General features: G+C 65.7%; 41 protein-coding genes and 1 pseudogene. 26 read left to right on the top strand and 16 right to left on the bottom strand.

From position 1 onward, the window contains the following. The 3 genes from FV228_RS00685 to FV228_RS00675 all read right to left on the bottom strand — a co-directional run. Positions 1–325, bottom strand: a 325-nt coding sequence (locus tag FV228_RS00685; RefSeq protein WP_187277577.1) for an acyl-CoA dehydrogenase family protein, incomplete at its 3' end; no start/stop codon positions are given. After that, entirely contained in the window at positions 322–1473 is a 1152-nt protein-coding gene (locus FV228_RS00680; RefSeq protein ID WP_092044892.1) for an acyl-CoA dehydrogenase family protein, read from the bottom strand. The genes FV228_RS00685 and FV228_RS00680, both read right to left, overlap by 4 nt. A gap of 47 nt (positions 1474–1520) precedes the next feature. Next, positions 1521–2531, bottom strand: coding sequence for an ABC transporter substrate-binding protein (locus FV228_RS00675; RefSeq protein ID WP_246689957.1), 1011 nt, complete (start codon positions 2529–2531; stop codon positions 1521–1523). 414 nt (positions 2532–2945) lie between these two features. Between FV228_RS00675 and FV228_RS00670 the strand changes: the two genes are divergently transcribed. Continuing rightward, complete coding sequence (locus FV228_RS00670) at positions 2946–3791, top strand: helix-turn-helix domain-containing protein (protein ID WP_187277576.1); 846 nt, start codon at positions 2946–2948, stop codon at positions 3789–3791. A 245-nt stretch (positions 3792–4036) separates the two neighbouring features. Then, positions 4037–5053, top strand: coding sequence for a TAXI family TRAP transporter solute-binding subunit (locus FV228_RS00665; protein ID WP_348644992.1), 1017 nt, complete (start codon positions 4037–4039; stop codon positions 5051–5053). A 125-nt stretch (positions 5054–5178) separates the two neighbouring features. Here the strand turns inward: FV228_RS00665 and FV228_RS00660 are convergent, their stop codons facing one another. From FV228_RS00660 to FV228_RS00630, 7 genes are all read right to left on the bottom strand, one after another. Beyond that, complete coding sequence (locus FV228_RS00660; protein WP_147852819.1) at positions 5179–6126, bottom strand: NAD(P)-dependent oxidoreductase; 948 nt, start codon at positions 6124–6126, stop codon at positions 5179–5181. A 29-nt stretch (positions 6127–6155) separates the two neighbouring features. Further along, the gene (locus tag FV228_RS00655; protein ID WP_147852818.1) at positions 6156–7412 is read right to left on the bottom strand and encodes an alpha/beta hydrolase; all 1257 of its coding nucleotides are present in this window, start codon (positions 7410–7412) and stop codon (positions 6156–6158) included. A gap of 109 nt (positions 7413–7521) precedes the next feature. Further along, positions 7522–8247: an ABC transporter ATP-binding protein gene (locus FV228_RS00650; protein ID WP_147852817.1), complete on the bottom strand. Its 726-nt coding sequence runs from the start codon at positions 8245–8247 to the stop codon at positions 7522–7524. Next, positions 8237–8980 (bottom strand): ABC transporter ATP-binding protein, encoded by a 744-nt coding sequence (locus FV228_RS00645; protein ID WP_246689956.1) that lies wholly within the window; start codon positions 8978–8980, stop codon positions 8237–8239. Before FV228_RS00645 ends, FV228_RS00650 begins: the two co-directional genes overlap by 11 nt. Further along, the gene (locus FV228_RS00640; RefSeq protein WP_147852816.1) at positions 8977–9999 is read right to left on the bottom strand and encodes a branched-chain amino acid ABC transporter permease; all 1023 of its coding nucleotides are present in this window, start codon (positions 9997–9999) and stop codon (positions 8977–8979) included. Before FV228_RS00640 ends, FV228_RS00645 begins: the two co-directional genes overlap by 4 nt. Continuing rightward, positions 9996–10856 carry a branched-chain amino acid ABC transporter permease gene (locus FV228_RS00635; protein WP_147852815.1) on the bottom strand — a complete coding sequence of 287 codons (861 nt, stop codon included), beginning with the start codon at positions 10854–10856 and terminating at the stop codon, positions 9996–9998. Before FV228_RS00635 ends, FV228_RS00640 begins: the two co-directional genes overlap by 4 nt. A gap of 1 nt (position 10857) precedes the next feature. Beyond that, the gene (locus tag FV228_RS00630) at positions 10858–12084 is read right to left on the bottom strand and encodes an ABC transporter substrate-binding protein (protein ID WP_147852814.1); all 1227 of its coding nucleotides are present in this window, start codon (positions 12082–12084) and stop codon (positions 10858–10860) included. A 292-nt stretch (positions 12085–12376) separates the two neighbouring features. On the opposite strand from FV228_RS00630, the gene FV228_RS00625 reads away from it, so the two are divergent. Both FV228_RS00625 and FV228_RS00620 read left to right on the top strand, forming a co-directional pair. Next, positions 12377–13177 (top strand): N-acyl homoserine lactonase family protein, encoded by an 801-nt coding sequence (locus tag FV228_RS00625; RefSeq protein ID WP_147852813.1) that lies wholly within the window; start codon positions 12377–12379, stop codon positions 13175–13177. Positions 13178–13416: 239 nt separating this feature from the next. Beyond that, complete coding sequence (locus tag FV228_RS00620; protein ID WP_243962296.1) at positions 13417–13827, top strand: carboxymuconolactone decarboxylase family protein; 411 nt, start codon at positions 13417–13419, stop codon at positions 13825–13827. A gap of 108 nt (positions 13828–13935) precedes the next feature. Here the strand turns inward: FV228_RS00620 and FV228_RS00615 are convergent, their stop codons facing one another. Continuing rightward, positions 13936–14634: a GntR family transcriptional regulator gene (locus tag FV228_RS00615; RefSeq protein WP_210247776.1), complete on the bottom strand. Its 699-nt coding sequence runs from the start codon at positions 14632–14634 to the stop codon at positions 13936–13938. A 140-nt stretch (positions 14635–14774) separates the two neighbouring features. Further along, complete coding sequence (locus FV228_RS00610) at positions 14775–15899, bottom strand: zinc-dependent alcohol dehydrogenase family protein (protein ID WP_147852810.1); 1125 nt, start codon at positions 15897–15899, stop codon at positions 14775–14777. 159 nt (positions 15900–16058) lie between these two features. Between FV228_RS00610 and FV228_RS00605 the strand changes: the two genes are divergently transcribed. The 16 genes and pseudogenes from FV228_RS00605 (at position 16059) to FV228_RS33915 (ending at position 31585) form a co-directional block, all read left to right on the top strand. Then, entirely contained in the window at positions 16059–17222 is a 1164-nt protein-coding gene (locus FV228_RS00605) for an ABC transporter substrate-binding protein (protein WP_147852809.1), read from the top strand. A 10-nt stretch (positions 17223–17232) separates the two neighbouring features. Next, positions 17233–17985, top strand: coding sequence for an SDR family oxidoreductase (locus FV228_RS00600; protein WP_147852808.1), 753 nt, complete (start codon positions 17233–17235; stop codon positions 17983–17985). Positions 17986–18480: 495 nt separating this feature from the next. Continuing rightward, complete coding sequence (locus tag FV228_RS00595) at positions 18481–19482, top strand: TRAP transporter substrate-binding protein (RefSeq protein ID WP_147852807.1); 1002 nt, start codon at positions 18481–18483, stop codon at positions 19480–19482. 30 nt (positions 19483–19512) lie between these two features. After that, entirely contained in the window at positions 19513–20100 is a 588-nt protein-coding gene (locus FV228_RS00590) for a TRAP transporter small permease (protein WP_147852822.1), read from the top strand. Continuing rightward, the gene (locus FV228_RS00585; protein ID WP_147852806.1) at positions 20097–21380 is read left to right on the top strand and encodes a TRAP transporter large permease subunit; all 1284 of its coding nucleotides are present in this window, start codon (positions 20097–20099) and stop codon (positions 21378–21380) included. Before FV228_RS00590 ends, FV228_RS00585 begins: the two co-directional genes overlap by 4 nt. Before the next feature lie 10 nt (positions 21381–21390). Beyond that, entirely contained in the window at positions 21391–22269 is an 879-nt protein-coding gene (locus tag FV228_RS00580) for a CoA ester lyase (protein WP_147852805.1), read from the top strand. Continuing rightward, positions 22269–23813: a citrate lyase subunit alpha gene (gene citF / locus FV228_RS00575; protein WP_147852804.1), complete on the top strand. Its 1545-nt coding sequence runs from the start codon at positions 22269–22271 to the stop codon at positions 23811–23813. Before FV228_RS00580 ends, citF begins: the two co-directional genes overlap by 1 nt. A gap of 202 nt (positions 23814–24015) precedes the next feature. Next, entirely contained in the window at positions 24016–25179 is a 1164-nt protein-coding gene (locus tag FV228_RS00570) for an acyl-CoA dehydrogenase family protein (protein ID WP_147852803.1), read from the top strand. Continuing rightward, complete coding sequence (locus tag FV228_RS00565) at positions 25179–26294, top strand: CaiB/BaiF CoA-transferase family protein (RefSeq protein ID WP_147852802.1); 1116 nt, start codon at positions 25179–25181, stop codon at positions 26292–26294. The genes FV228_RS00570 and FV228_RS00565 overlap by 1 nt, the downstream gene beginning before the upstream one ends. Before the next feature lie 34 nt (positions 26295–26328). Beyond that, positions 26329–26592 carry a hypothetical protein gene (locus FV228_RS33930; RefSeq protein WP_246693776.1) on the top strand — a complete coding sequence of 88 codons (264 nt, stop codon included), beginning with the start codon at positions 26329–26331 and terminating at the stop codon, positions 26590–26592. Between the two features lie 3 nt (positions 26593–26595). Then, a complete protein-coding gene (locus tag FV228_RS00560; RefSeq protein ID WP_281406436.1) occupies positions 26596–27201 on the top strand; it encodes a MaoC family dehydratase N-terminal domain-containing protein in 606 nt (201 codons plus the stop codon). A 1123-nt stretch (positions 27202–28324) separates the two neighbouring features. Continuing rightward, positions 28325–29404 (top strand): amidohydrolase family protein, encoded by a 1080-nt coding sequence (locus tag FV228_RS00555; RefSeq protein WP_246693777.1) that lies wholly within the window; start codon positions 28325–28327, stop codon positions 29402–29404. Positions 29405–29580: 176 nt separating this feature from the next. Beyond that, positions 29581–30426, top strand: a pseudogene (locus FV228_RS00550) (aspartate dehydrogenase). Positions 30427–30507: 81 nt separating this feature from the next. Next, complete coding sequence (locus FV228_RS33925; RefSeq protein ID WP_246693774.1) at positions 30508–31059, top strand: MFS transporter; 552 nt, start codon at positions 30508–30510, stop codon at positions 31057–31059. A 26-nt stretch (positions 31060–31085) separates the two neighbouring features. Then, a complete protein-coding gene (locus FV228_RS33920; RefSeq protein ID WP_246693778.1) occupies positions 31086–31421 on the top strand; it encodes a hypothetical protein in 336 nt (111 codons plus the stop codon). Further along, on the top strand, positions 31406–31585 hold the full coding sequence (locus FV228_RS33915; RefSeq protein ID WP_147852821.1) for a hypothetical protein: 180 nt from the start codon (positions 31406–31408) through the stop codon (positions 31583–31585). The genes FV228_RS33920 and FV228_RS33915 overlap by 16 nt, the downstream gene beginning before the upstream one ends. A 57-nt stretch (positions 31586–31642) precedes the next feature. Here the strand turns inward: FV228_RS33915 and msrA are convergent, their stop codons facing one another. Continuing rightward, positions 31643–32161, bottom strand: a complete 519-nt coding sequence (msrA, locus tag FV228_RS00535) for a peptide-methionine (S)-S-oxide reductase MsrA (RefSeq protein WP_147852800.1) — start codon at positions 32159–32161, stop codon at positions 31643–31645. A gap of 476 nt (positions 32162–32637) precedes the next feature. On the opposite strand from msrA, the gene FV228_RS00530 reads away from it, so the two are divergent. After that, the gene (locus FV228_RS00530) at positions 32638–35022 is read left to right on the top strand and encodes a DNA topoisomerase (protein ID WP_187277575.1); all 2385 of its coding nucleotides are present in this window, start codon (positions 32638–32640) and stop codon (positions 35020–35022) included. A gap of 287 nt (positions 35023–35309) precedes the next feature. Here the strand turns inward: FV228_RS00530 and FV228_RS00525 are convergent, their stop codons facing one another. Next, the gene (locus FV228_RS00525) at positions 35310–35828 is read right to left on the bottom strand and encodes a DNA polymerase ligase N-terminal domain-containing protein (RefSeq protein WP_147852799.1); all 519 of its coding nucleotides are present in this window, start codon (positions 35826–35828) and stop codon (positions 35310–35312) included. Positions 35829–35835: 7 nt separating this feature from the next. Continuing rightward, positions 35836–38052: an ATP-dependent RecD-like DNA helicase gene (locus FV228_RS00520; RefSeq protein ID WP_187277574.1), complete on the bottom strand. Its 2217-nt coding sequence runs from the start codon at positions 38050–38052 to the stop codon at positions 35836–35838. 156 nt (positions 38053–38208) lie between these two features. Here FV228_RS00520 and FV228_RS00515 point away from each other — a divergent pair, with 156 nt between their 5' ends. Then, on the top strand, positions 38209–39042 hold the full coding sequence (locus FV228_RS00515; protein ID WP_147852797.1) for a metal-dependent phosphohydrolase: 834 nt from the start codon (positions 38209–38211) through the stop codon (positions 39040–39042). A 375-nt stretch (positions 39043–39417) separates the two neighbouring features. Then, positions 39418–39570, top strand: a complete 153-nt coding sequence (locus FV228_RS00510; RefSeq protein ID WP_187277573.1) for a hypothetical protein — start codon at positions 39418–39420, stop codon at positions 39568–39570. Between the two features lie 136 nt (positions 39571–39706). On the opposite strand, the gene FV228_RS00505 is transcribed toward FV228_RS00510, so the two are convergent. Next, positions 39707–40447, bottom strand: coding sequence for a GntR family transcriptional regulator (locus FV228_RS00505; protein ID WP_147852796.1), 741 nt, complete (start codon positions 40445–40447; stop codon positions 39707–39709). A 178-nt stretch (positions 40448–40625) separates the two neighbouring features. Between FV228_RS00505 and FV228_RS00500 the strand changes: the two genes are divergently transcribed. From FV228_RS00500 to FV228_RS00490, 3 genes are all read left to right on the top strand, one after another. Then, positions 40626–41246 (top strand): RraA family protein, encoded by a 621-nt coding sequence (locus FV228_RS00500; RefSeq protein WP_147852795.1) that lies wholly within the window; start codon positions 40626–40628, stop codon positions 41244–41246. Positions 41247–41522: 276 nt separating this feature from the next. Beyond that, on the top strand, positions 41523–42893 hold the full coding sequence (locus FV228_RS00495; RefSeq protein ID WP_147852794.1) for an MFS transporter: 1371 nt from the start codon (positions 41523–41525) through the stop codon (positions 42891–42893). Between the two features lie 34 nt (positions 42894–42927). After that, the coding region (locus tag FV228_RS00490; RefSeq protein WP_147852793.1) for an FAD-binding oxidoreductase at positions 42928–44169 on the top strand (1242 nt) is incomplete at its 3' end.

Here is a 44169-nt window from a genome sequence, read left to right as displayed (position 1 = left end):
CCGCCGCCCAGAGCGCCGCACCCGCGATGGTCTCGGGTAGCGGCAGCGGCAAGGCCGCCTGCCCACAGCGCCGGATCAGCAAGGCCGCCGTCCTGGCCTCCAAGCCGATCCCGTCGGCCGCTTCGGGCACCAGGGCCAGCGGCAGACCGCTGTCGTTAAGCGCCCTCCAGAGATCCGCGGGCCAGGCCGCGTCGTCCACGGCACCGTCGCAGGCCGCCAGCACTTGCGGCGAGAGATGCTGGGCCAGCAGCCGCTCGAATTGATCGAGGACGATGTCGGCGACCTCGTCGGCCGCCCCATCCTGTGCGTGGTTGGTCGTGTTCATCGCAAGCCCAGTCCCCGCGCGATGACCCCGCGCAGAACCTCGCGGGTGCCGCCGCGCAGGGTGAAGGAGGGCGCCCGCAGGGTCACGCCGCCGAGCGCCTCACGGAACGGCTCGCCCTGCGCGGTGAGGCTCGGCTCAACCGGCACGAGCCGCCGGGCGATCTCCGGCACCGCGCGCTCGAAGCTGTTGCCGACATCCTTCACGAGCGCCGCCTCAACGCCAGGGACGACGCCCTTGTCGAGGAGCCGGGCCACCGAGGCCGACATGCCGAGGAGCGCGGTGAGCTGCGCCACCATCCGGCCGGTCTCGACCGCCTGGAACCGGTCGGGTTCCGGCCCGATCCGGTCGACGAGTTCGACGAGCAGCCGGTAGTCCGACAGGAAGCGGTCGGGCCCCGAGCGCTCGAAAGCGAGTTCCTCCGTGACGAGCCCCCAGCCCTCGCCCTCCGCGCCGACCATCATGGCGTCCGGGACGCGGTAGTCGGTGAAGAACACCTCGTTGAACTCGTGGTGGCCTGACAGGTCGAGGATCGGTCGCACCGTGACCCCGGGAGCCGCCATGTCGATGATGAACTGGGTCAAGCCGCCGTGCCGGTCTGGTCCGGGCTCACCGGTCCGGACCAGGGCGAGCAGGTAATCGACCTGATGGGCGTTCGTCGTCCAGATCTTGGAGCCGTTGATCAACCAATCGTCGCCGTCGCGCGCCGCGCGGGTGCGCACGGCGGCGAGGTCCGAGCCCGAGTTCGGCTCGCTCATGCCGATGCCGAAGGCGCATTCGCCGCGGCAGATCCGCGGCAGGATCGCCCGCTTGGCCGCCTCGGAACCGTGCCGCAGGATCTGTGGGCCAGACTGGCGGTCGGAGATCCAGTGCGCCCCGCAGGGCGCGCCGGCCGCCAGCATCTCCTCGGTGACGACGAAGCGGACGAGGCCGGACCGCTCATGGCCACCATACGCTTCCGGCATGGTCAGGCCGATGAACCCGGCCGCCCCGGCACGTCGGCTGAAGCCGGCGTCGAAGGTCGTCCACGAGGTCCGATGTGGCACGAAGTGCCCCGCCGCCAGTTCAGCGTCGAGAAAAACCCGGACGGCCGCACGGGCCGCCTCGGCCTCGGCCGGGAGCGGTTCGGCGCTGAAGCGGAAGCTCTGCATCTCTGCTCCGTGGTCTGTCAGATCAGGGGCTCGCCCGTATGGCTCGCTCAGCTTCCGTCGCGTTCCTTGAGGCCCGGAAAGAAGAGCTCTTGCCAGTCGGTCGGCACTTTGCGCAGGAGCCCCTGCGCCGCCATCGCCTTGGCAAGGTTGACCATGTCTTTCGGGGCCACGCCGTAGACGAGGGACCCGTCGGTGAGGGTCGACTCGACCTGGGCCTGATCGATCTGCACCTGCTCTGAAGCCAGGTAGATCGCCGCCGCCCGCCTCGGGTCGCTGCGGATGAGCGAAACCGCGTCCTCCATGCCGGCGAGGATGGCCTGCGTCACCTTGGGATTGGCGTCGACGAAGCCCTGCTTGGCGTTCAGGGTCGCGGCGGTAGGGTCACTGTCGCCGATCAGACCGGTGGAGGTCATGATCGCCCGGAGCTTGGGATCCGCCCGTAGGATCTGGGTGAAGGGTGGCGTCGAGAAGTAGCCGGCGATGCCTTGCCCGGCGCGCATGGCCGCGGTGGCGTCGGGGTGGGGCAGGCTCACCATCAGAGTATCCGCCTTGGCCGGATCGCCGAGCTGCCGGGCTGCGGCCACCCGCAGCAGGATAGCCTGCGGCGAGTTGAAGGCTGGGACCGCGATTTTGTCGCCAAAGGTAAAATCCTTCAGCGCGGTAACGCCCTGCTTGCCCGTAAACAGCGTGTAGACGACTGAAGTGAGGGCGCAGAGACTCTTGATCTGCTGACGACCGCGGGTCTTGTCCCAGGCGATCAAGGCGCCGGTCGCGCCGAGTGTGCCCAGCTCGATGCTGTCGGAAAGCAGTGCGTCGTTCATCGCGGCCGAGCCACTGAAGCGGCTCAGCGTGACCGACAGCCCGTCGAGGCCTGCCGCCTTGGCGCGCTTATCGAACAAACCTTCGTTCTGAGCGATCATTACCGGCAGGTAGACGAGGCCGTATTGCAGGCCGATGCGGACCGTGTTCGTCTCGGCGAGGGTCGGTCCGCTCAAAGCGGACAATAGCAGCGCCACGGAGACGAGACGCGCGGCGACGGCCGCGAGGCGGATCGACATCGGCATTCCTCCCGAGCAGAGCCGCCCTTGGCGCGCGGTCTCAGCACGTCCGGACAGCATCACTGTCCGGCGCTCGCCCTCGAGTAGGACAGAGCCGGGATTGGTCTTCAACCGTCATCGTGGATCTGCTGAGCGATATCACATCTGTGATGGAGCGGCGGATGATTCGCACTATACGTCGTCGAGCGCGGATGCGGTGATGCATTCATGACGGCAGCTGGACCCAAGCGGCCCGTACTCCATTCACGATGATTGGACATGCCATGAGATCGCGCCGCAAACGCCATGTTCGTTCGAGTTGCGGGCGACTCAGATGATTGCCGGGCGGGCAGCCTATTGGTGGGCTTCACGGCGCGCGGATATCACGTTCGAGGCCGTTCACAGCCTCCTCGCACTACCGGCCTGGAGCCGGGTATGATTGCCCCCGACCGCTTCACGCCTCGGGTAAAGACCGGAGCGGGTTCGAGCACGGACCTCTTGGTCAGGGCCGATGCAGTCGGTCCCTCCTTGGCTTTCGTGAAGTCCGCGGGCCGCGTGCTTCAGATCCTGGAGCTGTTCGACGAGCTTCAGCGCGAAGCTCGGGTCTCGGAGATTGCCGAACGCCTAGGCTTTCCGCAATCCTCAACCTCGATGCTTTTGAAGAGCCTGGCCCAACTCGGCTATCTCGATTACGACGCCGACAGCCGCAGCTTCCTGCCGTCGCCGCGGGTCGCGCTGCTGGGCGCGTGGCTCGACAAGGGGCCGGTGCGCGACGGTAGTCTCGTGCGCATGCTCGAGCATCTGTCCGAGTGCACGGGCGGCACGGTGATCCTAGCGGCACGCAACACCATCTACTCGCAGTACGTCCACGTGTTGCAGGCGCAAACCGCGATGCGCTTTCACGTCCCACCCGGCACGCGCCGACTTGTGGTGTGGTCGGCGACCGGCACCGCGCTTCTCGCCGGGATCCCGGATGCCGAGATCGGCCCACTCGTACGGCGCACGAACGCGGAGGCCCCGCCCGAGCAACCCCCGATTCAAGTCGCAGCCGTCTTGGCCAACGTGGCCCGTTTGCGGCAGGACGGCCATTTCTTCTCGCATGGCCTCGTCACGTCCGGCGCCGGGTCGATCGCGGTGCCACTACCCAACCGCATCGACCGCAAGGGCCGTCCCCTCGCCGTCGCGGTCTCAGGACTGCTCGAGGAATTCGAGCGACGGGAGGCACAGATCGTCGCGCTGATTCACGATGCGATCGCACGTTTCCTCGTACACATGGACTAGGACGATGAATCGGCATATCCGCGGCCAGTCAGGGCAGGGGGCGATTGCGCCGTGGCAGCTCGTTCTGAGTGAGGCGGCGTGACGACCACTCCGTTAGCTTCAAGATCATCTGCTCCCTCCTGTGCGGCCGATAGGCTGGGGCCATCACCGACCGGACCTATCGCTCAACCTTAGGCACGTATCTCGGCCTCCTGAGCAGGGCCGGGGCACCGCCATCAAGATGGTGGTGCGAGGCACAAGACGCGGTGCGGTCCAGGGACGGTCGCGTAGTTCGGTCTGGCTCATCCACGGAAAGGCCGATTATCGTGATCTCACGCCGTCTTCTCCTAGCATGTCTAGCCCTCGCCCCGACATCGAGCCGGGGTCAGGAGGGCGCAGCGAACAGCCCTATCGTGCTTGGCACGGCAACGCCGGGAGGCTCGTTCCCCGCCTTCGGTCGCGCGCTCGTCGCAGCGGTCAACGAGGTTGATCCCGCTCTGACGATCGAGCCTCGCATCACGAAGGGCTCGACCGAGAACCTCGCACTGCTGCGGGAAGGCAAGCTCGATCTGGCCCTCGTGCAGGGCGAGTACGCTTTCGACGCGTTGAATGCTCAGCCACCTTCCGGACCCGGCCTGACCGTCGTCGCCCCGATCGACGCATCGCCCGGGTTGTTCGTGGTCCCGACGGCCAGCTCAATCCACAGCGTGGCGGACTTGCGCGGGTGCGCCGTCGCGCTCGGCACGCGCGCCTCCGGCTTTACGCTGATGGGGCGTACCGTGCTCCTGGGTTCAGACATCGATCCCGAGCACGACATCCGCCCGATCCTTCTCGACGATGCCGGCGACGGCGCCGTTCAAGTCCGCGATGGCCGAGCGGCTGCCCTGTGGGGCGCGAGCCTCGGCTGGCCGGGCTTCAAGACCCTCGCGGACGCGCCCGGCGGCGCTCGGTTCTTCGGCCCGGCGCCGGAAGCAGTCCCGAAGATCCTCGCGCTCCGCTCGTCGCTGCGACGCCTGACCGTCCCGGCGGGCTCGTTCAAGGGACAGGACGCGGCGATCGAGACCGTCGGCTCTTGGAGCTTCATTCTAGGCCGGCCAGGGCTCGATGACGCCTACGTCTCGCGCCTCGTGCGGGCGATCGATCAGGGGCGGAACACGCTGGCGCGCCACTATGCACAGGGACACGAGAGCGATCCGCGCAACCTGGTCTCGAACGTGCCGGCCGCGTGGCTGCATCCGGCGACCGCAATCTATCTGCGGGAGATCGGCGCCGTTCCGCAGTGAGCCCCGCGGAGCCTTCCCGGCCGCAGTCTCTCGCGTAGCACTGCGAGGACCCGGCCCTAGCCAGCACCTCTGACCCTTTTAAGGGGCAACAGTGAGGGGGTACCGTTGCGGCGTTCCTGGTGTCACTATGACTTAAGGGTTTGTGCTGACGCACCAGGCTCACCAACAGCTTTGGCGGCCAAGTTCTTGAGATAACGATCGACTTCGGTATGATCGGCGGCGGGGCCCAGCTGTTCCAGAGCGCGGCGGGCGAATGCGACGACGTCTTGGGAAAAGGGTGCGGGCCGCGCCAGCTCTTTGGCGAGATCAACCGCGATACCGATATCCTTGGTCATGAGCGCGAGCCCGAAGCCCGAATTGTAGGCTTCCGTGATGATAAAGGGCTTGAGCTTGTTCTCAGTAGAGTTGTTGCGGCCGGTGGAGACGTTGAAAATATCCGTCATCAATTCTGGGTCGAGGCCAAACGCAGCGCCGATCTGCACCGCCTCGCAGGCGGCGATCAACCCGGCGGCAGAGACGTAGTTGTTGAGCGCCTTCATGGCATGCGCTGAACCCAAGGCGCCGGTTCGGAACATGGAGCCGCCCATCGCGTCCAGGACGCCCGTGATGCGCTCGATCACTGCCGGCTCACCGCCTGTCATGATGGACAGAGTACCGGCGACAGCTTTCTTCACACCGCCCGAGACCGGCGCATCGACGACATCGATCCCAGCCCCCGCCAGTCTCTCCCCGAGCGCTCGGGTCGAGAGTGGTGCCGAGGAGCTCATCTCGATCAAGACCGTGCCCCGGGTCATCGCCGTGCCGACCGGATCGGTATCGTCGAGAACCACGCGGCGCACGGTATCGCCATCGGGCAACATGGTGATCACCGCCGCCGCGCCCGCCGCCGCTGCCGCGGCGGACGTACATGCCGTGCCGCCAGCGCCGACCAAGTTGTCGAGGGCCTGCTCTGCTGGATCGTAGCCGCGCACGGCGTAGCCGGCCTCGATCAGTCGTACGGCCATCGGAAGTCCCATCTTACCCAGGCCGATAAACCCGAGCGTCGCGGGTGGCATGATCTTGTGGTCCGCCATCGTTCTCTCCTCCATGGATGTGATGTTCGTCAGCCGGCAGCCCGGATCGCCTCGAGTGCCCGCGTGAAGTAAGGGCGGAACAGGTCCGGGTCTTCGGACATCGGGAAATGCCCGAGGTTTGGCATCTCGTGGAAGCTACTGCCCGGCATGAGGGCCGCGAGCGCCGCACCATCGTCGGTGGTGGCCGAGTAATCGTAGGTCCCGGTGAGGAGGTGGACCGGAAGCCGGCCCGCATCGATTCGCGGCGCGATCCGGGCCCCGTCGAACTCGTCGCTGTAGAAGGCCAGATCACCGGTATAAACGCCCGGCCCACCCTGCGCGTAGATCCATGCGGCGCGCCGCCGCCACGCTTCCGGGCTGGTTGGGCTCATCAAACCGCGCACGTAGGCGCTGTTGTGCATTCCCCCCGAGACGGCCGCATGGGCGAGATAGGGGTTGCGGCGCCCCGATGAGCGCAGCGGCGCTTCCAGAGCGATGACTCCCCGCAGCAGGTCGGGGCGGTCGGCAGCGACCGTGAGGGCGATCGCCGCACCCATCGAGCAGCCGACCAGAATCGCTGGCGCCGCCACAACGGTCTCCAGAAACGTCGTGACCCACGAAGCGTAGCGTACGCTGTCGAGACGGTACGCGCCCCCGTCCCAATCCAGGGGTGGCAGCGATCGCCCGTGAAAGGGGCAATCGAATGCCAGGAGCTTCCAGTCCCTCGCCAATGCCACGTCCGACAGCAACGCGCCGTACTGCCGCGAATCCGCCCCGGCGGTGTGCAGGAATACCACCGGTGACCCAGAGCCCGCCGTCTCGAAAAAGACCTCGCACGGCCCCTCCTGAGTGATCAGGGACACGTAGCCTCCGATCACCTGGCCCATGTCCCGGGCGACCGGCTGAGGCGGCGAACCACCGGTGGTGACTGGCCCGACCACCAGCCGCAGGACCTCAAGCAACCGTTCCAGGGCCGGGCGCGCCTGGGCCACCCGCAATGGGTCGCCCGACACGGTCGCGTCGGGATTTGCCAGTTGCAGGGCGGTAAAGGACTGGTGCCGCGGCGGCGGCACCCGCGCCAGGGCGGCCTCCCAAACGGCCGGCGGCGCGGTCAGAGCGACGTCGACAACGCCGCCGGCGGAATCACACCATCGCGTCGGCGTATCCGGCGCGAACACGAGGTCGACCGCCGCGTCGCCGCACGCGAGCTGGACGCGCGCGTCCAGGCCACGCGCCGACGCCCGCAACTCGGGATCGTCTAAAGCGTGGGGGAGGCGCGCTGTCAGCGTCGCGATAAAATCCAGCATCTCGGTCCCTCAGCCCGTTGCCCAGGAGGCAGCCAAACGCACCGCCCCCTCGGCCGGATGGTCATTTGTTCTGACGGCAGCCTGGAAAGGGAGATGGGACATCCGGCGCTCAGATCCCGAGATAGGCGGTTCGCACCTGCGAGTTGGTCCGCAACATCTCCGCGGTCCCCTCGATCACAATGCGACCAGCCTCCAAGACGTAGCCCCGGCTTGCGACATCAAGGGCGAGCGCCGTGTTCTGCTCCACCAAGAGGATGGCGGTTCCCTGGGCGTGTATGTCGGATAGGGCTCGGTGCAGTTCCTCGACGATGATCGGCGCGAGTCCGTGGCTTGGCTCGTCGAGAATCAGCAGACCCGGGGCGAGCATGAGCGCGCGCCCGAGGGCCACCATCTGCTGCTCGCCCCCCGACATCGAGCCGGCGCGCTGCCTGCGCCGCTCGGCGAGCCGGGGGAAGAGGGCGTAGACCGTCTCGATCCGCTCGCTGAGGCTCGGTTCCCGCCGCCGGCTGAACGCGCCGAGCCACAGATTCTCCTCGACCGTCATGTCACCGAAGACGTGACGCCCTTCGGGCACGTGGGCGATGCCGAGCGCCGGCACGGCGTGGGCCGGCATAGACATCAGGTCGGTGCCGCAAAAGCTGATGGCCCCACGTGCCCGGGGCACGAGGCGGGAGATCGCCCGCAGAAGCGTGCTTTTGCCCGCGGTATTGGCTCCGATGACGCAGACGAACTCGCCCGCGCCGACGCGCAGGGAGACGCCGTGCAAAATGTCCGCCTTGCCGTAGCCGGCATGGAGGTCGCGCACGCTCAGGAGGTCGACGGCCTCACTCGGCATAGGCGCGCCCAAGATATGCGGTGACGACATCGGGGTGTCGAACGATCTCGTCTGGCGAACCCACCGCCAGCAGCCGGCCGAAGCTCAGCGCGACGATGCGGTCGCACAGCGCCATGATCGCCTTCATGTGATGCTCGACCACGATGACGGTGAGCCCGTCCGCACGCAGTGCCCGGATCAGGTCCATCATCTCCGCCATCTCCACGGCGTTCAACGCCGCCATGACCTCGTCGAGCAGGAGCAACTTCGGCTCGGTCGACAGGGCACGGGCGACCTCGACGCGGGCGCGTTCGGGAAACGAGAGATCGCCCGCCCGTTTGTGCGCGATACTGGCGAGCCCGACGCGCTCCAGGCAGGCGAGCGCGCGGACGCGTGCCTCGGGCAACGGGTGGTGCAGCAAAGCGCCGATGACGACGTTGTCGAGAACGTCCGTGTCCATGAACAGCGCGACGTTCTGGAAGGTTTTGGTCAGACCGAGCCGTGCGATCCGGTGGGGTTTGAGCCCGACGAGATTCCGGCCCTCCAGCTGGATCGTCCCGGCATCCGCCCGGTGCAGGCCGACCAGTGTCGAGAACAGGGTGGTTTTCCCGGCGCCATTCGGGCCGATCAGACCCAAGATCTCCCCACGCCGGACCTCAAAGCTCACATCCTGAAGCGCCTGCAGCCCGCCGAAGCGCTTGCCGACGCCGCGCAACTCCAGGATCGGGCTCATCGGCGTGCCCGGCGCGGTCACTTCGGTGCATCCACGGCTGGGACGCGCCGGGGCCACCGGAAGACTGGACCGAAGGCGACGAGTCCGTGCGGCTGAATCATGATCACCGAGATCAGGATCACGCCGTAGACGAGGTTCGACAGTCCGGCGACCTGACCCGAGAGCAGTACGTTGGCGATCTCTTCCAACGACACGATCAGGATCGCACCGAGGATCGGGCCCGCTGCCGTACCGATGCCGCCTACAATCGCGATGAGGGCGATGCGCACCGAGATCGGCGCCGCACCGAACACCGCGTCGGGATCAAAGAAGAAGTTCATCTGGGCGTAGAGCGTCCCGAGCATCGCGGTCAACGCCCCGGAAATCACGGCCGCCTGGATCTTGATACGCGCGGTGTCGACGCCAACGACCTCGGCGGCGCTCGCGTCCTCTCGCACGGCGCGGAGTCGGTAGCCGAAGGCCGAGCGGCGGATGCCGACAAACACCGCCGTCACCCCCACGAGTGCGGCGAGGTTCAAATAGTAGAACGGGAGCGTGCCCTTGAAGCTCAGCATCCACAGCCCCGGCGCAGAATAGGGAACGGAAATGCCTACGGGGCCGCCGGTCAGGCCGGTCCAGGCGTTGGCGACGACGCGCATGACCTCCCCGAAGGCGAGGGTGGCGAGGGCGAAATAGTGGCCGCGCAGCCGCATCGTCGGGAGGCTGATCAAGGCGGCGGCGGCTCCCCCGAAGACGCCTCCGGCGAGCATCCCGAACCAGGGCGACAGACCGAAGTCGATCAGGAGTCGCGTCGAGGTGTAAGCACCGATCCCGAAGAAGGCCGCGTGCCCGAGCGAGATCTGGTTTGCGAGCCCCCCGACGATGTTCCAGCTCTGGCCCAGTGCCGCAAACAGGAACACCAGGGCGATGACGCGGATCGCGTAGCCGTCGCCGTCGAGCCCGAGCGGCACGATCAGCGCAACCGCGAGCGCCGCGGCGGGCACAAATCGCCGTGAGAGCGGAGATCGCGCTGAGAGCAGGGACGTGGCGAAGACGCTCATCGCGCCTTCCCCAGAAGACCCTCGGGGCGAACCGCTAGGACCGCGATGAACACCACGAACAGCACGAGGTTCTGAAGCTGGATCGGGAAGACGAGTCCCGAGAGCGATTGGATCACCCCGACCGCGAGGCCACCGACCACGGCGCCCGCCACGCTGCCCAGGCCACCGAGCACCACCACCGTGAACATCAAGACCGTGAACTGGCTGCCGACCGTGGGATAGACCGTCAGGTACGGCAGGATCACCGCGCCTCCGAACGCGGAGAGCCCGACACCGAGGCCGAAAGCGAGGCGACGCATCCGGTCGACGTCGATGCCCGACAACCGCGCCGCCATCGGGTCTTGGGCTGTCGCCCGCATCGCCCGGCCGAACCAGCTCACCCGCAGAAACCACCACAGCCCCAGGCCACTGAGTGCGGACATCGCGAAGGCGGCGAGATAGGGCACGCTGATGAACAGCGGCCCGAGCCGGAGAGCGGCGGTTTGGTAGGGTGTCGATACCGAGCGGAAATCTGAGCCGAAGGCGAGCAGCGCGGCGTTCTCCAGAACGATCAGCAAGCCGACTGTCAGGAAGATCTGCGCGACTTCGGGCGCACGCATCACCCGACGGACCAGCCAGTGCTGCACGGCGAGGCCGAGGAGAAAGACGAGTCCGAAGGCCAAGAAGGCGCCGATCAGCGGGTCGAGCCCGAGCTTGGCCCAGGCAAACCACGCGATGAACATGCCGAGCATGAGAAATTCGGCCTGGGCAAAGTTGATGATGCCCATCACGCCGAACACCAGCGTCAGACCGATCGAGATCACGGCGTAGACGCCGCCGATCATTATCCCGTCGAGAATGGCCTGGATGAGCGCCACGTCAGGCTTTCCAGACCGGCTGAGCCTTGGCGAACTGCTCCGGCCAAACGGTGACGGGCTCCTTGCCCCGCCATTGCACCATCAACGGCTCAGCCAACGTGTTCAGACCGGCCGCATCGAATTGGACGGCCCCTCCGGTCATCACCTTGGTCCAGCCGCCATCGAAACGCGTGCCGTGTAGGGCATCGCGCAGGGAGGCCGGGTCCGACTTGCCGGCCTTCTCCAAGGCCTGCGCTAATACGTCGAGGCAGACCGCGTGCTCCAGCGCCTCGTGCACCATGAAGTAGCCGTAGCGCTTGCTGAACGCGTCGGTCAGTGCAGGATCCTGGTCCCAGCTTGCGGGGCTGATCGAGAGAATGCCCTCCGCGTACTCGCCGAGACCGCTCTTGAAGTCCGGAATGACGTAGCCCGCCGCGCCGCCGATCGCCGGGATGGTCAGCCCTTGCTGGCGCATCACCCGAATGATCTGCAGGCTGTCGTTGAGGTAGGAGACCGGAAACACCGCCTGGGCACCGGATGTGCGCAGCTTATTGATCAGCGGGGTCACGTCGGTGATGCCGAGCGGGTAGCCCTCGTCCATCACGACCTGCACGCCGGCCTTCGCCGCAGCCTTGCGCAGCCCGCCGGCCTGAGATGTCCCGTAGGCGGTATCCTCGAACAGGATCGCGACCTGCTTCAGGTCGGTCCCGGCCTTTTTCGCGATCGCAAGCGTTCCATCGAACTGAGCTGCGCCGATCATGGAAGCCTTGGCGACGACCTGAAACACGCTCTTGAAGCCGCGTTCGGTGATCTGGTCCGAGAACGACATCGTCAGGAACGGGATATCGCGTCGCTCCGTCACTTCGGAAATTGCGAGTGTCAGCGACGACGCAAATGCGCCGAGGATCGCCGAAACTCGGTTCTGGGTGATCATGCGCTGCGCGACTGTCGCGGCCTGCGTCGGCGTCGAGGTGGCATCCGCCACGACGAGTTCAATCCGAGCGCCGCCGAGGCTCTTGATACCGCCGGCCGCGTTGATCTGATCTGCAACGAGCTGGATGCCATTCCGGGAATTGACCCCGAACTGAGCATTCGCTCCGGACAGGGGCAGAATAACCCCAATGCTAACCGCTGAAGCAGCCTGCGCGCTCTGGATCAGGAAGGGCGCCGCGACCGCTCCGCCCAACGCGCCAACCAACTGCCTCCGGTCGAGCCGCAAACGCCGATCTCCGGCGGCATTGTCCGACATTGTGGTCCTCCCAGTGGTCCGTGTTCGGCCCATCGTTGACCGGCACACTGTCAAACCGGTCGCAGCGCGTCAATCGACACTCCGTCAATCTGATTGTAAGACAGTATGGATTGTCGACTGCAGAGGCTCGCGTCCGCGGGGTAGCACGGTGGTCACATTTGGGTTGGGGCTTGCCTCTGGCGTTTCGCCAACACGCTGACCCACGGGGCAGACCCAGAGGCCCACGATCACACGAATTTAAGGCCCAGCCTGGCGGCTCTGTTTCAGGCGAGGAAGGGGGGTTGAGAGAACGATGACCTACGAAGTCCTTGCGATCCGTTACGCCACCCATGCCAGATTTGCGCACGAAAACTTCATTTTCCCGCCCGATGCCAGCCGAGACGCGCACGATACGCCAATGCCGATGGACTATTTTGTTTGGTTGCTGCGCTCCGACGAGCGAACGATCCTCGTCGATACGGGCTTTGGCGAGGCGGAAGCCCGTGCCCGGGGCCGGGTCCTGCTGCAGCACCCGAGCGATGCGCTGCGTGCGGTCGGCGTCGAGCCAGGAAGCGTCACCGACGTCATCATCACGCATCTGCACTACGACCACGCGGGCAATCTGGCGGCGTTTCCCGCAGCAAGATTTCACCTCCAGGACGCGGAGATGGCCTACGCCACCGGCCGCTGCATGTGTCACGGCCGGCTACGCAACGCCTTTGCGGTCGAAGACGTGGTTGAGATGGTCCGGCGGGTCTACGCCGGCCGGGTGCGCTTCACCGACGGCGACGCAACGCTCTTTCCCGGCGTGTCGGTGCACCTCGTCCCAGGCCACTCCCGCGGCTTGCAATGCGTGCGCGTCGAGACCGTCCGGGGCGCCGTCGTGCTGGCCTCCGACGCCGCGCACTATTACGCCAATATGGAGACCGGAAATCCTTACCCGATCGTCGTTGACGTGGCGGCGATGGCCGAGAGCTGGGCGCGCCTCCATGAACTTGCCGAGAGCAAAGCGCATATCATTCCGGGACACGATCCACTGGTGATGGCGCGCTATCCACGCCTCGACCGGCCTGACGTCGAGGCCGTTCAACTTCACGTGCCGCCATCTGCCTAGTGTTCACGGACATGCAGTCCATACCGAGCCCGTATCGGCGCGGAGGCGCCGATGGGAATGCTGCAATCCAGCGCGATTCCCCGCTGAGCGACCGGTGCTGTGAAACGATGTCACGCGAGACTAGAAATCGCTGTCGCGCCGCGAGCGCGACCTCCGACTGAAGCACCGATCGCATTTGTCTTATTGACATACAGTATGCGATTGCGGACTGTTCGAACGGTCTGTGGTGTGGAGCGGGTGTGATGGCTGAGAGCGAACAGTTCGAGAAGGGTTTGGCGGTGCGGCGCGCCGTACTCGGCGCAGAATACGTCGATGGCGGGCTCGCCAAGGCCGACGATTTCATGATGGCGTTTCAGCGCATCACGACCGAGTGGTGCTGGGGCTACGCCTGGACGCGCGACGGCCTCGATCGGCGCACGCGCAGCATGCTCAACCTCGCGATGCTCACCGCGCTCAGCAAGCCAGCTGAGTTGAAACTTCACGTGAAGGGCGCGCTCGCCAACGGCGTCTCCGTGGAGGAAATCAAGGAAATCCTGCTTCACGCGACCGTCTATTGCGGCATCCCTGCGGGCCTCGATGCCTTCAAAGCCGCACACGAGGTGCTGAAGGCTGAGGGCGCGGTTTCGGGTGAGCCCGTCGGGCCCGCCTGATCGTGGCGGCCGTGGATGTCGCGCTTTGCGGCCATTCACGGCACATACGTCGCCTGAGCATCGAGCTCCCCTCCCGGCAGGCGATCAGACCGGGGCACGCGCTCGCTCTCAGTCGCTGCCAGATGGCCCACTCAAGGGGATGTCTCGCTGCGCTCGCAGGATCCGAAGCGCTACGTCTGCTGCCCGTTGCACGTGCTCACGGCACGCAATGAATGCCTCGTTGGGATCGCGTCGCTCGATCGCCTCGACGACCCGCCGGATCTCCTTGATCGTCCAAGGCAGGCGCCCTGGATCCGACAACGACATCGCGCGCAGTTGCATATTGCGGTTCATCAGCTGCTCAAGCATGCGGGCGACGTAGGCATTGCGCGCGCCCTTCAGCAGCCCTCCGTAGAACCGTTGCTTGATCGCAAGCAGGGTCTCCCGCTCAGTGTCTGGCCCGCAGCGCGCGAGCTCCTCGAAGACCTCTCGCAACGCACGGCGCTCCTCGTCGGTCGCACGCAACGCGAACCCTTCACCGGCCAACGCCTCCAGTACGCTGCGTAGCTCGTAAATCTGCGAGGCTTCCTCGACGGAGAGATGCGCGACGAACGGGCCGCGGTTGGGCTGCACCGTGACCAGCCCCTCCGCCTCGAGCAGCCGGACGGCCTCTCGCACCACGCTACGACTGGCCCCCGTCAACTCGCAGAGTACGCGATCGGACAGGTGCTCCCCGGGCAGGAAGCGCCCGCTCACGATCGCCGAGCGAAGCCCCTCCTCGACCTGCCGCCGCATGGGCGTGGGGACTACCCGCAGAGTATCACTCATCGACATTCAATCCGTCACAGTGCGCTACGATGCCTGGGTGGGGAGTACGGGTCCAGGCGTGCCATCCTCTTCGACGGGCCACGGGGTCAAATATCCTTCGTTTCCAATGGCTGACACGTAGCGATTGTCTACAGGCCGCCTCACATCACAACGAGGTGTCGGATCACCTCGCCTCGGTCGAGCCGGTCGAATGCCGCGTTGATATCAATCAACGGTCCCCTGCTCGATAAAAGCCGCGTCACCGGCAAGCGACCTTGACGCCATAGGTCGATGAAGCGGGGGATATCGCGGGAGGGCACACAGCTGCCCATGTACGAGCCCTTGATGACCCTCTCCTCGCCGACGAGAGCCAGCGGCGGGATCTGGAACCGTTGGGCGGCATTCGCCAGTCCCGCCGTCGCTGTGGTGCCGCCGCGGCGTGTGACATTCAGCGCAAGATCGAAGGCCTGAACCGAGCCCGCCATCTCCACCGCATAGTGGACCCCGCCCCCCGTTAGGTCCCGGACGGCCTCGACGACGTTGGGCGCATCAGCCAAGAACACATCCGTCGCGCCGATCTCGCGCGCTACGTCAAGTTTGGCCGGCGAAAGGTCGATCGCCACGATGCGATTGGCGCCGCACGCCACCGCTCCAAGCACGGCCGAGAGTCCGACACCACCGAGTCCGACGACGGCTACGCTCTCGCCGAGGCGCACTGCGCAAGTGTTCACGACGGCGCCCACGCCCGTCATGACCGCACAACCGAACAAGGCAGCCTCGACGAGGGGGATATCTTGGCCTATCCGCACGACCGAGCGCCGTGAGACGACAGTATGCTCGCCGAAGGCCGAGACACCGCTGTGATGATTGAGCTCGATGCCGTCGCAGTGAAATCTCCGCGCCCCGGACAGCAGCGTACCGCGCCCGTTTGCTGCATGCCCCGGTTCGCACAGTGCCCCACGCCCCTCCGCACAGGGACCGCAGACACCGCAAGTCGGCAGGAACGACATCACCACATGATCGCCAACCGCAAGATCGTCGACGCCCGCACCGAGGCCGGCCACGACGCCTGAGGCCTCATGCCCGAGAGCCACCGGGACGGGCCGGGGGCGATCGCCGTTCATGGCCGAAAGGTCCGAATGGCACAGTCCGGCCGCTGCAACGCGCACCAGCACCTCTCCCGGCCCCGGATCGTCGAGTTCGATCTCCTCAATCGTCAAGGGCAAGGTCTGCGCATAGGGCTTCGCGCATGGCGTGGCGCGCAGAACGGCGGACCGAGATCTCACTGAGCCTCTCCTCGAGCGTATTGTCATACAGTCATACAGATGGTAGGTCAGTGTGAATAGCCGGAATCGGCGCTTCTCACGGGAGGGTCACCGATGGTGGCGGAACGCCGATACTTGACGCGTCGCACTGTGCTGGCCGGGGCGTCGAGCAGTTTGTGCATGCCGGCGCTGCTCACCGGGCAGGCCTCGGCGGCGGACCCGATCAAGGTAGGCGTCCTGAGCGACCTGTCCGGCTCACTGTCGGATTACAGTGGGCCGACTTGCATCATTGCGGCCCAGATGGCGGCCGAAGATTTTGGCGGCACAGTACTCGGCCGGCCGATTCAGATCATCTCAGCGGATCATCAAAACAAGGCGGATGTCGGCGCCGGCATCGCGCGACAATGGTTCGATGTGGAGGGCGTTGGCGCAATCGCCGATCTGCCGAACTCATCCGTCGCTTTGGCCGTCCAGCACCTTGCTGCGGATCGTGGGAAGATCACGCTCTTATGCGGACCGGCGAGCGGGCAACTGATGAACGAAGGCTGCTCGAAGACAGGTTTCCTCTGGGTTCTCGATACCTACTCCAACACTGTTGGCCCCGCCCGCATCCTCATGGATCAGGGAAAGACGACGTGGTTCCTGATCGTTGCCGACTATGCCTACGGCCATCAGATGCGCGCAGATCTGACCCGGAGCGTCGAGCGTGCAGGGGGACGAGTCTTGGGGAGCGCGCAGCATCCGACCGCCTCCCCTGATTTCTCGTCCTTCCTTCTGCAGGCGCAGGGATCAGGAGCGCAGGTTATCGGGCTTCTGAATGCTGGAAGCGATACGATAAATTGCGTCAAACAGGCGAACGAATTTGGAATTACATCTCACCAGAAACTATTTCTCCCGGGGGCGGTGATCAGCGACATACACGCCCTGGGCCTCGAGCAAGCCAAAGGTCTGCTGCTCATGACCGGCTTCTATTGGGATCGCAACGACGAAAGCAGGCTTTGGGGCCAGCGCTTTTTTCAGCGGGCCAAACGCATGCCCGGCCAGATCCAGGCCGGCGTGTATTCTTCCGTGCTCCACTACCTGCGCGGCATCGCGAAAGCTGGCTCCGACGACGGCCGGGTCGTTGCAGAAACAATGCGCGCCACGCGTGTCAACGACGTGTTCGTCAGCGATGGCGAGATCAGGCCGGACGGTCGGCTGATCCACGATTTCTACACCGTCGAAGTAAAATCCCCGAAGGAGTCGGCACGCCCCTGGGATTACTACAAATTAACCGGACACATCGCCGGCGGCGACGCGATGCAGCCCCTATCCGAGACCCGCTGCCCGTATCTGAAGAGCTAGGATCTGCCTCATGCGCCTCGTCGACAAGGTCGCTCTGATTACCGGCGGCGCGAGCGGCATCGGCCGTGCGACCGCCTCGCTCTTCGCCGCGGAGGGAGCAGCTGTCGTCATCGCAGACCGCGATGGCGCGGCAGCCGAACGGGCAGCACGGGATATCGGAGATCGCGCCACCGCCGTTGAGATGGACGTTTCGCGTGCAGCCGAGGTAACGGCGGGGGTCGCAGCGGCCGTCGCACGCCACGGTCGGATCGATATTCTCGTCAACAACGCAGGATACGGGGCACGTGGTTCGGTCGTCGAAACCGAGGAGGAAGCCTGGGACGCATTGATGGCCACCAATCTGAAGGGCGTCTATCTGTGCGCCAGGACGGTCATCCCGCTGATGGAAAAACAGGGCGGCGGCGTCATCGTCAACACCGGCTCGTATACCGCGAGCGCGGCCATTCGCGACCGCGCCGCCTACGTCGCTTCGAAGGGTGGCGTGGTCGCCCTTTCCAGAGCCATGGCGCTCGACCACATCGATCAGAACATCCGGGTGAATTGCATCGCCCCGGGGACGATCTTCTCGCCGTACTTCGACAAGATGCTAGCCGCTGCCCCAGATCCGGCGGCGATGCAGCGTGAGTTGGACGGGCGAGCACCGATCGGACGCATGGGACGGCCGGACGAGATCGCCAGGGCCATTCTCTTCCTCGCCTCCGACGATTCCGCGTTCGTCGTCGGCAGCGTGCTCACAGCCGATGGCGGAACGACCGCCTGGTAGGCTGTTTTGCAGATGGTCGCCGGAATTCGGCGCCAAATCAGCGGAGGTCGTTTGACAGTGACTCAAACTCACCGCTCGACTTGGTGCCGAATGAAGGCTCAATCGCAAAAATATCGCACCGGCGCCTGACGAAAACTTGGGCGAGCAAGGCCCGTCAGACAAATACAGCTGTCCCCCGCGCGTCCGCCGGAGACCGGCTTTGGCCAGACCTCGGGTTCCAGAGTCGAAGGTTCCAAGAGCGAGAGGGCGACGGTGATGCCGGCATCGGTGGGCATCAGCCTAGCTCTCGCCGCCCCCCCCCACGACGGATCGAGGGCACTTATGATTTACGCCAAATATATACCGTCATCGCCAATACCATGATCTGCACCCTAGAGAATGCGCGCGATCCGTCAGCGCGCGGCAGGCATTAGGACTTGCCCCATGCTTTGTCAGCTGTAAGGCTATCCAAAATACAAACCGCGCGACGACGCGGAATCACATCGGGAGGCGTCGATGAAAGCCCACATTTTAAGCACGCTTGCCTGTGCGCTCGCCCTGGTCGCGCCGGCGGCAGCGCAGAGCCCGGTCGTCATCAAATTCAGCCACGTCGTGACGACAGACACGCCCAAGGGTCAGGGTGCGGAGCGTTTCAAGCAACTCGCCGAAGAGCGGACCAAGGGTGCGGTCAAGGTCGAGATCTACCCGAACAGCACACTTTATAAAGACAAGGAAGAGGTCGAGATGCTTCAACTCGGCGCCGTGCAGATGCTGGCGCCGTCCACGAGCAAATTCGGACCGCTCGGCGTCAAGGAATTTGAGGCCTTCGATCTCCCCTACATCTTTCCAAACGAGCAGGTGCTGCGGAAGGTACAGGATGGTCCCATCGGCCAGGGCCTGTTCAAGAAGCTGGAGTCCAAGGGCATCAAGGGCCTCGGCTACTGGGACAACGGTTTCAAGATCCTGACGTCCAACAGGCCGATGCACGGACCGGAAGATGTGAAAGGCCTGAAGTTTCGCATCCAGTCCTCGAAGGTGCTCGAGGCGCAGTTCAAGGCGGTCGGCGCGCTGCCGCAGGTGCTGGCGTTCTCAGAACTCTACCAGGCGCTCCAGACCGGCGTGGTCGACGGCCAGGAAAATCCGCCGTCCAACATCACCACGCAGAAGGTCAACGAGGTGCAGAAACACGCGACCCTGACCTATCACGGCTACGTCGGCTACGCGGTGATCGTGAACAAGGGCTTCTGGGACGGCTTGCCCGCCGACATCCGCACGACGCTCGAGGGCGCGATCAAGGATGCGACGGACTACGAGCACCAGATCGCCGACAAGCAGAACGAGAAGGCGCTCGCTGACATCCGCTCCACCGGTAAGACTGAGGTCTACACCCCGACCGAGGCCGAGAACGCCGCGTGGCGCAAGGCTTTGAACCCCGTCCAGAAGGAGATGGCCTCGCGCGTCGGCAAGGACCTGGTCGCGGCCCTGAACAAGGAAGCCGAGGGCGCGCCGAACAACTGATCCGATAATCCGCTATTGGGTCTCGACACCATGATCCTCAAGATTCTCGATCGGCTCGAAGAATTACTGATCGGCACGCTGATGGCGGCAGCCACGGTCATCACCTTCGCCACGGTGGTGCATCGCTTCCTCTCGGGCATCCCAGCGTTGCAAGACTATACCGACCGGCTCGACTTCGGTTGGTCGCAGGAATTGTGCATCTACATGTTCATCTGGGTCGCCAAGTTCGGGGCGGCCTACGGCGTGCGCACCGGCATTCACGTCGGCGTGGACGTGCTGGTCAACCGCCTGCCACCGCGCGCGCGTCGCACCATGGTTCTCGTCAGCCTTGGAGCAGGCGCGCTGTTTACCGGCATTGTCGGAACGCTCGGGACCAACTTCGTCTGGCGCATTGGCCACACCGAGCAAACCACGCCGGACATGGAGATCCCGGTCTGGATCGTCTACCTCGCGATCCCGCTCGGCTCCTACCTGATGTGCTTTCGCTTCCTGCAAGTAGCCTGGACCTTCTACAGGACGGGACACCTGCCAGCGCGCGATCACGCCCATGTCGACGGTGTCGAGACCGTCGAGGGCGTCGACCCGATCCAGTTGGCGCGCGAGGGAGGCCCGGCATGAGTGGACTGATCATCTTCGGGCTGCTCATCGCCCTGATGCTCACCGGCATGCCGATCTCGATCGCGCTCGGCCTGACGGTGCTGACATTCCTGTTCACCCTGACCCAGGTGCCAATCGAGAGCGTTGCGCTCAAGCTGTTCACCGGGATCGAAAACTTCTCGATCATGGCGATCCCGTTCTTCATCCTGGCCGGCAATTTCCTGGCTCATGGCGGCGTCGCCAAGCGGATGATCAACTTCACCACGTCGCTCGTCGGCCACTGGCCGGGGGGACTGGGCCTCGCGGGCGTCGTGGCCTGCGCCCTCTTTGCCGCCGTCTCAGGGTCGAGTGTCGCCACGGTGGTCGCGATCGGATCGATCATCCTGCCGGCGATGGTGGCCGAGGGCTATCCGAAGCGCTTCGGCGCCGGCGTGATCACCACCTCGGGCGCGCTCGGCATCCTCGTGCCGCCCTCGATCATCCTTGTGCTCTACGGGGTGTCGACGAACTCTTCGATCGGCAACCTGTTCCTGGCCGGGGTGATGCCGGGCATCGTGCTCTCGGCGATGCTGGCTGCCGTCACCTTCATTATTGCCAAGAAGCGCGGCTATCCCCGGATGCCGAAAGCGTCCTGGATGGAGCGCCTGCGCGCCTTCCGGGAGAGTGCCTGGGGCCTGTTCCTCGTGGTGATGGTGATCGGTGGCATCTACGCCGGCATCTTCACGCCGACTGAGGCGGCGGCCACAGCCGCCGTATACGCCTTCGTCATCTCAGTGTTCGTCTACCGGGACCTGAAACTTTCCGACGTGCCGCGCGTGTTGCTGGCCTCCGCCAACATGAGCGCGATGCTGCTGTACATCATCACCAACGCGGTGCTGTTCTCGTTTCTGATGACCTCGGAGAACATCCCACAGACGATGGCGGCGTGGCTCATCGCGATGAACTTCAGCCCGCTGGTCTTCCTGCTTGTCGTCAACATCATCCTGCTCATCGCCGGCAATGTGATGGAGCCGTCCTCGATCCTGCTGATCATGGCGCCGATCCTGTTCCCGATCGCGATCAAGCTCGGCATCGACCCGATTCACTTCGGGATCATCATGGCGGTGAACATGGAGGTCGGCCTGTGCCACCCACCGGTCGGGCTCAACCTCTACGTCGCGAGCGGTATCGCCCATATGGGCATCTCCGAACTCACCGTCGCCGTGATGCCGTGGCTGCTGACCATGTTGGCCTTCCTCGTCCTCGTGACCTACTGGCCGGGCCTGTCGCTGTGGCTGCCCAGGGCGCTGGGGGCGATATGAGGAGACGCCCATGAGCACCCCGACGCCGGAACCAGCCCCGCGCTGGCGCTCCTTGCTGTTCGTGCCCGCGCACGTGCCGCGCTTCATTGACGGCGCGCACAAGCGCGGTGCGGACGGGCTGGTCCTCGACTTGGAGGACGCCGTGCCGGCCGGCGAAAAAGCCGGTGCCCGCGACCGGCTGGCGGACGCGATCCGCGCGGTCTCCCGCGATGGCGCAGTGGCGATGGTCCGGGTCAATCACGGCCTGCGCGACCTCGTGCGCGACCTTGAGGCCGCGGTGGTGCCGGGGCTAACCGCGCTGGTCGTACCGAAGGTCGAGCATGCTGGCTACGTTGCGGAAGTGGCTGACGCAGTCGCCGGGATCGAGGCCGAGCGAGGTATGCTGCACGGTAGCGTACGCCTCGTCCTGCAGGTCGAGACGCCGGCGGCGTTCCCGCATCTCGACGCGATCGCCTCGCACCCCCGCATCGCGGCCATGACTCTCGGCCCCGAGGACTACGCCGCCGCGATGGGCGGCGTGCCTGACCCCGACACGTTGCTGGTGCCGAGTTTTGCCGTCCTGCGGGCGGCGCGGGCTGCAGGAGTCTTACCTCTCGGCTTTATCGACAGCATCGGTGCCTACCGCGATTTGGACGCCTTTCGTGCGACGGTGGAGCGGGCCCGACGCTTTGGTTTCCGTGGTTCGCTCGCCGTGCACCCGGCGCAAGTGGCTATCCTCAACGAAGGATTCGGACCGACGGCGGCGGAGATCGATTGGGCGCGCCGCGTCGTGGCCGGCAACATCGCTGCACAGGTGGAGGGACGCGGTGCGTTCGAACTCGACGGGCGCATGATCGACGCGCCGGTGGTGCGCCGTGCCGCCGACATCCTGGCGTCCGCGAGCACCTGATGGCCGATACGGTCCGTGAGCTTCCCTCCGAGATTGCCGGCTATGGGGCGGTCCGGCCCTATACGGGCGCTTTCGACAATCTCGGCACTCTGAGGCGTGCCGTCCGGACGGTGCACGCCGCTCGGCCCGGATCCGACAAAGTCCTGCCCGATATCGACGCCGCGATTCGCGCCTGCGACTTGCGCGACGGCGCGGTGATCTCGTTCCACCATCATCTGCGCAACGGCGACGGCGTGCTCAACCACGTCCTCGACGCAGTCGCGCGCGCGGGGCTGCGAGACATCACCGTCGCGGCCAGCGCGCTCTTCCCGGTCCACGCGCCGTTGATCGGCCATATCCGCAGCGGCGTCGTCACCGGTCTCGCCGCGAGTACGATCTACGGCCCCTTGGCGAAGGCAATCTCGCACGGCATCCTGGCGCGTCCGGTGCTGATGTACACGCACGGGGGCAGAGCGCGCTGCATCGAATCCGGGGACCTCCGGATCGACGTGGCGTTCGTCGCCGCGCCCACCGCCGACGCCTACGGCAATCTCACAGGCTCGGTCGGCCGGGCAGCCTGCGGTCCGCTCGGCTACGCGGTGACGGACGCTCAGGGGGCCGAACGCGTCGTGGCGATCACCGACACCCTCGTGCCTTATCCCGCGGTGCCGATCGAGATCGGCCAGGACTGGGTGGACTTCGTGGTGGCCGTGGACTCGATCGGTGACCCATCGCAGATCGTCTCAGGCACGACGATGGCGACCACGAATCCGGTCGCGCTCGACATAGCAGACACCGCCGCTCGGGTCATCGCGGCATCCGGCCTCTTGGAGGACGGCTTTTCGTTCCAGACGGGGGCAGGGGGCGCCTCGCTGGCGGCGGCTGCATACCTCGGGCGGATCATGTCCGAGCGGGGTGTGCAGGGGAGTTTCGCGGCGGGCGGCATCACGGCGGGCATCGTGGAGATGTTCGACGCCGGCCTATTCCGCGCGCTGATGGATGTGCAGGCTTTCGACCACGCGGCGGTGGACAGCTTTCGCCGCAGCGAGGCGCATCAGACCATGTCGGCCTCGATGTATGCCAACCCGCACAACCGCGGCTGCGTCGTGAACCGCATCGATGCCACGATCCTCGGTGCTGCCGAGATCGACCGCGCCTTCGACGTGAACGTGACCACCGGGACCGACGGCGTTATTCTGGGCGGATCCGGAGGGCACGCCGATACCGCGGCGGGCGCCAAGCTGACCGTGATCACGACCTCGCTCGCCGCCGGGCGCCACGCAAAGGTGGTTGAACGTGTCACCACGCGCACCACGCCGGGCGAGACGGTGGATGTCGTCGTAACGGACGGCGGAATCGCCGTGAACCCACGTCGCCCGGAGCTGGCCGAGCGGCTCCACGCGGCTGGCCTACCGCTCACCACCATCGACGCATTGGCCAACCGTGCGGCGGAACTGGCGCCAGTTCCGCCCCGAGACCGAAGCCACGACGGTCGGATCGTAGCCGTCGTCGAGTACCGAGACGGGACGGTCATCGACGTCGTGCGTGCCGTTCCTGAGACATGAGAGTGCTCAATAGCCCAGCCGGTCAGCGCTGCACGGGACTGAATTAACGCGCTCGATGCCGGTGCCGTTACTGGTTCGGCGTCGGTGAGCGCGTGACATTCAGGGACTGGAGGCAGGCTCACGCAGGACGTGCCCGGCCCCCATGCGATGCGTTGACGGCAACGTTTGGACATCGAAATCAAAAACGTCCAGGGAACGAATCATGCAGACGATCGATCACGGCAGCTACAGTGACATCCGCGATGCGGTGCGAAGCCTCTGTGCTGAGTTCCCCGCGGAATACCACCGGAAGATCGACGAGGCGCGTGGCTACCCTGAGACATTCGTCGACGCGCTGACCAAGGCCGGCTGGATGGCCGCTCTCATCCCGGAGGAATACGGCGGTTCAGGTCTCGGGCTCACCGAGGCTTCTGTGATCATGGAGGAGATCAACCGCTCGGGCGGCAACTCGGGTGCCTGCCATGGGCAGATGTACAACATGGGCACTCTGATCCGGCACGGCTCGGAGGAGCAGAGACGCAAGTACCTGCCTCGCATCGCCGAGGGCGAATTGCGGCTCCAGTCGATGGGTGTGACCGAACCGACCGCCGGTACCGATACGACCCGCATCAAGACTGTCGCAGTGCGCAAAGGCGACCGCTACGTGATCAACGGGCAAAAGGTCTGGATCTCACGGGTCCAGCATTCTGACCTGATGATTCTGCTCGCCCGCACCACACCCTTGGATCAGGTTGCCAAAAAGTCCGAAGGCATGTCGATCTTCATCGTCGACCTGCGCGAGGCTCAGAAAAAGGGCATGACCGTTCGGCCGATCCTCAACATGGTCAATCACGAGACCAACGAGTTGTTTTTCGACGACCTGGAGATCCCCGCCGAAAATTTGATCGGCGAAGAAGGCCAGGGTTTCAAGTACATCCTTACAGGGCTCAACGCCGAGCGCACCCTGATCGCGGCCGAATGCATCGGCGACGGGTACTGGTTCATCGACAAGGTCACGGCCTACACCAAGGAGCGCCACGTTTTCGGCCGCCCGATCGGACAAAATCAGGGTGTGCAGTTCCCGATCGCCGAGAGCTTCATTGAGATCGAGGCGGCCAACCTGATGCGCTACGAGGCCTGCCGACTGTACGATGCGCACCAGCCCTGCGGCGCCCAGGCCAACATGGCCAAGTACCTCGCGGCGAAAGCGTCCTGGGAGGCGGCCAACGCCTGCATCCAGTTTCACGGCGGCTTCGGCTTCGCGGCGGAGTACGACGTCGAGCGCAAGTTCCGTGAGACCCGTCTCTACCAAGTCGCGCCGATCTCCACGAACCTGATCCTCTCCTACGTCGCTGAGCATATCCTCGGCCTGCCGCGGTCGTTCTGATGTCGGCGCGGCTTCCCCTCGAGGGTCTCGTCGTCGTCGCGATCGAGCAGGCGGTGGCGGCCCCGTTCTGCACCGCCCGTCTCGCGGATGCGGGCGCGCGAGTGATCAAGGTCGAACGGCCGGAGGGCGATTTCGCCCGGGGCTACGACGACGTCGTCGCCGGCGGGCAGAGCAGCTATTTCGTGTGGCTCAACCGCGGCAAGGAATCCCGGACTCTCGATCTCGCCACGGGCGCGGGCAGACGCGCACTGCGTGATCTGATCGTCGGAGCGGACGTGCTCGTGCAGAACCTCAAGCCCGGCGCCCTCGATCGGATGGGGCTTGGGGTCGAGACCCTCTGCGTGGAGTATCCCCGTTTGATCGCCTGCTCGATCAGCGGCTACGGCGAGACGGGGCCGCTTGCGAGTCGCAAGGCCTACGACTTGCTGATTCAGGCCGAGTCCGGCCTGTCCTCGATCACGGGGGGCCCAGACGAGCCGGCTCGCGTCGGCATCTCGATCGTGGACATCGCCACGGGCGTCACCGCGCACGCTGCGATCCTGGAGGCGCTGATCGCCCGTGGCATTACTGGCCGCGGCGCGGATATTCGGATCTCGATGTTCGACGTGATGGCCGATTGGCTGACCGTGCCACTGCTGCATCACGAGGGTGGACGGTCGCCAAAGCGGGTCGGCCTCGCGCACCCATCCATCGCCCCCTACGGCGTATTCGAGACGCGGGACGGCAAACAGATTCTGATCTCGATCCAGAGCGACCGGGAATGGGTGAAATTCTGCGCCCTGCTTCTGTGCGACGACGCGGTGGCTAAGGACGAGCGCTTCGCCACCAACGTCGCGCGCACGCGCAACCGCGGCGAGACCGACGCCCTGGTCGCGCGCGCCTTTGGGGGCCTCGACGAGGCCCAGGCGACAGCCCGGCTGACGGAGGCAGATACCGCTTTCGCGTCAGTCAACGATATGGAGGCGTTGGCGAGCCATCCGCACCTACGGCGGATCACCGTGGACACCTCGACCGGCCCCGTCGCCTTCCCGGCCCCGGCTGCCGTCGTGCGGGGCGAGGAGCGCACCTATGGCCCGGTCCCGGCGCTTGGCCGATCGAACCTCCTCGACCCATGAACGATAGGCCGACCTCGCGACGACGGGTGATCCCATGAAGCGCAACTCGGAGCCAGTGGACATCGACCTTCTACGATCCTGGATCGGCCGGTCGCGCGAGAAGGCGGACCGGATTACGCCGCGCATCTTCGACGCGTTCCACGCTACGTTCGGGCAGCTTCTGGCACCGGGGGAGGGAGATGTTGCTCCGCCGGCGCTCCATTGGTGTCTGGCGCCCGAAACGCCGCCGGCCGACGCCCTCGGGCCGGACGGACACGCGGCCAAGGGTGGGTTCCTGCCGCCAGTGCCACTTCCCTGAAGGATGTGGGCGGGTGGCACGGTCGAAACTCTCGACGCCTTGCGCCTGGATGACCTGGTGACGCGCCGTGAGACGGTGCGGGACGTCGTCTTTAAGGAGGGTCGCAGCGGACGCCTCTGCTTCGTAACAGTCGATCATGTCGTATCGACGGCGCGCGGCGTCGCCATCCGCGAACAGCAAGACATCGTCTACCGGGACAAGCCAGGCGCCTCATCGGTCGCGGCATCGACGCCGCAGCGAGACCTACCGTCGGAGTACGCGGAGACACTGTCTATCGTAGCGACGCCCACGCTTCTGTTTCGCTACTCAGCAATGACCTTCAATGGCCATCGCTTCCACTACGATCGCCCCTACGCCACCGAGGTGGAGGGCTACGCCGATCTAGTCGTGCATGGTCCCATCCAGGCGACGCTGCTAATGAATCAGGCCGCTCGGCTGATCGGCCACGTTCCGCGCCACTTCATGCACCGGGGCGTGTCCGCGCTCACTGCCAACCAGACGTTTCGCATCTGTGGGCGTCTCGACGGCGACGGCCGTTTTGACGGTGTGACGCTGGATCAGACCGACGAGGTTTGCATGCGGGCAGAGGGCCACGGAGGGGCGGCATGACGCCCTCGAGGTTCTCGCCGGAGCGCTGAACGACGTCGCCCTCTGACTGAGACGCATCATGACCCTGTTCAACGCGAACGATCAGACCCGGCTGTTTCGGTCGGCTGGCTTTCTGACTCGGACTGGAGATCTGCGGCGAGCCGTTCCTCACGCCTTGCGGTCCGCCTACGTAAACTCGGTGATCGCCTTTCACCAATGCAGTTCGGCTTGCAAACTCGCGTTGTCCTACCCGCAGGGTAAGCGGCGAGGCGGCTCCCGGATATCGAGCGCCCCCACTGAGAGACGCCTCACTCTGATGAGAAGGGGTTTGAGAGGAGCAAAAGTGGTGCGAGAGGAGCTATCTGCTGTGCATAGCAGGACCAATCAAAAGATTTTATATTTGCTGCAAAAGTCAATCCCGCAACCAAGAGCGAGGCGCCGCCGACACATTTGTATCGGAGTTATTAAAATAGACCCAACATGCTTCACGTCAATATTAAACCTACGCATCGATTTATGTTGCGACCCCGCGTATTAATTTAACGACGCGCGATCGCAGATCATATCCTCGAACTGCGAGCCGTTTGCTGATTGAGGATTTAGCGGCGAGAATAAGCCCCGAGCGCGGTGGCAACACAGCGCCGACATCCCCAGCAAGCCGATTTCTGGCGCCGCGTCCAGCCGGTCGCTCAGGGGCGCGGGCTATGTGCCGGGAAGCGACGGTTACCGGTCAATCGTGTTCGAGCGCATTGTCGTAACATCATCGGCAGCTCAGGTGCAGACCTCCTTCGATTGCCGGTCCATCGGGAGCGACATTCGGCCAAATGCGTCGCTGAACCTGGACGGGATGTCAGCCGTGCGACTGGACGAATTTGACTTTGCAGCGTCAGTTGTGCGGTCGAGATTGAAGCATAAAATCTAGAGGCGCCGGCATGCTACGACGTTTAGGGATTGTCGTTCGTCCTGCCCTCGCGGCTCCGTCAGGTCCGGATGAACCCCACATGGTCCAACGCGCTTCTGCGGGGGGATCGCGATGATCGCCGCGACCGACCCGACGGGGGCCGCCGCCTGCCCTTGCTGCCTGCCGCGCCGCGGCTTCATCCGCGGCCTCGCGGGCTTTGGAGCTGTCGCCGCGGCCATCACAATGGACACCGCGCGCGCCGAGCCAGCGCCGCAGGGGCCCCGCTATACAGGCCTCGTGATCGACTGCCACGGACACTACACCACCGAGCCGCCGGCCATGTTGTCTTGGCGCAAGCGTCAGATTGATGCCATCAACGACCCCGCTCAATCGCCGAGCCCGTCCAGTCTACGAGTGAGCGACGACGAGATCCGCGAGAGCGTGAGCGGGCGCCAGCTGAAGCTTCAGAGCGAGCGGGGCATCTCACTCGCCCTGTTCTCACCGCGGGCGGGGGGCATGGGCCACCATATCGGCACCGCGCGCACCAGCCTCGACTGGTCGATCGTATCGAATGACATGATCCACCGTGTCGCGAGCCTGATGCCGAAGAATTTCGTCGGCGTGTGCCAGCTGCCACAGACACCTGGCGTCTCGCCAAAAAACTGCACGGCCGAGCTGGAGCGCTGTGTAAATGATCTCGGCTTCGTCGGCTGCAACGTCAATCCAGACCCCTCGGGCGGCTACTGGACGGACCCACCTCTGTCCGATCGATTCTGGTACCCACTCTGGGAGAAGATGGTGGAACTGGACGTGCCGGGCATGGTGCATGTCAGCGCCTCGGCCAATCCCAATTTCCACGCGACGGGCGCGCATTACATCAACGGTGACACCAGTGCGTTCATGCAGTTCGTCACCTCGGACCTCTTCAAGGATTTCCCGACGCTTCGCCTGATCATCCCCCACGGCGGCGGTGCTGTGCCCTACCATTGGGGCCGCTACAGAGGTCTCGCGCAGGATCTGAAGAGGCCGCCCCTGTCCGAGTTGATGCGCAACGTTTACTTCGACACATGCGTCTATCATCAACCGGGCATCGACCTGCTGCTCAAAGTCGTGCCGCATGAGAATGTGCTGTTCGCCTCGGAGATGGTGGGCGCGGTGAACGGCACTGATCCTGAAACCGGCCACGCCTACGATGACACCAAGCGCTATGTCGATGCGACCGAAGTGTCCGACACCGACCGGGCGAAGATCTACGCCGGAAACACATTGAAGGTCTACCCGCGACTCGCAAGCAAACTTAAATCGGCCGATCTGATGCCATAAACGAATATCCAATTTGATGGCACAGGTGGCCCGACAGAACGGCTTCTGTGCGACCGCGCGTTTGCCCGCTGGTCCGCGACGGGAGTCGATAGAGGCCGATCGATTCAGCTCCTCGGCATGGCCGATGCAGACGGATTGTGGCCAGCCTCCCCGGCCATGTTGAATGGGAATCCAGAATGGCGCTGCAAGAAGCATCCAAGTCGCCGGTCCGAGGCGGCCGCGTCGCGATCGCCGGCCTCGGCACGGTCGGGCGCGCCGTAGCGCTGGCGCTCGACGGAGGCGCTATACCGGGACTGAGCCTGACCGCCGTCGCGGTCCGCGACGCCGCGTAGGCTCGCACCGAACTCGCGGCGCTGGCCGAGCCGCCCGAGGTCGTCACCGCGTTCGACGCCCTGGAGCCGCGGGCCGATATCGTTCTGGAATGCGCACCATCCCAGCACCTCCCCGCGATCGTGCGGCCGTTCGTGACGGCGGGCAAGACGGCCGTCGTGCTGAGCTGCGGGGCGCTCCTCGACAACGAGGACTTCGTGGAGCTCGCCCGCGCCCACGGGGGTCAGATCGTCGTCCCGACCGGCGCGCTGCTCGGCCTCGACGCCGTGACGGCCGCCGCGGAGGGCACGATCCACACGGTGCGCATGATCACCCGCAAGCCCGTGCGCGGGCTCGTCGGCGCGCCCTACCTCGTTGAAAACGGCATCGAGATCGCCGGGATCACCGAGCCGATGCGGGTTTTTGCCGGCAGCCCGCGCGAGGCGGCCCGCGGGTTTCCGGCAAACCTCAACGTCGCGGTTGCGCTCTCGCTCGCCGGCATCGGACCGGATCGGACCGAGCTCGAGATCTGGGCCGACCCCATCCTCGACCGCAACACCCACCGCATCGAGGTCGAGGCTGACGCGGCGCGATTCTCGATGACGATCGAGAACGTGCCGACGGATGAGAACCCCCGCACGGGTCGCATCACCGCTCTGTCGGTCATCGCCTACCTGCGCAAGCTCGCCGCCCCGCTCAGAGTCGGGACCTAAAAAGTACCCGTCCGGGCTGGCACGCTCACGCGCTTGGGCCCGAGGCCGCGCGCGGTTGTCTCTCAGATCCCGGAGCGGTCCGTGACATCGGCGAGCGGTGAGATCCTGTCCGAGATCGAGCGGGTGACGATGCAGCGCGTGACGATGCGGCTCATGCCGCTCCTGATGCTGGGCTTCCTCGTCGCCTTCATCGACCGCGTCAGCGTCGGCTTCGCCGCCCTGCAGATGAACGCCGATGCCGGCCTGTCGTCCTCGGTCTTCGGCCTGGGCGCCGGTCTCTTCTTCGTCGCCTATTTCCTGTTCGAGGTGCCCTCCAACCTGATGCTCGAGCGGTTCGGCGCCCGCCTCTGGCTGGCCTGCATCATGATCACCTGGGGACTCATCTCCGCGGCCCCCGCGCTCGTCATCGGCCCACTCTCGTTCTGCACGGTGAGCTACCTGCTCGGCGCGGCGGAGGCCGTCGTCTATCCCGGCGTGATCTTCTACCTGACGCGCTGGTTCCCGAAGGCCTACCGCACCCGCGTGATCGCCCTCTTCGCGGTGGCGTGCCCCTGTCGAACTTCGTCGGCTCGCCGATCTCGGCGGCCCTGCTTGGGCTCGACGGCTGGCTGGGTCTGCGCGGCTGGCAGCTGATGTCAATCGTCGAGGCGGCGCCGGCCGTGGTTCTCGGCCTGCTCGTCCTGCGATTTCTGCCGGAGGGCCCGGACCGAGCGCCCTGGCTCGACGAGGCGCAGCGCAGTTGGCTGACCGGGCGCCTGGCCGCTGAGCGCGCGGAGCAGCCAACAGTGCGGCCTTCCGTCTGGCGGGTGATCTCCGATCGGCGCGTGATGGCGGCGGGCTTGATCTTCGCCGGGAGTGTCGGCGCGAGCGCGTGCCTGTCGATCTGGCAGCCGCAGATCTTCAAGTCCTACGGCCTCACGACGATGGAGATCCGCATGCTCAACTCGGTGCCGTTCGGGATACCGAGAAGCACCGCGCCCTGCTTGGCGCCCTGAAGGACGCCCAAGGCAAGGGCGACGGTTCATTCGAGAAGGCTGTCACCGCAGCGTTCGAACACGTCTTCGAGCACCTGGACCGCCTGAACGACCACGTCGCGCGGGGCGGTCCCGATGGCGAAGACCGGCGCCTTGAGAACGGGGAATCCGCGACCTTACGATAATCGCGGGCCCATCGTTGAGGCGTTGACGCTCAGAGGCGCCAACGCCTTTAGGCGCAATCAGGCGTTCTGCGCGACCGCAGATCGTACGGGAAGGACCCAGTTCGGTCTGACGAAGTGGCAGGTGTACCCATCGGGCCTCCGCTCCAGGTAATCCTGGTGTTCGGGCTCGGCCTCCCAGAAGTCTTCGGCGGGCGCCACCTCGGTCACGACCTTCCCGGGCCACAGGCCGGATGCGTCGACGTCGGCGATGGTGTCCTCCGCAACCCGACGCTGGTCGTCGTCGGTGTAGTAGATCGCCGAACGGTAGCTTAGGCCCCGGTCGTTGCCTTGGCGGTTCGGGGTTGTGGGGTCGTGGATCTGGAAAAAGAACTCCAGCACGCGCCGGAAACTCGTCCGTGTCGGGTCGTAGACGATTTCGATGGCTTCAGCGTGAGTGCCGTGGTTGCGGTAAGTAGCGTTCGCCACGTCCCCGCCGGTGTAGCCGACCCGGGTCGACAGCACGCCTTCCTGACGCCGGATCAGATCTTGCATGCCCCAGAAGCATCCGCCTGCCAGCACCGCTCTCTCGCTACTCATGGTGTCCTCCGTAAGCTCCTACACCCTTAGATAGGGGTTCCGAGTGCGCTTACCCCACGGCCTGGTGTACCTGCTCCGGTGAAGCTTTCGTCCAGACCTTCCTACCCCCGTTCCGGTCAGCACCTTCGCAGCCAGGCCGCTACCCCTGAATGACTGGAGAGGAAGCGTAGCACCGGGTGAAGCCAGGGCCTCACACTTCGGCACGGCAACTGCGACAGAGACGATCGCTCAGGCCGTTTCCGCTTTGGGTCGTGAAAACGTGGCAGCGATGTCGCAGTAGGCGTGCAGCGGGCGGCCAAGATGTCGGTCAAGCGCTCGCCGTCACCTTCTGCTGGAATTATGCCCACGCTCAGCAACTCACGTTCAGTATCAGCCGCTGCCCTCCGCGCCTCGTCACGCCAGTTGCATGCGAAGCCGCTCTGGAACAAAATATGAACCTCCTGCCTAGCGCAGCGAGAGCCCTAGCGGTCAGCGACATGTCACCTTCGAGCTCCGGCCGCACGCTGTTCTTCTTCGAGAAGCCCTCTGCGATGCGGCAGTTGCAGCGCTTTTTCCATTCGCCCAACACGGTCTGCGTGGCCGCGGAGGGACACCTGCTCTCTGCCGAGGAACCAGGTAGCATTCGTCCTGAGTGGAAGCCCTGGCGCTTCGATGCCCTTCCGATCGTGCTCGCCACCATCCCGGTCAGCTACGGCACCAACCGGTCCGGCCAGTCGCACGAACCGAAGATTGCTGCTATCCGGCAGGCGCTGAGCGGCGTCGAGCGTGTGATCATCGCCACTGATCCCGGACGCGAGGGCTCAATGATCGCCTGGGAGGTGCTAGAGCATCTCGGCTGGCGTGGGCGGGTCGACCGACTCAAGCTGGGCGCGCTCGACGACGTCTCGATTCGCCGGGCCTTCGCTGCCCTAGCCAAGGAACCGAGTTCGGGCGAGCGCGACTACGCCGCCTACCTCGAAGCGCTCTGCAGGCAGTATGAGGACTACCACCTCGGCCTGAACGGCACACGAGCCATCTCGCTGCGTCTGCGCCCGCCCGCTTTCCGAGAGCCCTGGCGCTTCGGCGGGGTGCAGACGCCCACCCTGGCTATCCTGACTGAATTGGAGGAGCGTATCCGCTCCTTCGTGCCGCAGGACTTCTTCAAGGTCGCTTTGCACCTGGGCACCCAGTCCGGTGCCGAGCTGACCCTGTGGCACGGGCCCAAGGAGCGGATCTTCGACGCGGAGATCGCCGAGACGATCCGGACAGCCGCCGCGACGTGGTCGGGGCCCCTGACGGTTGAGCACAAGGATGTGCGACGGGCACCGCCCCGGCTCTTCTCGAAAGACACCCTCGCCCGACGCTGCGCTAAGCGGTTCGGCTGGGATCCCCAGCATACAGCGGGCATCGCCCAGGACCTGTACGACCAGGGCTACCTCAGCTACCCGCGTACGGAGTCCGAGTACCTGCCGGAGGGGCAGGCTGCTGACGCCGCAACGGTGATCGCCGCGATCGCCACCGTGCTGACCGACCTGCGTAGCCTCATCGCGCGGGATCATGCGCCAGTGATCCGCCGTGGCATCAAAGGGCACTACGTCAAGGATCCGGGTGAACATCACGCGATCGTGCCCTTACGCAAGGTCCCTGAGTGCAGCCGCCTCTCATCCGATCAGTTCCGGTTGTGGGAACTCGTCGCGAAGGCCTACCTGACCGCTCACCTCCCCGACGGAATCGATGCTCGCACCAGCGTGACTGCCGAGGTACGGACGCCGATTGGTCCGAAACGGTTTGCCGTCTCCGGCAACGTCATACGTGCGCCCGGGTGGCGTGCGGTCTACGGCAGCGAGACGGAACTCGAAGCGGACGCTGTGCCCGGCAAGGTCAGGCGCGAGGCGGAGGCTGTGTTCGCCCGCCTGCCGGTTATAAACAACGGTGAGGGCGCATCGGCTGTAACTGCTGATGTCGCTACCGCGATGACCGAGCCGCCGCGGCGGATCACCCGAGGCGAGCTCCCGGTGGTGATGGGCCGACTGATCGATCAAGTGGATGATCCAGTGGTCAAACGCGCTCTGGAGAACCCGGTCAACCCGAACGAGCCCAAGGGGCTCGGCACGGCCGCCACGCGCGATACGATCCTGCCCAAACTCTTGAAGAGCCGCTACATCACGCTGTCCAACGGCAAGGATCCAGCCATCGAAGTCACCGAGGTGGGGCTCGCGTTCATCACGGCGGTGCGACACGTATTCCCAGCCTACGGTGATCCGGTGGGGCGAGCGATGTTCGAGGCGGAGTTGGCCGAGATCGGTCGTGCCAACACGCGCGCGGAGGCCATCCAGCGCGCCGACGCCTTTCAACATCGCACGCGCGCGCGTCTCGATGAGCTGATCGCCGCGATCTCGAACTCACCGGTGGTCAGCCTCGACCCCAGCCTTATCCCACACGGTCAGGCCGACAATCGGCCACCCACCTCGGCCATGCTGTCGTTCGCGGTGAGCTTGGCCGAGCGAAAGGGCGTGAAACTGCCGCGCGGCTGCAAGAGCAACATCAGCGTCTGCCGGGCCTTTCTGGACACCCATGCTGGGCCGCGCGCGCCTCAAAACGACGGCGTCAGCCAGCCCGGACACCAGCGTGTTCCGAGCGCGGCGATGCTCAGCTATGCGCGCGGTCTGGCGGAGCAGCGAGGCATCACTTGTCCGCCGGAGATCGAGACGACCTTCGACGCATGTCGTCGCTTCCTCGACGCACACGCCTGTCAGCCGCGGCAGCGGCCGTCAGAGCCAAGCTCTGGAGCAACGAAAAGCAACAAACCTGCCGAACGGGAAAAGCGGCGGGGCAGGGTAGTCGAGATGCCGAGAAAGGCCCTGACACGGCGCCGAGCCTAAAGCGGCGCGCGTGAACGTTGGGAGTTCAGCTTTCGATTGTGAAGCCTTGGATAGCTCGCGAAGTTCGTAATGGTTCATCGCCGGTCTCGTAGCGGCGTCACGCGCCCTCAGCGTTCTAGCAGCGCAGCCAGCATGCGCTCGTATGTGCCTGCTCGGCCGCGGTAATCCCCGCCCCACGGGTACGGCGTGCCACTCAGCCAAACAGTTGCGGCAGCAGGCTTGCCATTGCATGCCACGCTTCGAAGCTCGGACGTTCGCCTACGGCGTTCGCAAATACGGGGCACCGGTCACTGCCGGAACCTCAATCCGTGATCCGCGACGGAAATCTCTTCGATGGCGCGGGTCGAGATCACAGAAAGCGGCTGCTCGACCAGGATGTCGGACGCCCCGCGCGGTCGAGCGGCAGCGTCCCGGCCCTTGATTAGCAGCCACGACGTTCGTTGCGAGTTCGGCTTGGCCCTCATCCGCACCAGGCGCCACGCACCCATCAGTTTCTCGCCGTGCAGGTGGAATCGAAGTGAGCCTGCGGCGAGGCCGGCCACCGCGTCGCCGTCTGGCTTCCAGATGCCGCGGTCCCAGACCAGCACAGCGCCCGCCCCGTACGAGCCCGACGGGATGACGCCCTCAAAGCCGGCGTAGTCCAGGCGGTGGTCCTCCACCGGCACGGCCAGCCGCCGCTCGCCCGCCACCAGGCTCGGGCCACGCGCCAACGCCCAACTCTTGAGTACGCCGTCGAGCTCGAGCCGGAAATCGTAGTGCAGCCGGCGCGCAGCGTGCTTCTGCACGACGAAGGCGAGATCCGTCATCGCGTCCTCATCGTCGGGATGCTTCTACGGGATCGGCATGACCCAGCCACGCGCGCAACTTGGTCCAGCGGGGCTTGGTATTGCCGCCGCGGACCGCGATGCCCAGTGCTTTGCGCTGCCCGAGCAGTACAACCAACCGCTTTCCGCGAGTGACCCCCGTGTACAGGAGGTTCCTCGCCAGCATCGTCCAGTGCTGCATGGCGAGGGGTATCACCACCGCCGGGTACTCCGAGCCCTGCGACTTGTGGATGGTCGTCGCGTAGGCCGGTACCAGCGTGTCGAGTTCGCCGTACGGGTAGACTACCTCGCGGCCGTCGAAATCGACGATCACCGCGCCCTCATCCTCGTCGATGCGCGCCACCGTGCCGAGATCGCCGTTGAACACCTCCCGGTCGTAGTCGTTCTGGCTCTCCATCACTCGGTCGCCGGGTGAGAAGCGCCAGCCGAACCGCTCCACCGAGAGAGCGGGGTTCGGGTTCAGCACCGCCTGGAGTTCGTGGTTGAGGTTGCGCGCACCGAGCACGCCGCGCTGCATCGGGGTGAGCACCTGCACGTCCCGGACCGGATCGAGGCCGAAGCGCGCCGGGATGCGTCTGGTCACCACCTCGATCAGTGTCGCCATCGCCGGCTCGGGCTCGTCGATCTCGATCAGATGGAAGTCGCTGTCCGCGCCCCGAGCAGCCGGCTCGGGCATCTTGCCGGCGTTGATCCGGTGCGCATTCACGACGATCCGGCTCTCGGCCGCCTGCCGGAACACTTCGGTCAGCCGCGCCACCGGAATAGCCCCCGAAGCGATGATGTCGGCCAACACCTGCCCGGGCCCGACCGAGGGCAGTTGGTCAACATCGCCGACGAGGAGCAGCGCGGCGTGCTCCGGCACCGCCTTGGTCAGGGCGTTCATCAGCGGCACATCGACCATCGAGGTCTCGTCGATCACCAGCAGGTCGCAGGCGAGCGGGTTGTCCTCGTTGCGCGAGAAACCGCCGTGCTTCGGGTCGATCTCCAGCAGGCGGTGGATCGTCTTGGCCTCGAGGCCGGTCTGCTCGGTCATGCGCTTGGCCGCCCGGCCGGTCGGGGCGGCAAGCAGCACCTGCACGCCCTTCGCCCGCAGGATCCGCAGGATCGTGTCGAGCGTCGAGGTCTTGCCCACGCCCGGACCGCCGGTGATCACCGCGAGCTTGGCGCCGAGCACCCGCCGCACGGCTTCCCCTTGCGAGGGCGAGAGCGTCTTGCCGGTCTTGTCTTGGACCCAGGGCAGAGCCCGGGCGAGGTCGATCTCGGGCCAGGGCGGTGTGCCCTTCGTTCGGCGGAGCAGCCGCTCGGCGATCATCCGCTCGGCGGCGTGCAGCCCAGCCAGGAAGATGCACGCCTTGTCGCCGAGGATGTCCTGCACGACCTCGCCGGTCTCCAGCACGTCGAGCAACGCCGAGCGGATCAGCGCCGCCTCGACGCCGAGGAGGTCGCCCGCGAGCTTGATCAGTTCCACCACAGGGAGCGCGCAGTGTCCGCCGTCGGTCGCCGTCTGCAGGGCAAACGAGATGCCTGCGCGCAGCCGCTGCGGCGCCTCCGGGGTCAGCCCGAGCTTCATCGCGATGGCGTCGGCGGTCTTGAAGCCGATGCCGCGGATGTCCTTGGCCAGCCGATACGGATCCTCGGTCATGACCACGATGGCGTCGTGCCCATAGGTCTTGAAGATCCGCACCGCCCGTGCCGTGCCAACGCCGTGGGCGTGCAGGAACAGCATGATCTCGCGCACCGCTTTCTGCTCGGCCCAGCCGGCGATGATGCGTGCGGCGCGCTTCGGGCCGATGCCGGCGACCTCGGGCAGCCGCTGCGGCTCGGCCTCGATGATCTCAAACGTGCCCTCGCCGAACGCCGCGACGATGCGCTTGGCCATGGCCGGACCGATGCCGCGCATGTGGCCGGAGGCGAGGTATTTCTCGATGCCCTCGACCCCGGTGGGCGGCGTGACCTTGAGGGTGTCGGCCTTGAACTGCACGCCGTGCTGGCGATCCGTGTGCCAGATGCCGGTGGCGGTGATCCACTCGCCGGCCGCGATGGCGGGGGCGTGACCGATCACCGGGACGAGGTCGCGCTTGCCCCGGGCCTGGACCTTGAGCACGCAGAAGCCGGTCTCGGGGCTGTGGAAGGTGACGCGCTCGATGGTACCGGCCAGCGCCTCGATCTCGGGACCGGCCGAGCCGGGGAATGCGCGCGCAGTCACGACGGCTATGAGATCCTACGAGCCTGCCCCGGAGTCTGACGCCCCGACATTTCGCTGGGCGCTTTGCTAAATATGGGCCGCCGCTCACTTGATGTCATGATGCTGATCGACACAGCAGGCCGTGTGGTCGTTTGCTCGATTTGTGAGAGACCAGTCATGTTCGACGTGACGAAGATGCTGGCCGACGCGCTTGGCGAGCACCTCGCGCTCACCTACCAGCGCACCTTCAGCAGTCGTGAACCACGTTTCGCCGAGGTGATCGAGGCGTCCGCACGTCTGACCATCGAGCGCATCGTCGGCAGCGATGCGCTTTACCACGATGGCGACCACACCGCCCTCGTCACCCTCGTGGCTCAGGACATCCTGCGCGGCCGCTTCCTCGACAAGGGCATCACGCCGGAGGATTGGCTGCATATGATCCTGGCCGCCCTGTATCACGACATCGGCTACGTGCGCGGTGTCTGCTCAGGTGACCGGGCGAACGCCTTCGTCATCGACGCGCAGGGCACGACCATCGGTTTGCCGCGCGGCGCCTCGGACGCGGCGTTGGCGCCCTACCACATCGAACGCTCGAAGCTGGCGGTGCAGGAGCGCTTCGGCACGCATGATCTCGTCGATGCGCAGCGGGTGATGCGGGCCATCGAGTTGACCCGCTTCCCCGTGCCCGCGGACGATGAGCACCGGGAGACTGGGACCGAAGCTGGCCTGATGCGTGCGGCGGACCTAATCGGGCAACTCGGTGATCCGCTCTACCCACGCAAACTGAACGCGCTGTTCCACGAGTTCGCCGAGGTCGGCCTCGACGCCCAACTCGGCTATGCCAGCCCGGCCGACCTCGCGGAGCGGTATCCGGCGTTCTTCTGGGGCAAGATCGAACCGGTCATCGGCGACGCGGTGCGCTTTCTCGATTTGACGGTGGAAGGGCGGAGCTGGGTGGCCAACCTCTACAGCCATGTGTTTGCGATCGAGCATGACCGTCGCCGCATGTGACCACACCCAGGCTGAGCTGCAGAAGTGGTCCTCACGCAGGCGAAAGTGGTGATAGCTTTCGAGAACAACTGCGCTCACGCCATGACGTATCGTCGGCTTTGCGCCCATCTCGGTCATTGAGCTTGCCGTGCCAACGCCGCGTAAGCGGACACTGCCGGACCAGTGCGGACGCTTAAGGGACGGGCCTCGCCAATCCTTGAGTTCCAAGCTTTTCGGCATCGCCAAATCGGCTGCGCCGCGGCAGGGCCGGCCATGTAGCGGTGCCAGCCACCGAAGGGTGTGATGTCGGCCGCATCCGCGACGCCCGCTGCCTCCAGCGGGAAGCTCTTGGGCGCGGTTACATCGGCGAGTTCCGGGTTCATGTGCGACCCGCGCATGTTCAGCCAATTCGACCGCTTCACCCGCGAGCCCGACCTCGCGAAGCGGCGCACCATCGCGGGCGAGATTGGGACCATCACTCTCGGTGAGGGGCTGGTCGACCTGACCAACGCCGACCTCTACCGCAGCCCCGAGATCACCGCCCTCTAGGACAAGTGGTTCCTGTCGCCGACGCCGCCGTGCGGGATCACCTACAACGTCCCGATGTCGCCGGAGCTGAAGCGTGCCTACGCCCAGCCGACCGACAACCCGGACCCGGCCTCCTACGTCCAGTGAGGCGGCGCGCTCACCGCGCGTCGATCGCCGCCACCGGCCGCCGGCCCGCCGGTCCTGGGTGTGGCTCGGCGTGTCCGGACGCGCCGCCTTCCCGCGTGGGCTGTCGCCACGCCGCGCGGTGCATCTGAACGCGCGCCTGCGACATGGTGAGATGAAGCTGCATCGCCTGCCGCCCCAGTCCCGCGTCCCGCAGGCGGGCCGCGATCACGATGTCCTGGTGGTGGTGGAGGCTCTGTAGCAGTTCCGCCGGCGTGTAGAGGTAGAAGGACCGGATCACGACGGGCATGTCGATCATCGGCTCCAGGATCGCGCGCAGCCGGGGCGAGCCCGCGAAGGCCAGCAGGGTCCGGTGGAAGTCGCGGTTGATGGCCTGAATTTCGGTAATGGCCGCGTCTCCGCCCCTGGCAATGGCCGCCGCCATGCTGCGATTGCTCTCCTCCAGCTGCTCGACTAAAGCGCCGCCACCCCGCGCCACCGCCAGCTCGGTCGCGTGGGCCTCGAGCAGGATGCGCAGGCGGAACGTCTCCTCGACGTCGGCATCGCTCCATTCCGCGACATGGATGCCTTGCCCGGCATCCGCCGTCGCAAGGCCGTCCTCGACCAGGCGGCGCAGGGCCGCCCGGATCGGGGTGCGGCTGAGCTCGAACTCGCGCGCCAGTGGCTCCTCGCGGAGATGGAAACCAGGCGCGTAGAGACCGCTCACGACCCTCAGTCGCAGCACGTCGTACGCGCGGTCCTGTCCCTCCGCCATGGCCGATCACCCTTCCGCTTGTGCGCTCGACCCTAGCGAACGATCCGGGATGCCGGCAAGGCAGGCTGCCAGAATGTACATTTTATGTATCAAAATGCCGACTTTTCGGGCGCAAGTTCGGCACAGCTTGACATAATGTACTTTTATTGTATGATGATGGCAATCAAGGGAGGATTGGATGGCAAATCAGGAGCGTGTGGCTGAAGCTTGCCCGGCGCGGTTGTTCGCGGGCGTGGCCACGGCCGTCATCAGCGACAACCTGGATCGCCTGCCCGGCGCACTCGGCCTGCGCCCGTTCCACAAGGGTGGGATCATGGCCGGGCCGGCCTTCACCATCAGAACCGCCGCCGGCGACAACCAAGCCATTCATCGGGCACTGGACGCCTTCCGCCCCGGCGATGTCCTGATGATCGACGGGGGCGGCGACACGACGAGGGCCCTGGTCGGCGAGATCATCGCCGAGATCGCGCAAAGCCGCGGCGCGGCCGGGATTGTGATCGACGGCGCGGTTCGTGATGCGGCGGTCCTGGCCCGCTCGGACTTCCCGGTCTTCGCCCGCACCGCAATTCATCGTGGTCCCTACAAGAACGGGCCTGGTCAGTTGGGCAAGCCGGTCTCGATCGGCGGCATGGTCGTCCAGCCGGGGGATATCGTAGTCGGCGACGAGGACGGCGTCGTCGCCTTCCCGCCGGACCTTGCCGACGCTCTTATCCGCGCCGTGAGGGAACAGGAGGCCAAAGAGGAGGCGATCCTTCGGAGCGTCCGCGATGGCACCTACAAGGGCGCATACGCCAAATAGAACTGCATCAGGCATAGCCGAACCAAGTAGATTTTCGCAAATTTGAGCCGTGCGTAAATTATTTCATTCGCCGCTCGCGGCAAAAATCAGATTTATCATAGCAAAGCTTACGCAAACGAAGCGTCGGGCCCGATAATCGAGCCCGCATATTCTAACTACCATTCCACTAGCCGAAATCAAGATAGCCGACATCGAATGAACGACCCCGACTGGAAGGGTCGAGAGCGCGCAAAAAGTGCTCTGACGATGCGCGGCGAGCCATCGGAGGAAACAATCATGGCCAGAGGCGCAACCACGGCGGGGGCGATCCCCGTGACCGAGCGGATGACCCGATACCGCTGGGTCGTGATGGGGCTCATCTTCATCGTCTACACGTTGGCCGCCGCCGACCGGGCCAACATCGGCATCGTGCTCCCCTTCGTGAAGAAGGAGTTCGCGATGACCAACACCGAGGCCGGGGCGGTCGTCAGCCTGTTCTTTGTGGGCTACGCGGTGATGCAGATCCCGGCGGGCCTGCTGGTGAAGCGGCTCGGCACGCGGACCATCTTCCCGATCTTCATGCTCCTGACCTCGCTGTTCACCGGGCTACTCGGCACTACCGGCTCGGCGCTGGCGATGAAGCTTAACCGGCTCGCCCTCGGCTTCGCCGAGGCGCCGCTGCCGGTCACGATGCTCTCGACCATGAACAGGTGGTTCCCCGCACAGGAGAAGGGCACCGCGGTCGGCCTGTTCCTCGCCGCCGCCAAGTTCGGCCCGGTGATCGTGCCGCCGCTCGGCGCGCTGATCATCGCGACGCTGGGCTGGGAATACGTCTTCTTTATCTGCGCTCTGCCGGGGATGGTGTTCGCCGTGCTCTGGTACTTCCTGGTGGTAGATGAGCCGGCTCGCAGCCGCTTCGTGTCCCCGGCCGAGGCCGCTCATATCGCCAGCCAGCCCACGAGCCGGCCGACCGATCCGGCTCAGGCCCAGACCGCGCCCGCTAAGCCGCGCTTCGCGCGCCTCGACCGGGTGATCCGGGGACGGCCGGTCCGGCCCATCGCCACCGCCAAGGAGACGTTCCGCTCCGGTAATATCTGGGGGCTCGCCATCGGCTACCTGATGATGACCGGCATCATCAACGTGATCCTCGCGTGGCTGCCGACCTACCTGTCCACCGTCAAGCACTTCTCGCTGATGAATGTCGGGTTCGTCGCCTCGGCCCCGTTCGTTGGGGGCGTGCTCGGCAATATCATGGGCGGCCTGTTCTCCGACCGGATCGTCGGCAAGCGGCGCAAGCCGACCATCCTCATCAGTACGGTCTCGACCGTGTTCATGATGTACGCGCTGATCCACGCGCCGAACGAGCCGGTGACGCTGGCGATCCTGCTGTTCCTCACCGGCTTCCTGCTCAACGTCGGGTACTCATCTTTCACGGTGTACCCCGCTGGGCTGACGACAAAGGACGCCTATCCCCTGGCCGTCTCGGTGGTGAACACCGGCGGGCAAGCCGGCGGCGCGCTATTCCCGTTCGTCACCGGGCTGCTCCTCGACGCCTACAGCTGGGACGCGGTGTTTCTGTTCCTCGGCGCTTCGTCGCTGCTGGCGCTCGCGGTGATGCTGTTGGTGGTCGAGCCCGTCGAGACCGCTGGCACCCCGGCGATCCGTTAGCGCTCCGGCAGCGGCCCCCTCCCGAGCGAGTGTCATGATCCCCGCCCTCACCGATCTGCCCGCCTCCGCGCCGCTCTACGCGTCGTTCCTGGTAGAACTCCGGGTCCGGGGTTTCGCGGGGGAGCTGGCGGGGGGAATCGCAGACCGCACGGTCCTGGCCACCGACAACTCGATCTATCAGATCAGGCCCGAGGCGGTGGCGTTCCCCCGGGACCGGGACGATCTCGTCCGGATCGGCACGCTGCTGGCCGACCCGCGCTTCTCGGAAGTGCGGATCGCCCCGCGCGGCGGCGGCACCGGGACCAACGGGCAGTCCCTGGGCGGCGGCCTGATGGTTGACACCTCGCGGCACATGAACCGCATCCTGGAGATCGATGTCGCCGCCCGAACCGTGCGCGTCGAGGCCGGGGTGGTGAAGGACCAGCTCAACCGGGCGCTGGCCCCGCACGGCCTGTTCTTCGCCCCCGAACTCTCGACCTCGAACCGGGCGACCATCGGCGGTATGGTTTCCACTGACGCCTGCGGGCAGGGCTCGTGCCTCTACGGCAAAACTCGCGACCACGTCCGAGCGCTGACCACAGTCTTGACCGACGGGCAGGTCTGGATCTCCCAGCCCCTCGGCGCGGAGGAGCTGGCGGCCGTATCGGCGCGGCCAGACCGGGTGGGGGAGATCCACCGCGTCGTGGATGATGTGGTCACGCGAAACGCCGCGCTGATCGAAGCGCGCTTCCCCAAGCTCAATCGCTGCCTTACCGGCTATGACCTCGCCCATGTCCGGGATGCCGAGGGCCAGTTCGACCTCAACGCGGTCATTTGCGGGTCGGAGGGGACGCTCGGGCTGATCGCCGAAGCCACCTTGTCGGTGCTGCCGATCCCGCGCTACGCCGCCCTCGTCAACGTGCGCTACGACAGCTTCGACGCCGCCCTGCGCGATGCCCGAACCCTGGTCGCAGTCGAGGCCGCCTCCATCGAGACGATCGATTCCCGCGTGCTAGCGCTCGCCCGGGGTGACATCGTCTGGGACGAGGTCAGCGCCTATTTCCCGGACGATCCCGAGGGTCCCGCCGAAGGCGTGAACCTCGTCGAAGTGCTGGCCGACACGGCGGCGGACCTCGAAGCCCGGCTGGCGGTCGTGACGCGACTGCTCGACGGGGGAGGGCGCAGCGGTGGTCGTCGCGGCTACACCGTGGCGCGGCAGGCGGCGGCAGATCCGGTGGCAGAGGCGGACGAGACCGCCTTCGCGGCCGGCGCACAGGGCAGCCGGCGGCTCGGCGAG

Source organism: Methylobacterium sp. WL18 (assembly GCF_008040015.1).
GTDB classification, from domain to species: Bacteria; Pseudomonadota; Alphaproteobacteria; order Rhizobiales; family Beijerinckiaceae; genus Methylobacterium; species Methylobacterium mesophilicum.
Note: the sequence above shows the minus strand (reverse complement) of the source record. Positions and strands in the feature narration are given on the sequence as shown.

Bases quoted from the DNA above. Each gene is read 5' to 3' on its own strand.
- msrA (WP_147852800.1), bottom strand. From the start codon at position 32,161: ATGAGTAGCGAGAGAGCGGTGCTGGCAGGCGGATGCTTCTGGGGCATG.
- FV228_RS00660 (WP_147852819.1), bottom strand. From the start codon at position 6,126: ATGGCGGACCACAAGATCATGCCACCCGCGACGCTCGGGTTTATCGGC.
- FV228_RS33930 (WP_246693776.1), top strand. From the start codon at position 26,329: ATGAAGCGCAACTCGGAGCCAGTGGACATCGACCTTCTACGATCCTGG.
- citF (WP_147852804.1), top strand. From the start codon at position 22,269: ATGGCCGATACGGTCCGTGAGCTTCCCTCCGAGATTGCCGGCTATGGG.
- FV228_RS00555 (WP_246693777.1), top strand. From the start codon at position 28,325: ATGGACACCGCGCGCGCCGAGCCAGCGCCGCAGGGGCCCCGCTATACA.
- FV228_RS00530 (WP_187277575.1), top strand. From the start codon at position 32,638: ATGTCACCTTCGAGCTCCGGCCGCACGCTGTTCTTCTTCGAGAAGCCC.
- FV228_RS00565 (WP_147852802.1), top strand. From the start codon at position 25,179: ATGTCGGCGCGGCTTCCCCTCGAGGGTCTCGTCGTCGTCGCGATCGAG.
- FV228_RS00560 (WP_281406436.1), top strand. From the start codon at position 26,596: ATGTGGGCGGGTGGCACGGTCGAAACTCTCGACGCCTTGCGCCTGGAT.
- FV228_RS00605 (WP_147852809.1), top strand. From the start codon at position 16,059: ATGCCGGCGCTGCTCACCGGGCAGGCCTCGGCGGCGGACCCGATCAAG.
- FV228_RS00655 (WP_147852818.1), bottom strand. From the start codon at position 7,412: ATGCTGGATTTTATCGCGACGCTGACAGCGCGCCTCCCCCACGCTTTA.
- FV228_RS00670 (WP_187277576.1), top strand. From the start codon at position 2,946: ATGATTGCCCCCGACCGCTTCACGCCTCGGGTAAAGACCGGAGCGGGT.
- FV228_RS00650 (WP_147852817.1), bottom strand. From the start codon at position 8,247: ATGCCGAGTGAGGCCGTCGACCTCCTGAGCGTGCGCGACCTCCATGCC.
- FV228_RS00595 (WP_147852807.1), top strand. From the start codon at position 18,481: ATGAAAGCCCACATTTTAAGCACGCTTGCCTGTGCGCTCGCCCTGGTC.
- FV228_RS00615 (WP_210247776.1), bottom strand. From the start codon at position 14,634: ATGAGTGATACTCTGCGGGTAGTCCCCACGCCCATGCGGCGGCAGGTC.
- FV228_RS00600 (WP_147852808.1), top strand. From the start codon at position 17,233: ATGCGCCTCGTCGACAAGGTCGCTCTGATTACCGGCGGCGCGAGCGGC.
- FV228_RS00680 (WP_092044892.1), bottom strand. From the start codon at position 1,473: ATGCAGAGCTTCCGCTTCAGCGCCGAACCGCTCCCGGCCGAGGCCGAG.
- FV228_RS00640 (WP_147852816.1), bottom strand. From the start codon at position 9,999: ATGAGCGTCTTCGCCACGTCCCTGCTCTCAGCGCGATCTCCGCTCTCA.
- FV228_RS00500 (WP_147852795.1), top strand. From the start codon at position 40,626: ATGGCAAATCAGGAGCGTGTGGCTGAAGCTTGCCCGGCGCGGTTGTTC.
- FV228_RS00625 (WP_147852813.1), top strand. From the start codon at position 12,377: ATGACCTACGAAGTCCTTGCGATCCGTTACGCCACCCATGCCAGATTT.
- FV228_RS00590 (WP_147852822.1), top strand. From the start codon at position 19,513: ATGATCCTCAAGATTCTCGATCGGCTCGAAGAATTACTGATCGGCACG.
- FV228_RS00570 (WP_147852803.1), top strand. From the start codon at position 24,016: ATGCAGACGATCGATCACGGCAGCTACAGTGACATCCGCGATGCGGTG.
- FV228_RS00630 (WP_147852814.1), bottom strand. From the start codon at position 12,084: ATGTCGGACAATGCCGCCGGAGATCGGCGTTTGCGGCTCGACCGGAGG.
- FV228_RS00495 (WP_147852794.1), top strand. From the start codon at position 41,523: ATGGCCAGAGGCGCAACCACGGCGGGGGCGATCCCCGTGACCGAGCGG.
- FV228_RS00585 (WP_147852806.1), top strand. From the start codon at position 20,097: ATGAGTGGACTGATCATCTTCGGGCTGCTCATCGCCCTGATGCTCACC.
- FV228_RS00580 (WP_147852805.1), top strand. From the start codon at position 21,391: ATGAGCACCCCGACGCCGGAACCAGCCCCGCGCTGGCGCTCCTTGCTG.
- FV228_RS00510 (WP_187277573.1), top strand. From the start codon at position 39,418: ATGTTCAGCCAATTCGACCGCTTCACCCGCGAGCCCGACCTCGCGAAG.
- FV228_RS00675 (WP_246689957.1), bottom strand. From the start codon at position 2,531: ATGTCGATCCGCCTCGCGGCCGTCGCCGCGCGTCTCGTCTCCGTGGCG.
- FV228_RS00525 (WP_147852799.1), bottom strand. From the start codon at position 35,828: ATGACGGATCTCGCCTTCGTCGTGCAGAAGCACGCTGCGCGCCGGCTG.
- FV228_RS00505 (WP_147852796.1), bottom strand. From the start codon at position 40,447: ATGGCGGAGGGACAGGACCGCGCGTACGACGTGCTGCGACTGAGGGTC.
- FV228_RS00515 (WP_147852797.1), top strand. From the start codon at position 38,209: ATGTTCGACGTGACGAAGATGCTGGCCGACGCGCTTGGCGAGCACCTC.